52 protein-coding genes, 1 other RNA gene and 1 pseudogene (1 of these 54 only partly in view) are annotated in these 55368 nt (G+C 66.0%); 28 read left to right on the top strand and 26 right to left on the bottom strand.

Annotated elements, in window-relative coordinates; genetic code table 11:
- Nucleotides 1-994: the 5' portion of a sigma-54-dependent phenylalanine hydroxylase transcriptional regulator PhhR gene (locus LJF27_RS27785; RefSeq protein ID WP_003105980.1), read on the bottom strand. Its footprint begins 566 nt before the window's first position; only the first 994 of its 1560 coding nucleotides appear in the window; its start codon is at nt 992-994; its stop codon lies beyond the left edge, outside the window.
- 283 nt (nt 995-1277) lie between these two features.
- Here LJF27_RS27785 and phhA point away from each other — a divergent pair, with 283 nt between their 5' ends.
- From phhA to pbpG, 4 genes are all read left to right on the top strand, one after another.
- Complete coding sequence (phhA, locus tag LJF27_RS27780; RefSeq protein ID WP_003105977.1) at nt 1278-2066, top strand: phenylalanine 4-monooxygenase; 789 nt, start codon at nt 1278-1280, stop codon at nt 2064-2066.
- Nucleotides 2067-2170: 104 nt separating this feature from the next.
- Nucleotides 2171-2527, top strand: coding sequence for a 4a-hydroxytetrahydrobiopterin dehydratase (locus LJF27_RS27775; protein ID WP_003085898.1), 357 nt, complete (start codon nt 2171-2173; stop codon nt 2525-2527).
- Nucleotides 2524-3723: an amino acid aminotransferase gene (locus LJF27_RS27770; protein ID WP_003114240.1), complete on the top strand. Its 1200-nt coding sequence runs from the start codon at nt 2524-2526 to the stop codon at nt 3721-3723. The genes LJF27_RS27775 and LJF27_RS27770 overlap by 4 nt, the downstream gene beginning before the upstream one ends.
- A 312-nt stretch (nt 3724-4035) precedes the next feature.
- The gene (pbpG, locus tag LJF27_RS27765; protein ID WP_003105974.1) at nt 4036-4968 is read left to right on the top strand and encodes a D-alanyl-D-alanine endopeptidase; all 933 of its coding nucleotides are present in this window, start codon (nt 4036-4038) and stop codon (nt 4966-4968) included.
- A gap of 22 nt (nt 4969-4990) precedes the next feature.
- On the opposite strand, the gene arfB is transcribed toward pbpG, so the two are convergent.
- The 4 genes from arfB to hppD all read right to left on the bottom strand — a co-directional run bounded on the left by arfB (nt 4991) and on the right by hppD (nt 8850).
- Complete coding sequence (gene arfB / locus LJF27_RS27760) at nt 4991-5404, bottom strand: alternative ribosome rescue aminoacyl-tRNA hydrolase ArfB (protein ID WP_003105972.1); 414 nt, start codon at nt 5402-5404, stop codon at nt 4991-4993.
- 120 nt (nt 5405-5524) lie between these two features.
- Nucleotides 5525-5908, bottom strand: a complete 384-nt coding sequence (locus LJF27_RS27755; RefSeq protein WP_003085889.1) for a lysozyme inhibitor — start codon at nt 5906-5908, stop codon at nt 5525-5527.
- Between the two features lie 152 nt (nt 5909-6060).
- Nucleotides 6061-7479 (bottom strand): amino acid permease, encoded by a 1419-nt coding sequence (locus LJF27_RS27750; protein ID WP_003085884.1) that lies wholly within the window; start codon nt 7477-7479, stop codon nt 6061-6063.
- A gap of 297 nt (nt 7480-7776) precedes the next feature.
- Nucleotides 7777-8850: a 4-hydroxyphenylpyruvate dioxygenase gene (gene hppD / locus LJF27_RS27745; RefSeq protein WP_003106569.1), complete on the bottom strand. Its 1074-nt coding sequence runs from the start codon at nt 8848-8850 to the stop codon at nt 7777-7779.
- 321 nt (nt 8851-9171) lie between these two features.
- Between hppD and LJF27_RS27740 the strand changes: the two genes are divergently transcribed.
- The 3 genes from LJF27_RS27740 (at nt 9172) to LJF27_RS27730 (ending at nt 11202) form a co-directional block, all read left to right on the top strand.
- The gene (locus tag LJF27_RS27740) at nt 9172-9960 is read left to right on the top strand and encodes an AraC family transcriptional regulator (RefSeq protein WP_003106570.1); all 789 of its coding nucleotides are present in this window, start codon (nt 9172-9174) and stop codon (nt 9958-9960) included.
- A gap of 83 nt (nt 9961-10043) precedes the next feature.
- On the top strand, nt 10044-10217 hold the full coding sequence (locus LJF27_RS27735) for a DUF1427 family protein (RefSeq protein WP_003106572.1): 174 nt from the start codon (nt 10044-10046) through the stop codon (nt 10215-10217).
- Nucleotides 10218-10242: 25 nt separating this feature from the next.
- The gene (locus LJF27_RS27730) at nt 10243-11202 is read left to right on the top strand and encodes a quinone oxidoreductase family protein (RefSeq protein ID WP_003106575.1); all 960 of its coding nucleotides are present in this window, start codon (nt 10243-10245) and stop codon (nt 11200-11202) included.
- 50 nt (nt 11203-11252) lie between these two features.
- On the opposite strand, the gene LJF27_RS27725 is transcribed toward LJF27_RS27730, so the two are convergent.
- From LJF27_RS27725 to LJF27_RS27695, 7 genes are all read right to left on the bottom strand, one after another.
- The gene (locus LJF27_RS27725; protein WP_003106577.1) at nt 11253-12035 is read right to left on the bottom strand and encodes a TenA family transcriptional regulator; all 783 of its coding nucleotides are present in this window, start codon (nt 12033-12035) and stop codon (nt 11253-11255) included.
- A 74-nt stretch (nt 12036-12109) separates the two neighbouring features.
- Nucleotides 12110-14566: an EAL domain-containing protein gene (locus LJF27_RS27720; protein ID WP_023088495.1), complete on the bottom strand. Its 2457-nt coding sequence runs from the start codon at nt 14564-14566 to the stop codon at nt 12110-12112.
- A 294-nt stretch (nt 14567-14860) separates the two neighbouring features.
- Entirely contained in the window at nt 14861-16651 is a 1791-nt protein-coding gene (locus LJF27_RS27715; RefSeq protein WP_016851923.1) for an ABC transporter ATP-binding protein, read from the bottom strand.
- The gene (locus tag LJF27_RS27710; protein WP_003145641.1) at nt 16644-17246 is read right to left on the bottom strand and encodes a DsbA family protein; all 603 of its coding nucleotides are present in this window, start codon (nt 17244-17246) and stop codon (nt 16644-16646) included. Before LJF27_RS27710 ends, LJF27_RS27715 begins: the two co-directional genes overlap by 8 nt.
- Nucleotides 17247-17285: 39 nt before the next feature.
- Nucleotides 17286-18224: a rhodanese-related sulfurtransferase gene (locus tag LJF27_RS27705; protein WP_003085861.1), complete on the bottom strand. Its 939-nt coding sequence runs from the start codon at nt 18222-18224 to the stop codon at nt 17286-17288.
- A gap of 164 nt (nt 18225-18388) precedes the next feature.
- The gene (locus tag LJF27_RS27700; protein WP_003114234.1) at nt 18389-18694 is read right to left on the bottom strand and encodes a BolA family protein; all 306 of its coding nucleotides are present in this window, start codon (nt 18692-18694) and stop codon (nt 18389-18391) included.
- Nucleotides 18695-18707: 13 nt separating this feature from the next.
- Entirely contained in the window at nt 18708-19256 is a 549-nt protein-coding gene (locus LJF27_RS27695) for a DUF2059 domain-containing protein (RefSeq protein WP_003120754.1), read from the bottom strand.
- A gap of 167 nt (nt 19257-19423) precedes the next feature.
- Between LJF27_RS27695 and LJF27_RS27690 the strand changes: the two genes are divergently transcribed.
- The 5 genes from LJF27_RS27690 (at nt 19424) to LJF27_RS27670 (ending at nt 25170) form a co-directional block, all read left to right on the top strand.
- Nucleotides 19424-20443: a DUF2804 domain-containing protein gene (locus LJF27_RS27690; protein ID WP_003114233.1), complete on the top strand. Its 1020-nt coding sequence runs from the start codon at nt 19424-19426 to the stop codon at nt 20441-20443.
- Nucleotides 20444-20571: 128 nt separating this feature from the next.
- A complete protein-coding gene (locus tag LJF27_RS27685) occupies nt 20572-21966 on the top strand; it encodes a class II fumarate hydratase (RefSeq protein ID WP_003085854.1) in 1395 nt (464 codons plus the stop codon).
- Nucleotides 21959-22582, top strand: coding sequence for an NAD(P)H-dependent oxidoreductase (locus LJF27_RS27680; protein ID WP_003114232.1), 624 nt, complete (start codon nt 21959-21961; stop codon nt 22580-22582). The genes LJF27_RS27685 and LJF27_RS27680 overlap by 8 nt, the downstream gene beginning before the upstream one ends.
- Before the next feature lie 279 nt (nt 22583-22861).
- Complete coding sequence (cbpD, locus tag LJF27_RS27675; protein ID WP_003120756.1) at nt 22862-24031, top strand: chitin-binding protein CbpD; 1170 nt, start codon at nt 22862-22864, stop codon at nt 24029-24031.
- A 176-nt stretch (nt 24032-24207) separates the two neighbouring features.
- On the top strand, nt 24208-25170 hold the full coding sequence (locus tag LJF27_RS27670; RefSeq protein WP_003114230.1) for a threonine dehydratase: 963 nt from the start codon (nt 24208-24210) through the stop codon (nt 25168-25170).
- A 10-nt stretch (nt 25171-25180) separates the two neighbouring features.
- Here the strand turns inward: LJF27_RS27670 and LJF27_RS27665 are convergent, their stop codons facing one another.
- The 3 genes from LJF27_RS27665 to LJF27_RS27655 all read right to left on the bottom strand — a co-directional run bounded on the left by LJF27_RS27665 (nt 25181) and on the right by LJF27_RS27655 (nt 27537).
- Nucleotides 25181-25600: an MAPEG family protein gene (locus LJF27_RS27665; RefSeq protein WP_003085846.1), complete on the bottom strand. Its 420-nt coding sequence runs from the start codon at nt 25598-25600 to the stop codon at nt 25181-25183.
- A gap of 253 nt (nt 25601-25853) precedes the next feature.
- Nucleotides 25854-26804, bottom strand: a complete 951-nt coding sequence (trxB, locus tag LJF27_RS27660) for a thioredoxin-disulfide reductase (RefSeq protein ID WP_003114229.1) — start codon at nt 26802-26804, stop codon at nt 25854-25856.
- A 133-nt stretch (nt 26805-26937) separates the two neighbouring features.
- Nucleotides 26938-27537 (bottom strand): peroxiredoxin, encoded by a 600-nt coding sequence (locus tag LJF27_RS27655; RefSeq protein ID WP_003085842.1) that lies wholly within the window; start codon nt 27535-27537, stop codon nt 26938-26940.
- A 184-nt stretch (nt 27538-27721) separates the two neighbouring features.
- Here LJF27_RS27655 and LJF27_RS27650 point away from each other — a divergent pair, with 184 nt between their 5' ends.
- The 6 genes from LJF27_RS27650 to LJF27_RS27625 all read left to right on the top strand — a co-directional run bounded on the left by LJF27_RS27650 (nt 27722) and on the right by LJF27_RS27625 (nt 37375).
- The gene (locus LJF27_RS27650; protein WP_003115193.1) at nt 27722-29677 is read left to right on the top strand and encodes a sensor domain-containing diguanylate cyclase; all 1956 of its coding nucleotides are present in this window, start codon (nt 27722-27724) and stop codon (nt 29675-29677) included.
- An 84-nt stretch (nt 29678-29761) separates the two neighbouring features.
- Nucleotides 29762-30502, top strand: coding sequence for a sulfate transporter CysZ (gene cysZ / locus LJF27_RS27645; RefSeq protein ID WP_003116482.1), 741 nt, complete (start codon nt 29762-29764; stop codon nt 30500-30502).
- A 377-nt stretch (nt 30503-30879) separates the two neighbouring features.
- Nucleotides 30880-32892 (top strand): ceramidase CerN, encoded by a 2013-nt coding sequence (gene cerN, locus LJF27_RS27640; RefSeq protein WP_020750500.1) that lies wholly within the window; start codon nt 30880-30882, stop codon nt 32890-32892.
- A 341-nt stretch (nt 32893-33233) separates the two neighbouring features.
- Nucleotides 33234-35426, top strand: coding sequence for a phosphocholine-specific phospholipase C (locus LJF27_RS27635; protein WP_023116709.1), 2193 nt, complete (start codon nt 33234-33236; stop codon nt 35424-35426).
- Nucleotides 35427-35443: 17 nt separating this feature from the next.
- Nucleotides 35444-36067 carry a phospholipase C accessory protein PlcR gene (plcR, locus tag LJF27_RS27630; RefSeq protein ID WP_020750501.1) on the top strand — a complete coding sequence of 208 codons (624 nt, stop codon included), beginning with the start codon at nt 35444-35446 and terminating at the stop codon, nt 36065-36067.
- An 87-nt stretch (nt 36068-36154) separates the two neighbouring features.
- Nucleotides 36155-37375, top strand: coding sequence for a glycosyltransferase family 4 protein (locus tag LJF27_RS27625; RefSeq protein ID WP_003158118.1), 1221 nt, complete (start codon nt 36155-36157; stop codon nt 37373-37375).
- A gap of 3 nt (nt 37376-37378) precedes the next feature.
- Here LJF27_RS27625 and LJF27_RS27620 read toward each other — a convergent pair whose 3' ends face one another.
- The 5 genes from LJF27_RS27620 to LJF27_RS27600 all read right to left on the bottom strand — a co-directional run bounded on the left by LJF27_RS27620 (nt 37379) and on the right by LJF27_RS27600 (nt 41598).
- On the bottom strand, nt 37379-38338 hold the full coding sequence (locus tag LJF27_RS27620) for a DegV family protein (RefSeq protein WP_023116710.1): 960 nt from the start codon (nt 38336-38338) through the stop codon (nt 37379-37381).
- A gap of 190 nt (nt 38339-38528) precedes the next feature.
- On the bottom strand, nt 38529-39641 hold the full coding sequence (locus LJF27_RS27615) for an NADH:flavin oxidoreductase (protein ID WP_003085824.1): 1113 nt from the start codon (nt 39639-39641) through the stop codon (nt 38529-38531).
- A 40-nt stretch (nt 39642-39681) separates the two neighbouring features.
- The gene (locus LJF27_RS27610) at nt 39682-40272 is read right to left on the bottom strand and encodes a TetR/AcrR family transcriptional regulator (RefSeq protein WP_003158116.1); all 591 of its coding nucleotides are present in this window, start codon (nt 40270-40272) and stop codon (nt 39682-39684) included.
- A 152-nt stretch (nt 40273-40424) separates the two neighbouring features.
- Entirely contained in the window at nt 40425-40907 is a 483-nt protein-coding gene (locus LJF27_RS27605; protein ID WP_003109429.1) for a glutathione peroxidase, read from the bottom strand.
- A 205-nt stretch (nt 40908-41112) separates the two neighbouring features.
- On the bottom strand, nt 41113-41598 hold the full coding sequence (locus LJF27_RS27600) for an FKBP-type peptidyl-prolyl cis-trans isomerase (RefSeq protein ID WP_003085816.1): 486 nt from the start codon (nt 41596-41598) through the stop codon (nt 41113-41115).
- Here LJF27_RS27600 and LJF27_RS27595 point away from each other — a divergent pair.
- The 4 genes from LJF27_RS27595 (at nt 41567) to LJF27_RS27580 (ending at nt 46307) form a co-directional block, all read left to right on the top strand.
- Nucleotides 41567-41905 (top strand): DUF3565 domain-containing protein, encoded by a 339-nt coding sequence (locus LJF27_RS27595; protein ID WP_003109430.1) that lies wholly within the window; start codon nt 41567-41569, stop codon nt 41903-41905. The genes LJF27_RS27600 and LJF27_RS27595 overlap by 32 nt on opposite strands.
- Complete coding sequence (locus tag LJF27_RS27590; RefSeq protein WP_003085814.1) at nt 41905-43089, top strand: acetate kinase; 1185 nt, start codon at nt 41905-41907, stop codon at nt 43087-43089. Before LJF27_RS27595 ends, LJF27_RS27590 begins: the two co-directional genes overlap by 1 nt.
- A 62-nt stretch (nt 43090-43151) precedes the next feature.
- On the top strand, nt 43152-45266 hold the full coding sequence (gene pta, locus LJF27_RS27585; protein WP_003114221.1) for a phosphate acetyltransferase: 2115 nt from the start codon (nt 43152-43154) through the stop codon (nt 45264-45266).
- Nucleotides 45267-45392: 126 nt separating this feature from the next.
- Nucleotides 45393-46307: an acyltransferase gene (locus LJF27_RS27580; protein WP_003085811.1), complete on the top strand. Its 915-nt coding sequence runs from the start codon at nt 45393-45395 to the stop codon at nt 46305-46307.
- A gap of 69 nt (nt 46308-46376) precedes the next feature.
- Here the strand turns inward: LJF27_RS27580 and LJF27_RS27575 are convergent, their stop codons facing one another.
- From LJF27_RS27575 to oruR, 3 genes are all read right to left on the bottom strand, one after another.
- Entirely contained in the window at nt 46377-47090 is a 714-nt protein-coding gene (locus LJF27_RS27575; protein ID WP_003085808.1) for an OmpA family protein, read from the bottom strand.
- 105 nt (nt 47091-47195) lie between these two features.
- Nucleotides 47196-47837, bottom strand: a complete 642-nt coding sequence (locus tag LJF27_RS27570) for an MBL fold metallo-hydrolase (protein WP_016253776.1) — start codon at nt 47835-47837, stop codon at nt 47196-47198.
- Nucleotides 47838-47938: 101 nt separating this feature from the next.
- Nucleotides 47939-48958, bottom strand: a complete 1020-nt coding sequence (gene oruR / locus LJF27_RS27565; RefSeq protein WP_003114220.1) for an ornithine utilization transcriptional regulator OruR — start codon at nt 48956-48958, stop codon at nt 47939-47941.
- Nucleotides 48959-49082: 124 nt separating this feature from the next.
- Between oruR and LJF27_RS27560 the strand changes: the two genes are divergently transcribed.
- The gene (locus LJF27_RS27560) at nt 49083-49916 is read left to right on the top strand and encodes a metal-dependent hydrolase (protein ID WP_003109433.1); all 834 of its coding nucleotides are present in this window, start codon (nt 49083-49085) and stop codon (nt 49914-49916) included.
- A 134-nt stretch (nt 49917-50050) separates the two neighbouring features.
- Here the strand turns inward: LJF27_RS27560 and LJF27_RS27555 are convergent, their stop codons facing one another.
- Both LJF27_RS27555 and LJF27_RS27550 read right to left on the bottom strand, forming a co-directional pair.
- The gene (locus LJF27_RS27555) at nt 50051-50992 is read right to left on the bottom strand and encodes an alpha/beta fold hydrolase (RefSeq protein WP_003085798.1); all 942 of its coding nucleotides are present in this window, start codon (nt 50990-50992) and stop codon (nt 50051-50053) included.
- Between the two features lie 108 nt (nt 50993-51100).
- Nucleotides 51101-51784 (bottom strand): TetR/AcrR family transcriptional regulator, encoded by a 684-nt coding sequence (locus LJF27_RS27550; protein WP_003120766.1) that lies wholly within the window; start codon nt 51782-51784, stop codon nt 51101-51103.
- A gap of 87 nt (nt 51785-51871) precedes the next feature.
- On the opposite strand from LJF27_RS27550, the gene LJF27_RS27545 reads away from it, so the two are divergent.
- From LJF27_RS27545 to LJF27_RS27525, 5 genes and pseudogenes are all read left to right on the top strand, one after another.
- A complete protein-coding gene (locus LJF27_RS27545) occupies nt 51872-52750 on the top strand; it encodes a hypothetical protein (RefSeq protein ID WP_010793874.1) in 879 nt (292 codons plus the stop codon).
- Between the two features lie 61 nt (nt 52751-52811).
- Nucleotides 52812-53164: a transfer-messenger RNA gene (gene ssrA, locus LJF27_RS27540) on the top strand.
- Between the two features lie 472 nt (nt 53165-53636).
- Nucleotides 53637-54275 (top strand): hypothetical protein, encoded by a 639-nt coding sequence (locus tag LJF27_RS27535; RefSeq protein WP_003140882.1) that lies wholly within the window; start codon nt 53637-53639, stop codon nt 54273-54275.
- 242 nt (nt 54276-54517) lie between these two features.
- Entirely contained in the window at nt 54518-54853 is a 336-nt protein-coding gene (locus LJF27_RS27530) for a TM2 domain-containing protein (protein ID WP_003140884.1), read from the top strand.
- Nucleotides 54854-55026: 173 nt separating this feature from the next.
- A pseudogene (locus LJF27_RS27525) lies at nt 55027-55092 on the top strand (Rhs element Vgr protein); the annotation flags it as partial.
- A 7-nt stretch (nt 55093-55099) separates the two neighbouring features.
- Here the strand turns inward: LJF27_RS27525 and LJF27_RS27520 are convergent.
- Nucleotides 55100-55368, bottom strand: a 269-nt coding sequence (locus LJF27_RS27520) for an integrase core domain-containing protein (RefSeq protein ID WP_165948786.1), incomplete at its 5' end; no start/stop codon positions are given.

Raw genomic sequence — 55368 nt, 5'->3', positions numbered from 1 at the left:
CCCGGCGGAAACAGCCGTCCTGCAGGAAGCGCAACAGCTTGGCCTGCAGGCGCGGGCTCATCTCGCCGACGCCGTCGAGGAACAGCGTGCCGCCGGCGGTAAGCTCCAGCAGGCCGAGCTTGCCCTCCGGGCGGGCGCCCTCGAAGGCTCCCGGACCATAGCCGAACAGCTCGGTCTCGGCCATGGATTCCGGCAGGCCGGCGCAGTTCAACGCCATGAACGGCGACTGCCCGCGCGGGCTGGCCAGGTGGCAGGCGCGCGCCAGCAGCTCCTTGCCGGTGCCGGTCTCGCCCTCGATCAGCAGCGGCGCGTCCAGCGGCGCCATGCGCCGCGCCTCGCGGACCACCGCGGCCATTACCCGCGAACTCTGGAAGATACTGTCGAAGCCACGCAGCTCCTGCTTGCGCACATGGTAGATGCGCTCGCCGACGCGATCCGCGCGATGCAGGGTCAGCACCGCTCCAGCCAGCGCCTCGCTCTCGTCGTGCTCGGATTGCAGCGGCGCGATGTCGGCGAGGAACACGTCGCCCTTCACCTTCACCCGCAGCCCGTTGATCCGCGCCTTGTTGGCGCGCACCAGTTCGGGCAGGTCGAGGTCCTCCACATAGCGCGACAGCGGAATCCCCGGCACCTCGTCGACGCGCACGCCGAGCAACTGCGCGGCGGCACGGTTGGCGGCGACGATCTGCCCGCCCATGTCCACCGAGAGCACCGGGAAGTCCAGGGCGGCGAGCAGCGCGTTGAGTTCCAGGTGCCGGCGCTCGCTGGGCATCAGGCCGACGCGCTTGACCCCGAAGACCCCCGGCACCGCCTCCAGCTTGGGCCGCAACGACTGCAACTGGAGGTTGATCATGTTCGGACAGAGCAGGTAGATGGCGTTGCCCTGGTCGCCGCCGACTTCGCCGCGATTGACGTTGATGCCGTAGTCGACCAGCAGGTTGAGGATGTCGCGGAGGATGCCTACACGGTTCTGGCAGTGCACTTTGATACGCATGGCGTGGCCCGGTGTTGTCGTTCTGATGGGCTCGCGGCCGGTTTTTTAACTCCCGGCCGGAAATTTCCGTCAAGAATATGTGACAGTTAGACTCACCAGCAACAATGCCTGACCCAATGAACAGGCGACCCAGGCCAATTCGTAAGGAAAACTTTACGAAAACGCCGATTCCTCCCCGTTGCCCGGTCCCTATCCGGGGCTGCACGGACCGTCCCGACGCGGTATCGATAAGGCAACGACAACAACAAAGACCCCGCGGCCACAAGCCGCTCATGGAGTCCGTATGAAAACGACGCAGTACGTGGCCCGCCAGCCCGACGACAACGGTTTCATCCACTATCCGGAAACCGAGCACCAGGTCTGGAATACCCTGATCACCCGGCAACTGAAGGTGATCGAAGGCCGCGCCTGTCAGGAATACCTCGACGGCATCGAACAGCTCGGCCTGCCCCACGACCGAATCCCCCAGCTCGACGAGATCAACAGGGTTCTCCAGGCCACCACCGGCTGGCGCGTGGCGCGGGTTCCGGCGCTGATTCCGTTCCAGACCTTCTTCGAACTGCTGGCCAGCCAGCAATTCCCCGTCGCCACCTTCATCCGCACCCCGGAAGAACTGGACTACCTGCAGGAGCCGGACATCTTCCACGAGATCTTCGGCCACTGCCCACTGCTGACCAACCCCTGGTTCGCCGAGTTCACCCATACCTACGGCAAGCTCGGCCTCAAGGCGAGCAAGGAGGAACGCGTGTTCCTCGCCCGCCTGTACTGGATGACCATCGAGTTCGGCCTGGTCGAGACCGACCAGGGCAAGCGCATCTACGGCGGCGGCATCCTCTCCTCGCCGAAGGAGACCGTCTACAGCCTCTCCGACGAGCCGCTGCACCAGGCCTTCAATCCGCTGGAGGCGATGCGCACGCCCTACCGCATCGACATCCTGCAACCGCTCTATTTCGTCCTGCCCGACCTCAAGCGCCTGTTCCAACTGGCCCAGGAAGACATCATGGCGCTGGTCCACGAGGCCATGCGCCTGGGCCTGCACGCGCCGCTGTTCCCGCCCAAGCAGGCGGCCTGACGAGAAACGCCGCCGCCGCGGCTGACCCCGCGGCGGCCTTGTACTATGGTGGACGGGCACGGCCCGTCCGCCGCTCCCACATGCGACAACCAAGGACTCCCACCATGACCGCACTCACCCAAGCCCATTGCGAAGCCTGCCGCGCCGACGCCCCGCACGTCAGCGACGAAGAACTGCCCGTGCTGCTGCGGCAGATCCCGGATTGGAACATCGAAGTCCGCGACGGCATCATGCAGCTAGAGAAGGTCTACCTGTTCAAGAACTTCAAGCATGCCCTGGCCTTCACCAATGCCGTCGGCGAGATATCCGAGGCCGAAGGCCACCATCCGGGCCTGCTGACCGAGTGGGGCAAAGTCACCGTGACCTGGTGGAGCCACTCGATCAAGGGCCTGCACCGCAACGATTTCATCATGGCGGCGCGCACCGATGAGGTAGCGAAAACCGCCGAGGGGCGCAAATGAGTCATTTCGCCAAGGTCGCCCGCGTACCGGGCGACCCGATCCTGGGCCTGCTCGACGCCTACCGCAACGATCCGCGCGCGGACAAGCTGGACCTCGGCGTCGGTGTCTACAAGGATGCCCAGGGCCTGACCCCGATCCTGCGCTCGGTGAAACTCGCCGAGCAGCGCCTGGTCGAGCAGGAAACCACCAAGAGCTACGTCGGCGGCCACGGCGATGCGCTGTTCGCCGCGCGCCTGGCGGAACTGGCGCTCGGCGCCGCCTCGCCGCTGTTGCTGGAGCAACGCGCCGACGCCACCCAGACGCCCGGCGGCACCGGCGCCTTGCGCCTGGCCGGCGACTTCATCGCCCATTGCCTGCCCGGCCGCGGCATCTGGCTGAGCGACCCGACCTGGCCGATCCACGAGACCCTGTTCGCCGCCGCCGGCCTGAAGGTTTCCCACTACCCCTACGTCAGCGCCGACAACCGCCTGGATGTCGAGGCGATGCTTGCTGGCCTGGAGCGCATTCCCCAGGGAGACGTGGTGCTGCTGCATGCCTGCTGCCACAACCCGACCGGTTTCGACCTGAGCCACGACGACTGGCGCAGGGTGCTCGACGTGGTGCGTCGCCGCGAGCTGCTGCCGCTGATCGACTTCGCCTACCAGGGCTTCGGCGACGGTCTCGAGGAAGACGCCTGGGCGGTACGCCTGTTCGCCGGCGAACTGCCGGAGGTGCTGGTCACCAGTTCCTGCTCGAAGAACTTCGGCCTGTACCGCGACCGCGTCGGTGCGCTGATCGTCTGCGCGCAGAACGCCGAGAAGCTCACCGACCTGCGTAGCCAACTGGCCTTCCTCGCCCGCAACCTCTGGTCGACCCCGCCGGCGCATGGCGCCGAGGTGGTCGCGGCGATCCTCGGCGACAGCGAGTTGAAGGGACTCTGGCAGGAAGAGGTCGAAGGCATGCGCTCGCGCATCGCCAGCCTGCGCATCGGCCTGGTCGAAGCCCTGGCGCCGCACGGCCTGGCCGAGCGCTTCGCCCATGTCGGCGCGCAACGCGGGATGTTTTCCTATACCGGACTGAGCCCGCAGCAGGTCGCTCGGCTGCGCGACGAGCACGCCGTTTACCTGGTCTCCAGCGGCCGGGCCAACGTCGCCGGTCTCGACGCGCGCCGCCTCGACCGCCTGGCGCAAGCCATCGCCCAGGTCTGCGCGGACTGAACCCTCACGGTTACCCTGAGCCGGCTGTGATGGCCGGCTTTTTTTCGCCCCAGCGAATGCCGCGCACTCCCGCCGAGGCGGCGGATAACCGCGTTGCGGTTATTCGCCCTACCGCACCACGACCTTGTGGGCGTAGGGCGAATACCGCCACAGGCGTTATCCGCCGAACCTCTCCGAACCGGGCCAACCATAAGTCAGCACTTTCAAAGCCCTACGTGCTTTTCCTACAAAAGAGCATAAAATGCTCAATTATGGGCACCAGTTCACACTGCGCCCCACGGCCCCACTTTCTCGTCTTAGTGAGCAACGCACGTGAGAAACCGTCTCCTGTCACTGGTCACCCTGTTCCTGTCCCTCAGCGTTGCCACCGCGGTATCCGCCTCCCCGCCGCCCAAGGCCGGGCTGCCGCTGCAACAGGAGCTGGCGTCGGGCAGCGCGCTGGTTACCGACCAGAACACCGGCAAGGTACTCTACTCGCGCAACCCCGACCTGGTGGTGCCGATCGCCTCGATCACCAAGCTGATGACCGCCATGGTCGTGCTCGACTCGAAACTGCCGCTGGACGAGGTACTGCCGATCGCCATCAGCGAGACCAGCGAAATGCGCGGGGTGTTTTCCCGGGTGCGGGTCGGCAGCCAGATCAGCCGCCGGGACATGCTCCTGCTCGCCCTGATGTCCTCGGAGAACCGCGCCGCCGCCAGCCTCGCGCAGAACTATCCGGGCGGCAAGAACGCCTTCGTCAAGGCGATGAACGCCAAGGCCCACGCCCTGGGAATGAAGAACACCCGCTACGTCGAGCCGACCGGGCTGTCGCTGCACAACGTCTCCACCGCTCGCGACCTCACCCGCCTGCTGGTGGCCAGCCGGCAATATCCGCTGCTCAGTCAGTGGAGCACCACTCCGGAGAAGACCGTGGCCTTCCGCCACCCCAACTACACCCTGGGCTTCCGCAACACCAACCACCTGATCAACAACAAGACCTGGAACATCCAGTTGACCAAGACCGGCTTCACCAACGAGGCAGGCCACTGCCTGGTGATGCGCACCACGATCAACCGCAATCCGGTCAACCTGGTGGTGCTGGACGCCTTCGGCAAGTACACCCACTTCGCCGACGCCACGCGCCTGCGACGCTGGCTGGAAACCGGCCAGGTCACTGCGATCCCGGCCGCGGCCAAGGCCTATCGCCTGCAACGCGACCGCGAGCGCGGCCTCGGCCAGCCGGTGGCCCAGGCCGTACGCTGATCCGTCGCGAAGACCGGCCGGCTCAGAAATCCACCTTGCCGCGCCCGGCCTTCACCGCGCCGCGCTTGGCCTTGCCGTCCAGCCGGCGCTTCTGCGAGCCGCGCGTAGGCTTGGTCGGGCGCCGCGCCTTCTGCACCTTGGCCACGCTGCGGATCAACTCCGCCAGGCGCTCCAGGGCATCCTCGCGGTTCTGCTCCTGGGTCCGGTACTGCTGGGCCTTGATCACCACCACGCCGTCGCCGCTGATGCGCTGGTCGTTCAGTGCCAGCAGACGCTCCTTGTAGAACGGCGGCAACGACGAGGCCTGGATGTCGAAGCGCAGGTGCACCGCGCTGGAGACCTTGTTGACGTTCTGCCCGCCGGCGCCCTGGGCGCGAATGGCATTCAGCTCGATCTCATGGTCGGGCAGGTGGACGGCATTGGAGATGATCAGCATGGGGCGGCACGGTGGACCAACGGGCTGCCAGCATAACCCCTTTGCCGAGCGGAAAAGCAGGCCAAAAGAAACCCGGCCGCGGCCGGGTTCCTTCATTTCGGCTAAGGCGCCAGGTCGAACTCAACGCTCCTTGCAGGCGACCCCGTCGGTGGGCTCGCCGCCCTTCCAGTCGCCGTAGAGGGTGGCTTCCTCGCCCTTGGTCCACCAGATGTACTGGCCGGCGGCGTACTTGGCGCCGGAGGCGGAAATCACATTGCTGAAGACCAGCGTCGAGTTGTCGCTGACCGGCACCACGGCGAGGCTGTTGTCGCCCTTGTTCAGGTACTGCACGGTGAACTTGCGACCGTTCTCGCACTTGTAGTCGACGCTGCGGGTATCCAGCTTGGCATCCCCCGGCAGGGCCAGGTAATCGACCTGGGCGGTCTGCTTGTCGTCGTCGCTGCCGCCGCAGGCGACCAGGACCACGGGAACGGCAGCCAGAAGCAGCCAGAGCGCTTTTTTCATGGAAATCCCTCTAACGAGAAAAAATGGCGCTGCCACTGTAGGAATTCGGCACCTGCCGCGTCAACGACAGGCGCCCCTAGAAAAAGTCTTGTGGGCCGCCGGGACACGCAAAGGAGCGCTCCCCTCTCCTCTGCGCGCCGGCGCCCCATCGATCACTCGGTGACCGGCTTCACCCGCAGGCCCGGCATCGGCCGCGGGGCTCCCTTGAGTCGGTAGCAGGCCCACATCACCAGCAGCCAGACCGGGATGGCATAGACCGAGACCTGGATGCCGGGGATCAGCAACATGACGCCGAGGATGAACACCACGAAGGCCATGCACAGGTAGTTGCCGTACGGATACCAGAACGCGCGGAAGTGCGTGCGGGTGCCCTGGCGGTCCATCTGCGCGCGGAACTTCAGGTGCGCCATGCTGATCATCGCCCAGTTGATCACCAGCGCCGCCACCACCAGCGACATCAGCAGCTCCAGCGCCTGGTGCGGGATCACATAGTTCACCACCACCGCGAGGAAGGTCACCAGCGCCGATACCACCAGGGCGCGTACCGGTACGCCGCGCTTGTCGACCCTGGCCAGCGCGCGCGGGGCATCGCCCTGCTCGGCCAGGCCGAGAAGCATGCGGCCGTTGCAATAGGTGCCGCTGTTGTACACCGACAGTGCGGCGGTGAGCACCACGAAGTTCAGCAGGTGCGCGGCGGTGCCGCTGCCGATCATCGAGAAGATCTGCACGAACGGGCTGCCGCTGTAGGCATCGCCGGAAGCGTTGAGGGTCTGCAGCAGGCTGTCCCAGGGCGTCAGCGAGAGCAGCACGACCAGGGCGCCGATGTAGAAGATCAGGATGCGATAGATCACCTGGTTGATCGCCTTCGGGATCACCGTCCTCGGCTTGTCCGCCTCGGCCGCGGTGAAGCCGAGCATTTCCAGGCCACCGAAGGAGAACATGATGATCGCCATGGCCATCACCAGGCCGCTCACTCCGTTGGGGAAGAAACCGCCGTGTGCCCAGAGGTTGCTCACCGAAGCCTGCGGACCGCCGCTGCCGCTGAACAGCAGGTAGCAGCCGAGCAGGATCATGCCGATGATCGCCACCACCTTGATGATCGCGAACCAGAACTCGGCTTCGCCGAAGGCCTTGACGTTGGCCAGGTTGATCGCGTTGACGACGACGAAGAACAACGCCGCCGTGGCCCAGGTCGGCACCTCCGGCCACCAGTAGTGGATGTACTTGCCGACCGCGGTCAGTTCCGACATCCCGACCAGGATATACAGCACCCAGCAGTTCCAGCCGGAGAGGAAGCCGGCGAAGCCGCCCCAGTACTTGTGCGCGAAGTGGCTGAAGGAGCCGGCGACCGGCTCCTCGACGATCATCTCGCCGAGCTGGCGCATGATCATGAAAGCGATGAAGCCGGCGATGGCGTAGCCGAGGATCATCGACGGGCCTGCCGACTTGAGCACCCCGGCCGAGCCGAGGAACAGGCCGGTGCCGATGGCGCCGCCGAGGGCGATCAACTGGATGTGACGATTCTTCAGGCCGCGCTTGAGCTCGCCCGAATGCGGATGTTGGCCGTCCATTGAGTTATCTCACGCAAGTGGAAATTTATTGTTGTCGGAGGCGAAACGGGGCCGTGCGGCTCAGGCGGCAGGCGCACGGCGGGCGCCATGCGGGGCGCGTGGCGGCGGGCGGTCGGCTGGGTGGAGGAAGGACTCACGGATCATGCGTCACCTGTTTGTTGTTGTACGTGACGTGAATGGGCCGCCAGGCTCGTGGCTCGGCGGTGCGGGCAAGGCTGGCGCGATCGACGCCGCTGGAACGGAAACGCGGAGCGCAAGGAAAACCGCCAGCCCCGGAAGAGGCTGGCGGCAGCGGGATCAGATCACGCCGCGGCGAATCTGGTCTTCCTCGATGGACTCGAACAGGGCCTTGAAATTGCCCTCGCCGAAGCCCTGGTTGCCCTTGCGCTGGATGATCTCGAAGAAGATCGGGCCGATCACCGTGTCGGTGAAGATCTGCAGCAGGATGCCGTCGTCGCCCGGGGCGCCGTCGATCAGCAGGTTCAGTTCGCGCAGTTGCTCGAGCGGCTCGCCATGCCCGGCGACGCGGGTGTCGACCTTCTCGTAGTAGGTGTCCGGGGTCGACATGAACTTCACGCCGTTGTCGCGCAGCTTGCGCACGGTGGCATAGATGTCGTCGGTGGTCAGGGCGATGTGCTGGATGCCTTCGCCATGGTATTCGCGGATGAATTCCTCGATCTGCGAGGTATCGTCGGCCGACTCGTTGATCGGGATGCGGATCTTCCCGCAAGGTGCGGTCATGGCGCGGGAGAACAGGCCGGTGAGCTTGCCTTCGATGTCGAAGTAGCGAATCTCGCGGAAGTTGGCGATGCGCTCGTAGAAACCGGACCAGACGTCCATCTGGCCGCGCTTGACGTTGTGGGTCAGGTGGTCGATGTAGGTCAGGCCGACCGAGTTGTCGTTGGCGCTGCGGCCTTCGATGAACTCGAAGTCGACGTCATAGATGCTGCGGTCGCCGTAGCGGTCGACAAGATACAGCAGCGAACCGCCGATGCCTTCCAGGGAAGGGATGTTCAGCTCGCCGAAGTTGGCGTGGCTGCCCACCAGCTTGGCGCCCTGGGATTCGGCGTAGGCGGCGGCCTGGGAAGCGTTCTTCACCCGGAAGGCCATGGCGCAGGCGCTCGGGCCGTGCTTGAGGGCGAATTCATGGACATGCCCGGTTGGGCTGCCGTTGAGCACGATGTTGATATCGTTCTGCTGGAACAGGAAAACTTCCTTGGAACGATGCTTGGCGGTTTCGGTGAAGCCCATCATGTTGAACAGCTGGCGCAGCTGCTCGATGCCCTTGGCGTCGGGGGCGGTGAACTCGACGAATTCGAATCCGTCGGTACCGATGGGATTGTGCTGTTCGATCTTGGCCACGGCGTTCATCCGGCCTCCTCGTTGTTCTTGTTGAATGGACCGCCGCCGGTCCAGGCGGCCGACGACATGGGAGATGCCTTCATCTCACCCCGTGGCGGCGCGGCGGACAAGCCGTCGGCAGGGCCCGGCACAGGGCCTGGCGCAGGGTTTCTGGCAACTATTCCTTACGCGCCGGCGGCATGCATGGCGAACGCCCGGTCTTCGTAAAGTTATCTTTACAGTGCGGTGCGAAAAGCTGCCAGCAGCACTGTCACGGCTGCGCTGAAAGCCGGCGCTGCATGATCGGCGTCAAGCGGTTAACCTGCGTCTTTCCTCCGCGACGGCATTCCCATGGCACGACCCGCCCCACCCGACCTGAGCGACAGCCGCCGGCCCCTGCGCGGCGTTGCCCGCAGCTATCCTGCCGGGCACCGCGTCGATGCCCACGAGCACGCCTGGGGCCAGGTGCTCTATGCGGTGTCCGGGATGATGTGGCTGGAGACGCCCGACGAGGCCCTGCCGGTCCCGCCGCAACGGGCGGTCTGGTTGCCTCCGGGCCTGCGCCATGCGGTGCGGGTCGCCTCCGAGTTGCAGATGCGCAACATCTACCTGAGCCCGGAACTCTCCCGCGGCCTGGAGGACCGCACCCTGGTGCTGGTGGTCGGCCCGCTGCTGCGCGAGCTGATCGTCAGCCTGGTGGAGCAGGAACGGCAGAGCGACCCCGACTACTATCGGGCGCTGGCCGATCTCGCCGTGCTCGAACTCGGCCGCGCGCGCCGTTCCAGCCTCCGCGTACCGCTGCCGGACGCCTCCGACAGGCGCCTGCTCGCGCTGTGCCAGGCGGTGATGGCCAATCCCTCCCTGGACATCGGCCTGGAGCGCCTGGCTGAAGACGCCGGGGCCAGCGTGCGGACCCTCTCGCGCCTGTTCCAGCGCAGCCTGGGCATGGGCTTTGCCGACTGGCGGCGGCAGGTGCAGCTGGCGACCGCCGCCGCCGCACTGATCGATGGCCGTCCGGTGGCAGGCATCGCCCATGCCCTGGGATATACGCCGAGCGCCTTCAGCGACATGTTCCGCCGCGAGCTGGGCGTCTCTCCCACCGAGTACAGGGCCGAGCATCACCAGCCGTTCCAGCCTTGACCGGTATTCGATAGCTATTGGCCGATAGATGTTTTTTCGGCCAACTAGACTGGCACCATCGTTCACCGTCCCTGTCAGCCGCCATGAACTACCTGATCTCCCTCGGCATCGGCCTGCTGGTCGGCGCGCTCTACGCCGTCCTCGACTTCCGCTCGCCGGCGCCCCCCGCCATCGCCCTGGTCGGCCTGCTTGGCATGCAGCTCGGCGAACAGCTTTTCCCCCTTGGCCGCGACCTGCTGCAGCAGTGGCTGCACTGATCGCCGCGACGACACGGAGCCCCCGATGAAAGCACTGCAATTCGACCGTACCGGCGACCTCGCCGCCCTCGAGCTGGTGGACATGCCCGACCCGCTTCCCGCCGCCGATGAGGTGCGGGTGGAAATCCGCGCCGCCGGGCTGAATCCGAGCGACGTGAAGAACGTCCTCGGCCGCTTCCCCTATACCACCCTGCCCCGGGTACCGGGCCGCGACTTCGCCGGGGTGGTGGTGGAGGGACCGAAGGCTCTGCTCGGCCAGGCGGTCTGGGGCACCGGGCGGGAGCCGGGATTCTTCCGCGACGGTAGCCACGCGCAGTTCCTGACCCTGCCGGCCGCCGGCGTCGCGCTCAAGCCGGAAAGCCTGAGCTTCGCCCAGGCCGCCAGTTGCGGGGTGCCCTACAGCACCGCCTGGGACGCCCTGCAACGCAGCCAGGTCAAGGCCGGCACCCGGCTCCTGGTAATCGGCGCCAACGGCGCGGTCGGCAAGGCCGCGCTGGCGCTGGCCAAGGCCCTGGGGGCCGAAGCGATCGGCGCGGTGCGGCGCGAGGAGCAACGCCAGGCGCTGGAAACGCAGGGCATCGCCGCGCTGCTGCTGGGCGAGCCGGCCGAACTGGCGGCACAGGTGGAAGGGATCTTCCCCGGCGGGGCCGAGGTGATCTTCGATACGACCGGTTTCTGGCTCGAGGCGGCGGTCCCGGCGCTGGCCGCCTTCGGTCGCCTGGCGATCATCGCCGCACCGGCCGACGGCCATGTGCGCCTACCCGCATTGAACCTGTACCGCCGCGGTGGCTCGGTGGTGGGGATCAACTCGCTGCTCTATGGCGTGGAAGCCTGCGCAGGCTTCCTCGACGCCTTCGGCAAGCTGTTCGACCAAGGCCGCCTGCCGCTGCCGGACGGGCTGCGGGAAGTCCCGCTGGAGCAGGGCGTTGAGCAGTACCGGGCGGTGAACGAAGGCACCTGCGAGAAGATCATCCTGGTGCCTTGAGGACCAGCGGAATCCCGGCGGAACATGCCGGGATTCCGCTGTGCGCAAGGCTACTCCGCGCCGACCGCGAGCTTGCGGGCGCTGCGCGCCTCCTCCAGCTGCATGCAGCGCTCGAGGAACAGGTACATATAGTCGTAGCTCTTGCAGATCGCGTCGCGCAGTTGCCGGCGCAGCTCGGCGCTGGGATTGGTGCCGGCCAGGGTGCAGATGATCTCCAGCGCCTCCCAGGGGTGGGCATCGTCGTACTGGGCGTGGAGCTTGAGCCACTTCATGGCGCGCTTGCGGCCTTCCTTGGGGAAGGCGTTTTCGTAGACGCCGTTCGAACAGACCAGCGCCGACCACTCGCCGGTGACGCCTTCGATGGCGTAGTTGGTGGCGGCCATGGCCACCGCCAGTGAGTCGCTGGCGCAGGTGTGCCAGCACCAGTGGCTGAGCGCGTGCAGTTCGGCCGGCACGTCTTGCGCCTGGATCTCGGCCAGGCTCACGCCGTGGGCCTCGGCCCAGTGCAGCCAGTAGTCGGCGTGGTTGAGTTCGACCCGAATGTTGCGCATCAGCCAGCGGCGCGCCATGTCTTCGCCGGGATGGCGGGCGAAACGGGTCTTCAGCAGGTTCTGCGACATGTACAAGGGGAACTGCTCGACCACCGGCCAGCCGCCGATCAGGTACAGGCGCATCAGCGCCGGGCTCAGCTCGGCGTCGCGCATGCGCCGGTACAGCTCGTGACCGGAAACCCGGTCCTTGCTCGCCTGGCAGTCGACGATCAGTTGCTGCGCCCACTGCGGATAGCTTCCCGCCTCCTGCAAGGGGCCCGTACGGTCAAAGAACTCGCTCACACCCGTCTCCCTTCTCTTCTTGTCGGCAACGGCCTCATAGCAGCGAAACTACTCTTTCTTCGCTCCGCGGTCACCTACCGGAGGTTCTGTCCGAGGCTCGGCCACAGGCCCTGGGCATCCAGCCCTGCGCCCGGAGGCTGGCGACTGAACGGCAGGGGCGCGCCGATGGCCAGGCCCTGGGCATAGTCGATGCCGATCTCGCGCAGCGCCTCCATCACTTCGACGGTCTCGACGAACTCGGCGATGGTGCGTTTGCCCATCACGTGGCCGATATGGTTGATCACCTGGACCATGGCGCGATCGATGGGATCCTCGAGCATGTCCTTGACGAAGCTGCCATCGATCTTCAGGTAATCCACCGGCAGGTGCTTGAGGTAGATGAAGGACGACATGCCGGCGCAGAAATCGTCCAGGGAGAAACGACAACCGGTGTCCTTGAGCTCGTTGATGAAGCGGATGGCGCTGGCCAGGTTGGCAACCGCCACGGTTTCGGTGACCTCGAAGCAGATCGTCTGCGGCGGAATGCGGTAACGGGCGAACAGCTCGGTGAGGAACTGCAGGAACGACTCGTCGCCGATGGTCGCGCCGGAGAGGTTGATGGCGCAGGTGCCGATCGGCTCGGCGCGAGGGTCCTGGGCGCGCTCGACAAGGGTGCGGAAGGCATTCTCCACCACCCAGCGATCGATCAGCGTCATCAGGCCGTAGCGCTCGGCGGCGGGTATGAAGCTCAGCGGCGGCACCAGGCGCCCGCCCTCGTCGCGCAGGCGCAGCAGCAGTTCGACGTGCAAGCCCTCCTCCGCACCTTCGCCCAGCGGCACGATGGGCTGGGCATAGAGACTGAAGCGGTCTTCCTCCAGCGCCAGGTGGATGCGCTGGACCCAGGTCATCTCGCCAAAGCGCATCGATAGTTCGACGTCGTCCTGATGGAACACCTGGACCCGGTTGCGGCCCTTTTCCTTGGCCATGTAGCAGGCCATATCGGCGGAGCGCAGCGCCTCCTCGAGGGTCGAGATACCCGGCAGCAGGTGCACCAGGCCAACGCTGACGGTGCAGTTGAACGGCTGCCCGCTCCAGGTGAAGTGCAGGTCCTGGATGGTCTTGCGCAGATGGTCGGCGATCTCCACGGCTTTTTCCGCCGGACAGTTCTCCAGCAGGATGCCGAACTCGTCGCCGCCCAGCCGCGCCAGCGTGTCGCCCTCGCGCAAGCCTTGCTGCAGCAGGGTACAGACCTGGCGCAGCAGTTCGTCGCCGGCGGCGTGGCCGCAGGTGTCGTTGACCAGCTTGAACTGGTCCAGGTCGAGGAACATCAGGGCGTGCCGCCCGCTGTTGCGCTCCAGGCGTTCCAGCGCTATCTGCAGGCGATACTCGAACTCGCGGCGGTTGGTCAGCCCGGTCAACGCATCGTGGGTCGCCTGCCAGGACAGGCGCGCCATGTACTGGCGCTCGCGGGTCATGTCGTGAAGCACCAGGACCACCCCGGTGATCTCGCCGCCACGGTGGATCGGCGCGCCCACCAGGGTCACCGGCACGCTGCTGCCGTCGTGACGCAGAACCAGCTTGGAATGCTCGCGACCGCCGTCGATCTCGCCGCTGAGGATCTGCTCGATCAGCAGCATGCCCTCCTCCCGCGAGCTTTCGTCGACGATCCGGAACAGCGACGCCAGGGGCAGGCCGCGGGCCTTGTCCAGCGTCCAGTTGGTCATCTGCTCGGCGGCCGGGTTGAGGTAGGAAATGCCCCCCTGGGTATCGGCGGTAATCACTCCGTCGCCGATCGAGGCCAGGGTGATCTGGGCCCGTTCGCGCTCGGCATCGAGGGCGTTCTCCACTTCCTGGCGCTGCGTCAGTTGCTGCCGGGTCCGCAGGAACGCCAGGAGGATGAGCACGCTGGCGGTGGTCAGGTTGGCCACCAGCAGCAGCCTGAGCAAGGCCCGCGAGCCCTCGCCGAGGGCGTCGCTGAAGGCCTTGGCCGCCGGCGTGACCTTCTCGTTGATCGCGTGGATCTCGGTCTTCCACTGTTGCACCTGCTCGGCGCTGGCCTGCCCGGCGCCGATGCCCGCGCGCATCTTGCCGGCGACGTCGATCAGTTCCATGACGTACTTGTCGCCCACCAGCCACAGCTCGATGGCGCGCTCGAAGTAACTGAAGTCGTGGAAGTTGCGGTACAGCCAGATGATCGCGGTAACGTCGTCGGCATGGTTGCCGCCCTTGAGGATGCCCTGGCGGGCCGCCTCGATGTCCGGGTCGGGCTGGTCCAGGGCAAGGCGCATCTCGCGGTCGCCGAGGGGGATCGCGATGGCCTCCTCGTAGCGGCGGAAGTCTTCGTCGGCGCGTGAGTCGGCATAGAGGGTGAGGTAGTAGATGGCATCCTTCTGGCCCTTCGACCAGAGGCTTTCGCCGCCGACATAGCTGCGCACCGCGGAGAGGACGTAGAGACTGCCGCCCGCCAGCATGGCCTGCAGCAGCACCACGACGATGAAGGGCCATACCAGGCCGAGCAGGCGGGGCTTGTCGAGAGTCCGGTTCTGCCTCATTCCATCTACCATTCAAACTGGCGCTAAGCGATCGGGCGCCGTCTCCGTCGCCCCTGACTGCATCACCTGTCGGCCGCTCAAGATCCCGTCGCAGAACTCCCGAGGCCTTGCCTGCCGGCAGCCACGACGCTGGAGGAGGCGGACACCTGGCAAACAGTAGGAGTCTAGTGGCTGTTTGCCGAACCTGCCCTGCACCTGGCGGAACAGACAGCGTTTTTTATTGCCGCAGCCAATAAAAACCGGATGTCTTATATGGAATATACGAGAAAAACCGCCAGGCGACAGCCTGGCGCCTCACATCTGTTGCAGATGTCCGTAGAGCCGGGCGTAGAGGCCGCCTTCGGCGATCAGTTGCTGGTGATCGCCGTCTTCGGCGATATGCCCGCCATCGAAGACCAGGACCCGGTCGGCCTGCTTCACCGCCGACAGCCGATGGGCCACGATCAATGTGGTGCGGCCTTCGAGGAAGTCCCCGAGCGCCTGGTGCAGGGCATACTCGGTAGCGGCGTCGAGGGCCGAGGTGGCCTCGTCGAGGATCACCACCTTGGGCTCGGCGAGGATCATCCGGGCGATCGCCAGGCGCTGCCGCTGACCGCCCGACAGGCGCACCCCGGAACGCCCGACCACGGTGTCCAGCCCCTGCGGCAGGCGCCGCACGCCGTCGGCCAACTGGGCGATCTGCAAAGCCCGCCAGCAGGCCTGGTCACTGCGTTCGCGGCCCATGGTCAGGTTGGCCCGCACGCTGTCGTTGAACAGCGCCGGATGCTGGAGGACCACCGCGACATGTTCGCGCACGCAGTCCAGGCCGATTTCCTCCAGGGGCACCCCGCCGTAGCGGATGCTGCCGCGCTGCGCACTGTAGAGGCCGAGCAGCAGTTGCACCAGCGTGCTCTTGCCGCCGCCGCTGGCGCCGACCAGGGCAACCTTCTCGCCGGCGCCGATGTTCAGGTCCAACTGCTCCAGGACCTTGTCCTCGCCGTAGGCGAAATCCAGCCCGCGCACCTCGATGCCAACGGTCGTGCGGCCGGCGAACGGATCGCGCAGCGGCGGGTAGCGCGGCTCGTCGGCCCGCGCCAGCAACTCGTTGATCCGCTGCAACGCGCCGCCAGCGGCGTAGTAGGCGTATTGCAGGCCGAGCAGCTGTTCGACCGGACCGATCATGAACCAGAGGTAGCTGAACACCGCGAGCATCTGGCCGATCGACAGGTCCGAGAGCAGCACGGTGAGCATCGCCGCGGCGCGGAACACGTCGATGCCGAACTGGAACAGCAGGCCGCTGGCGCGCCCGGCGGCGTCGCTCTTCCATTGCGAGGCCACGGCGTAGTCGCGGACCTCCTGGGCGCGGTGGCCGAGGCGGCCGAGGAAATAGCCCTGGCGATTGCCGGCGCGGACTTCCTGGATCGCCTCGAGGGTCTCGGTGAGCGCCTGGGTGAAGCGCGCGGTGCTGTCGTTCTCGAGCTTCTTGAGATGCTTGACGCGCTTGCCCAGCTGCACCGTGGACCAGATCACCAGCGGGTTGAACAGCAGGATCAGCAAGGCCAGCTGCCAGTGCATCCAGACCAGGATCGCGGCGGTGCCGAGCAGCGTCAGCAAGGCGACCAGGAAGCGGCTGAGGGTTTCCCCGACGAACTTGTCCAGGGTATCCAGGTCGGTGACCAGGTGGGCGCTGATCGACCCGCCGCCGAGGGTTTCGTATTCGCCCAGGGCGATATGCCGGAGGCGCTCGATCAGACGCAGGCGGATGCGGTAGACGATGTCCTTGGACAGCCGCGCGAACAGCTTCGCCTGGAGCACGTTGAATACCAGCGCCGCCCCCCGCAACAGAAGGGTCGCCGCCAACATCAGGCCGATGTAGCCGAACGCCACCTGCCAGTCGGCGGGCAACAGGCGGTCCATGAAACGCAGCGCGCCGTCACCCTTGCCGAGCAGCACTTCGTCCACCAGCAGCGGCAGCAGCAAGGGAATCGGCACGGTGCAGAGGGTGGCCAGCACCGCCACCAGGTTGGCGAACAACAGGGCTTTCTTGTGGCGCAGTGCGAGTCGACGAATCTCCGCCCAGCTCAGGCGGTCTCCGCGCTCACTCATGCCGGCCCCGTTCCAGCCAGCGGCCGAGCAAGGGTGAAAGTTCGGCAAGCGGCTGGTAGCCGTTGGTGAGCAACGCCAGTTGGCCGTTGCGTTCGGCCAGCAGGGTCGGGAACCCGGCGATGCCGAGGTCCTGGACCCAGGCGAAATCGGCGGCGGTGGCGTCACGCGCCTCGCCGCTGTCGAAGGCCGCGGCGAACTCGATGCGCGGAAGCCCCACCGCTTCCGCCAGGCCGGCGAGCACCGCCGCCTGGGTGACATCGCGACCCTCGGCGTAGAACGCCCGCTGGATCGCCCTTACCAGCGGCCAGGCGCTTTCCTCGTCGAGGCTGCGCGCCGCCACCAGGGCCCGGCAGGCCGGCTCGGTGTCATAGACGAAGCCTTCGGGCAACGCGTCGTCGAAGCGGAACGGCTGGCCGGTGGTCTGCTGCACGGTCTGCCAGTGGCCGAGGATGTAGCCGCGGGTATTCGGGTCGAGCGCCGCGCCGTGGCCGGCGCGCAGGCCACCGGCTACCAGGTGGAAAGCGACGCCGTCGGCGGCCGCCTGCCGGGACAGCGCCTCGGCGACCGGGGCGAAGCCCCAGCACCAGGAGCACATGGGGTCCATCACGTACAGCAGGCGGGCCTTGGCCAAGGTTCAGTTCTCCAGCGTGGACTGGCGCGGATCGCGACCGAGCGGGTGCGGCTGGTTGCGCTGCCGCGCCAGTTCGATCTGTTTCTGCCGCTCGCGGGCGCCGGCGCGGGTCTTCTCGCTCAGCGAGTCCCAGCAGTGCGGACAGCTGATGCCGGGCACGTAGTGCTCGGACTGGCGGTCCTCCAGCGAAACCGGGTTGCGGCAGGCGTGGCACTGATCGTACTCGCCCTCGCTAAGATCGTGGCGCACGGTCACGCGGTTGTCGAATACGAAGCAGTCGCCGCGCCACAGGCTCTGTTCCTGCGGCACCTCTTCGAGGTACTTGAGGATGCCGCCCTTGAGGTGGAAGACCTCCTCGAAACCGGCGCCGAGCATGTAGCTGGAAGCCTTCTCGCAGCGGATGCCGCCGGTGCAGAACATCGCCACCTTCTTGTGCCGCGCCGGGTCGTAGTGGGCCTTGATGTACTCGGGGAACTCGCGGAACGACCTGGTCTTCGGATCGACCGCGCCCTCGAAGGTGCCGATCGCCACCTCGTAGTCGTTGCGGGTATCGATCAGCAGGACTTCCGGATCGCTGATCAGGGCATTCCAGTCCTTCGCCTCGACATACTGGCCGACCTGCTTGTTCGGATCGACGCCAGGCACGCCGAGGGTGACGATTTCCTTCTTCAGCTTGACCTTGGTGCGGTAGAAGGGCTGTTCGTCGCAGTAGGATTCCTTGTGCTCGATATCGGCCAGCCGGGGATCGCTGCGCAGCCAGGCGAACAGCGCATCGATGCCTTCGCGGCTACCGGAGACGGTGCCGTTGATGCCTTCCTCGGCCAGCAGCAAGGTGCCTTTCACACCGTTGTCGAGCAGGGTTTGCAGCAGGGGTTCACGCAGCGCCACGTAATCGTCGAGAGTCACGAACTTGTACAGCGCCGCCACGACGATGGATGTCATGGGGATATAGCCTCCAGGTGGTCGCCCGCGTAAAGGGCGGACCGGAACGAAAAGCGCCACCCGCTGGCGCCATGGAAACGACAACGCCGGCGGAAGGCCGGCGCTGGGTGCGTAGTCTAGCGCAGCAGGGGCAGGCTCTGCACCCCGCCGCGACGGACGCCGTCTCAGGGTATGTCGTGCTTGCTCCCGCCGCGGCAGGTCGGCGAGGCCGGCACCGCAGCCTGGCTCCACTCCTCAGGGGTGAAGGTATGCAGCGCCAGGGCGTGGAACTCGCCCATCAACCCACCGAGGGTGGCATATACCTTCTGGTGCCGCTTCACCGCGTTCAACCCGGCGAACTGCGGGCTGACCAGCACCACCTTGAAGTGGGTCTCCAGCCCGCGGCTGTGCATGTGGCTCTCGTCGAGCACCTCGACGTGTTGCGGATCGAGGGGCTGCAGGGCGGTCTGGATACGGTCACGCATGCTCATCGCGAATCACGACTCACTTTTTCTTCTGGGCCGGCGCGGCGACGCCGAGTTCCTTGTCCATGTCGGCCATCAGCTTGTTCACCGGCTCGACGGCGCCTTGCAGCTTGGCCTGGGTCAGTTGGGCGGATTCGGCGGTCAGGCGCGGCATCTTCTCCAGCACCTTCTTGCCCAGCGGCGACTGGTAGAAGGCATTCAGGTCCTTCAGCTCGGACTCGGTGAAGTTGGTGGTGTAAAGCTTGATCAGCTCGGGCTTGATCTTGTCCCAGCCGATGGCGCGGTCCAGTTCGGCATTGGCCTTGGCCTGGTAACGCTCGAGAACCGCCTTCTTGCTCTCCGGCGCCTTGGCCTGGGCGAAGCGCTGGGCCAGCATCTGCTGCACCTGGGCATAGACCGGGACCGTCAGCTTGTCGGCATGGACCAGCTTGAGGAATTGCTCGGCCTGGCTGGCGGAATCGGCCATGGCCATGGAGCTGAGGCTGAGCAGCACGGCGCTGCCGATGAGGCGAAGACGGGTCATGGAAAATCCTTGAGGTTGGGTAGATGTGTCCGTGGGACCCGACATTCTGCGCCTAAGTTCGAAATCCGCTCAAGCGCGGCGCCGAATATCGGGAGAATCCTATCCGGCGCCCGCCCGCTCCATGCCGTCTACTATCAGTTCTGTAGTGGGTACTTGCCGCCTTCCTTCCGCAGCCGGCATGCTTGCGTCAGCCTGTCACATGGATGTGTTAGATGAACGGAACCGCCGCCGATACCCTCGCCGTATCGCCCCCGCCCCTGCGCAACCTCTGCGACGGCCACGGCCGGCTCGATCCCCGGGCGGTCGGCTGGTCCGCCCGGCCGCGGGTGCTCTGCCACATCCCCGGCCACTTCGGCCGGCGCAAGCGCTGGAACCACTGGTGCATCGTCAGCCCCGGCTGGATGCTCTCGCTGACCATCGCCGACCTCGACTACCTGACCTACGGCGCCGCCTATTTCCTCGACCTGGACAGCGGCCAGGCGGTAGCGCACACGCAGATCCGCTTCTTCGGCCTCGGCTGCCAGTTACCCGACGAGCCGCAGGCCAGCCATGCCTTCGAGCATCCCCGCCTGCAATTGCGCTTCGACGAACAGCCCGGGCGCCTGCGCGTCACCGGCCAGGCCCCGGACCTCGGTGGCCTGCCGCTGGAGCTGGCGCTGGAAGTGCGACGACCGTCGCACCTGGAGTCGGTGAACCTGGTGGTGCCGATGGGCGAACACACCTTCCATGCCTGCAGCCGCCAGCTCGGCCTGCCGATCAGCGGCTGCCTGCAGCTCGGCCGCCGACGCTACGACTGCCAGGCGGGCCAGAGCTTCGCCGCGCTGGACTTCGGCCGCGGTGTCTGGCCGCTGCATACCTACTGGACCCGCGCCGCCTTCGCCGCCCCCGGCGGCATCGCCGGCAACTTCGGCACCGGCTGGACCGAAGCCAGCGACCTGCGCGAGAACGCCCTGTGGTTCGGCGGCAAGCTCAGCCGCGTGCTCGACGACGTGCACATCCGCGAGCCTCGCGACCCGCTGGCCGAATGGCGCCTGGACAGCGCCTGCGGTCGCGTCGAGCTGCTCTTCCGTCCCGAACAGCTGCACCAGGCGCGGCCCAGCGTCGGCCTGTTCTATGCCAATACCCGCCAGTGGTTCGGCCGTTTCAACGGCACCCTGCGCCACGACGACGGCGACTGCGTGCCGGTGGACGGCGCCCTCGGCTGGATCGGTTCGACCCGCGCGCGCTGGTGAGGCCGGCGGCGGGCAATCTATTTCCGACCCGCAGCGCGGCGAAAAATGCCCACGAGGAAGCGACGGCAGCGGAACCCAAGGCGGGAGCGAAGGCCTAAACTGCCGGATACGCACCCTGGAGAACACTCATGAGCCGGACCGAAACCGATAGCCTGGGCACCATCGAGGTGCCCGACGACGCCTACTGGGGCGCCCAGACCCAGCGTTCGCTGGAGAACTTCGCCATCGGCGGCCAGCGCATGCCGCTCGCCGTGATCCACGCCCTGGCGCTGATCAAGAAAGCCGCCGCGCGGGTCAACGACCACCTCGGCGAACTGCCGCCGGAAGTCGCCCGGCTGATCGAACAGGCCGCCGACGAAGTCCTCGCAGGCCGCCACGACGAACACTTCCCGCTGGTGGTCTGGCAGACCGGCAGCGGCACCCAGACCAACATGAACGTCAACGAGGTGATCGCTGGCCGCGCCAACGAACTGGCCGGCAATCCGCGTGGCGGCAAGTCGCCGGTGCATCCCAACGACCACGTCAACCGCGCGCAGAGTTCCAACGACAGCTTCCCCACCGCCATGCACATCGCCGCCGCCAAGGCCGTGCACGAACAATTGCTGCCGGCCATCGCCGAGCTTTCCGGCGGTCTCGCCGAACAGTCGGCGCGGCACGCCAGCCTGGTCAAGACCGGGCGCACCCACCTGATGGACGCCACGCCGATCACCTTCGGCCAGGAACTCTCGGCCTTCGTCGCCCAGCTCGACTACGCCGAGCGCGCCATCCGCGCGGCGCTGCCGGCGGTCTACCAGTTGGCCCAGGGCGGCACCGCGGTGGGCACCGGGCTCAACGCGCCGAAGGGCTTCGCCGACGCCATCGCCGCGGAAATCGCCGCCGAATCGGGCCTGCCCTTCGTCGCCGCGCCGAACAAGTTCGCCGCCCTGGCCGGCCACGAGCCGCTGGTCATCCTCTCCGGCGCCCTGAAGAGCCTGGCGGTGGCCCTGATGAAGATCGCCAACGACCTGCGCCTGCTCGGTTCCGGCCCACGCGCCGGCTTCGCCGAGGTGAAGCTGCCGGCCAACGAGCCGGGCAGCTCGATCATGCCCGGCAAGGTCAACCCGACCCAGTGCGAGGCGCTGTCGATGCTGGCCTGCCAGGTCATGGGCAACGACAGCACGATTTCCTTCGCCGCCAGCCAGGGCCATCTGCAACTCAACGTGTTCAAGCCGGTGATCGTCTACAACCTGCTGGAGTCCATCCGCCTGCTCGCCGACGGCTGCCGCAACTTCAACAAGCATTGCGTCGCCGGCCTGGAGCCGGACGCCCAGCGCATGGCCGACCTGCTGGAGCGCGGCCTGATGCTGGTCACCGCACTGAACCCGCACATCGGCTACGACAAGGCCGCCGAAATCGCCAAGAAGGCCTACGCCGAAGGCACCACCCTGCGCGCCGCGGCGCTGCAGCTGGGCTACCTGGACGAAGCGCAGTTCGACGAATGGGTACGGCCGGAGCAGATGCTGGAGGCCGGCCACCATGGTTGAAACCGCCAAGACCGGCGCCACCCCGCTGGAAGGCGACGGCAAGCGCATCCTGCTGATCGTCGGCTCGCCCAAGCGCAAGAGCTTCTGCCACCTGCTCGCCGAATGCTACGCCCAGGGCGCGCGCAGCAAGGATCACGTGGTGCGCGAACTGAAGCTGGGCGAGCTGGCCTTCGACCCGATCCTCCACGAAGGCTACGAACAGAGCCAGGTGCTCGAACCCGACCTGCTGGAAGCGCAGCGGCAGATCCACTGGGCCGAGCACCTGGTGTTCGTCTACCCGGTCTGGTGGGGCGGCCTGCCGGCGTTGCTGCAGGGCTTCTTCGACCGCGTCCTGCAGCCGGGCTTCGCCTTCCGCTACCGCGGCACCCAGGACAAGGACTGGGAGCAACTGCTGGGCGGGCGCAGCGCCGACCTGCTGGTCTGCCACGACCAGCCGCTGTCGCGGCTGCGCTTCCTCAAGGGCCCGCCGGCGCACCGGCAGATGGTGCGCAGCGTGCTCGGCGCCTGTGGCATCGCCACCCGCCGCCTGGAAGAGTTCGCGCCGATGCGCAGTTCCAGCGAGGAACAGCGCCAGGGCTGGCTGCGTCGCGCCGAACAGCTCGGCAGCCAGGTCTAGTTCCCTTCCCGCCCGGCTGCGGCCGGGCGCGGACACTGATCGTTCTGACAGGTCCGCCACCTTCCCGCCGGCTTCCCTTCCCCGCCCCCATGGCGGCCCTTTGCCTGCCTCTACCGGCTCACAGTGCGGGTGCCGACCGCTTTGCATTCCGCGACATCCATCAGGAATGGGTAGCGAATCTGACCGGCCCGTCACATTTGGTAGGGACCTCAAACCGGCACCGAGGGCTAGGATCAGCCCGCTTCGAAATGAATCCGGTTCTGGAAAAAAGGACTTGTCATGAAACACTACTCAGCCACCCTGGCACTCCTGCCACTCACCCTCGCCCTGTTCCTGCCCCAGGCAGCCCATGCCCACGGCTCGATGGAAACGCCGCCCAGTCGGGTCTACGGCTGCTTCCTCGAAGGTCCGGAGAATCCCAAGTCGGCCGCCTGCAAGGCCGCCGTCGCCGCCGGCGGCACCCAGGCACTGTACGACTGGAATGGCGTCAACCAGGGCAACGCCAACGGCAACCACCAGGCGGTGGTCCCCGACGGCCAGCTCTGCGGCGCCGGCAAGGCACTGTTCAAGGGCCTGAACCTGGCTCGCAGCGACTGGCCCAGCACTGCCATCGCGCCGGACGCCAGCGGCAACTTCCAGTTCGTCTACAAGGCCAGCGCGCCGCACGCGACCCGCTACTTCGACTTCTACATCACCAAGGACGGCTACAACCCCGAGAAGCCGCTGGCCTGGAGCGACCTGGAACCCGCGCCGTTCTGCTCGATCACCAGCGTCAAGCTGGAGAACGGCACCTACCGGATGAACTGCCCGCTGCCCCAGGGCAAGACCGGCAAGCATGTGATCTATAACGTCTGGCAGCGCTCGGACAGCCCGGAAGCCTTCTACGCCTGCATCGACGTGAGCTTCAGCGGCGCCGTCGCCAACCCCTGGCAAGCGCTGGGCAACCTGCGCGCGCAGCAGGACCTGCCAGCCGGTGCTACCGTCACCCTGCGTCTGTTCGATGCCCAGGGCCGCGACGCCCAGCGTCACAGCCTGACCCTGGCCCAGGGCGCCAACGGTGCCAAGCAATGGCCGCTGGCGCTGGCGCAGAAGGTCAACCAGGACTCCACCCTGGTCAACATCGGCGTGCTGGATGCCTACGGGGCGGTCAGCCCGGTGGCCAGCTCGCAGGACAACCAGGTCTACGTGCGCCAGGCCGGCTACCGCTTCCAGATCGACATCGAACTGCCGGTCGAGGGCGGCGGCGAGCAACCGGGCGGCGACGGCAAGGTCGACTTCGACTATCCGCAAGGCCTGCAGCAATACGACGCCGGGACCGTAGTGCGCGGTGCCGATGGCAAGCGCTACCAGTGCAAGCCCTACCCGAACTCCGGCTGGTGCAAGGGCTGGGACCTCTACTACGCCCCGGGCAAGGGCATGGCCTGGCAGGACGCCTGGACCCTGCTGTAACGCCCTCGACTGCCGCCCGCTCCGGGCGGCAGTCGTTTTCGCCGCCAGGCACCCGCCGCGAGACGGCGAATCCGCGCAACGGTACAGTCCCCCGGCGAAACCCTGGCTACGTGTGCCTGTTCAATCTGCCGTGCGCTCCCTAGGCTGGTCCGACCACCAGCACGGGGAAACCACGCATGCCTTTTTCTCTCGCCGCCCTCCAACAGGCCGCCGCCATCGTCCACCAGAGCCTGCCGCCGACGCCGCAGATACGCTGGCCGCTGCTATGCGAGGCACTGGGTTGCGAAGTGTGGATGAAGCACGAGAACCACCTGCCGGTGGGGGCCTTCAAACTGCGCGGCGGCCTGGTGTATTTCCACCACCTGGCGCACCAGGGCGAGCGGCCGGCCGCCGTGATCAGCGCGACCCGCGGCAACCACGGCCAGTCGGTGGCCTTCTCGGCGAGCCGCTACGGCATCCAGCCGATCATCGTCGTGCCGCACGGCAACAGCCGCGAGAAGAACGCGGCGATGCGCAGCCTTGGCGCGGAGCTGATCGAGCACGGCGAGGACTTCCAGGCCTCCCGCGAATACGCCGCCGAGCGCGCCCGGCGCGAAGGCCTGCACCTGATTCCGGCGTTCCATCCCTGGCTGGTGGCCGGGGTCGCCAGCTACAGCCTGGAGTTGTTCGCCGCGCTGGCCGACCTTGACGAAGTCTACGTGCCGATCGGTATGGGTTCGGGCATCTGCGGCCTGATCGCCGCGCGCGACGCGCTGGGCCTGAAGACCCGCATCGTCGGCGTAGTGTCCGCCCATGCGCCGGCCTACGCCCTGTCGTTCGAGGCCGGCACGGCGATCAGCCACCCGGTCGACACCCGCCTGGCCGACGGCATGGCGTGCAGTACGCCGGACCCGAGCGCGCTGGAAATGATCCTGGCCGGCGCCGATCGCCTGGTGCGGGTCAGCGACAGGGAGATCGGCGCGGCCATGCGCCTGTGCTTCACCAGCACCCACAACGTCGCCGAGGGCGCCGGGGTGGCGGCGCTGGCCGCCGCCTGGCAGGAGCGCGAGCGCCTGAAGGGGCTGAAGGTAGGCCTGATCCTCAGCGGAGCGAACGTCGACCGCGAGGTATTCGCCGAGCAACTGGCCGCCGGCGACTGAGCCGGCGCCGCTAGGCCAGCCCCGCGAGGAGCAGCAGCCACCAGGCGAGCACCAGCAACTGCACGAAGAAGCCGGCAAAACGCAGCCAGACGAACAGCGCGGAGGTGCTGACCAGGTGCATCAGCGACTGGAACAGCCGGGCGCCGAGCACCAGTGGCGCCAACGGGTCGGTCAGGCTGCTCTGCCCGCTGGCGATCGCGTAGAGCAGCGCGCCGGCCAGCAGCGGCAGGTTCTCCACGCAGTTGGCATGGACTCGCACCAGCCGCTGGCCGAAACCGCCAGGCGTGTTGCTGCCATCGGCGGCGAAGGCGTTCACCGCCATCCGCCCGCCGAGTACCAGCAGGCCGCGCTGGCTGACCAGCAGGAAGACCAGCAACAGGGTCCAGGCGATCAGGCCGAGCAGGCAGATCGCGCTAGGGCTGAGAAACATGGATGACGCTCCTTCTATTGTGTTGTCGTGGGAAGGATGAAGCGTCTGGATTCTAGGCCGGCTAGAGCAATTGCTCTATTCGCAGTCCGCCGTCCTTAAGTCGTGTTCTGCCGGCACGCCGCTCGGCCCCGATGTACGCCGTCGGCGGATGCGTAACCGGACGACCCACTGCCCGCGGCCTTCCGAACGGACAAAGAAAAGCCCCGCCGAAGCGGGGCCTTCCTTGCACGCAGCACTCAGGGCTGTCTTCTCATCAGAGCGAATCGAGATAGCGCTCCACATCCAGCGCGGCCATGCAGCCGGCGCCGGCCGAGGTGATCGCCTGGCGGTAGACGTGGTCGGCCACGTCGCCGGCGGCGAACACACCCGGTACGTTGGTCGCGGTGGCGTTGCCTTCGCGCCCGCCGTTGACCACCAGGTAGCCGTCCTTCAGGGCCAGTTGCCCTTCGAACAGCGAGGTATTGGGAGTATGGCCGATGGCGACGAACATGCCATCCACGGCGATCTCCTCGCTGCCACCATCGCGGGTCTTCAGGCGCACGCCGGTGACGCCCATCGTGTCGCCAAGCACCTCATCGACCTCGGCGTTGAGCTTGAGCACTATCTTGCCTTCGGCGACCCGCGCCTGCAGCTTGTCCTGGAGAATCTTCTCGGCGCGGAAGGTTTCGCGACGATGCACCAGGGTCACCCGGCTGGCGATGTTGGCCAGGTACAGGGCCTCTTCGACAGCGGTATTGCCGCCGCCGATCACCGCCACTTCGCGGTTGCGGTAGAAGAAACCGTCGCAGGTGGCGCAGGCCGACACGCCCTTGCCCATGAACGCCTGCTCCGACGGCAACCCCAGGTAGCGCGCGCTGGCACCGGTGGCGACGATCAGTGCGTCGCAGGTGTAGGTGCCATTGTCGCCGCGCAGGGTGAACGGCTTGCCGGCCAGGTCCACGGCATGAATGTGGTCGAAGACGATCTCGGTCTCGAAGCGCTCGGCGTGCTCCTGCATCCGCTGCATCAGTGCCGGGCCGGTCAGGCCGTGGGGATCGCCCGGCCAGTTGTCGACCTCGGTGGTGGTGGTCAACTGGCCGCCGGCCTGCATGCCGGTGATCAGCAGCGGCTTGAGGTTGGCGCGCGCGGCGTAGACAGCCGCGCTGTAACCGGCGGGACCGGAACCGAGGATGATCACTCGGGCGTGGCGGAGGGTATCGGGCATCTCGTCGGACTCCTGCCGACATCAGCGTCGGCGCGAATAAAAACGGGGCCACCAAAGCACATGGGGAAGGCTTGGAAGGAGCGGTCGCCCCGGGAAAAGGTCGGCCGGGCACACTTCGCGCCCGGCATCGGGATCACAGTGCCTCGGCGTTCTCGGCCAGGTACGAGGCCACGCCCTCGGCGCTCGCCTTCATGCCTTTCTGGCCCTTGCGCCAGCCGGCCGGGCAGACCTCGCCGTGTTCCTCGGTGAACTGCAGGGCCTCGACCAGGCGCACCATCTCGTCCACCTCACGCCCCAGCGGCAGGTTGTTCACCACTTGGTGCTGGACCACCCCGGCGCGGTCGATCAGGAACGAAGCACGCAAGGCCACGCCGTCCTCGTGCTCGATGCCGTAGGCGCGGGTGATCTCGTGCTTGACGTCGGCGACCATGGTGAACTCGACCGCACCGATGCCGCCCTTCTCCACCGGCGTGCTGCGCCAGGCGTGATGGGTGAACTGCGAGTCGATGGAGACACCGACCACCTCGACGCCCAGCTCGCGGAACTTATCCATGCGGTTGTTGTGGGCGATGATTTCCGAGGGGCAGACGAAAGTGAAGTCGAGCGGCCAGAAGAACAGTACGACGTACTTGCCGCGCAGGCTGGAAAGCTGGAAGGCATCGACGATGGAACCGTCGCCGAGGACCGCGGCGGCAGTGAAATCGGGGGCTTGCTTGTTGACCAGTACGCTCATCGCGAGGCTCCTAGAAGGTTGGGTTGCGCCCGGCGACGCCAGGCTCCCGGAAGAATATGCAGCGCAGGTTACCCAGCCACGACGATGCATTGAAATGTCGAATTTCAATTCGCACGATAGAGTCAGCCTATGCTCTCAACCTGCGGCTAGACTCATGCTGTCGCCCATTACCCGTCCTCACCGCATGCCCCTACGCACACGCCTGCTCTGGCTATTCCTGCCGTTGCTGGCCGCCAGTCTCGGCGGTATCTGGCTCTTGTCGGAAAGCATCCTGCTGAGCCGTTTCGACCGAGAGGACCAGCAACGCCTGCAAGAGGGCGCCACCGTCCTGCACAACCGGCTGGACTTCGAGTTGAAGCGCCATCTGGACATCGTTCGCACCTACGCCTGGTGGGATGCCAGCTACGACTTCATCCAGCGCCCCAACGAGACCTTCGAACAGGAAAACCTCGACCACGAGATGCTCGACGACCTGGGATTCGACTTCGTCCTGTTCCTCGACGACCGGGGTCACCTGCAACTGAAGCAGTGGTCCCCGCCCGCGCCCGACCAGCGCGTGCTCTTCGGCGCCCCCTCGGCGAGCGACCAGGCCCTGCTCGAGGCACTGCAGCAACGCGCCATCCGCCTCGGCGCGCTGGACTTTCGCGGACGCACCGACCACAGCCTGAGCGAGCTGCTGCTGGTCGACAACCTGCCGACCCTGCTGGTCAGCGTGCCTATCAGCAACAACCAGGGTAGCGCGCCGGCGAAGGGCGCGATCCTCGCCGGCTACTTCCTCGACCGGGAACGCCTGGCCAACCTCCGCGAACAGATGCAGGCCGACCTGCAACCGATGCCCAACATCGCCACCGACTCCACCTGGAAGCCGCTGCGCAGCCGCAGCGGCAGTACCCACAACCAGGCCCTGCTCAGCCCACGGCGGTTCATCGGCGAACATGTCCAGCAGGTCTCGGTGCAGTACCTGAGTTCCAGCGGCGAGCCGCAGCTGCGCTTCGACATCACCAAGAAACGCCTGCTCTACATCCAGGGCGAGAAGGCCATCAACTTCTTCCTCGGCGCCTCCCTGCTGGTCGCGCTGGGCGCTTTCCTGGTCGGCTACCTGGCCCTGGAGCTGTGGGTCCTGCGCCGGGTCCAACGGCTCAACCGGGAGGTCGCCGAAGTCGGACGCAACGCCCACTCGATACGCCTGAGCGACTTCGGCAACGACGAGCTGGGACAACTGGCGGGCGAGATGAACCAGATGCTCGAGCGCCTGGAACACAGCGAGGCGCGCGACCGGGCGATCCTCCAGTCGATGCGCGACGGCTACTTCGAAATGGACGTCGACGGCGTGATCCTCACCGTCAACCCCGCGCTCTGCCAACTGCTCGGCCAGACGCGCGAAACGCTGATCGGCCATCCCTACTACGAACTGCTCGGCGAAGACGACCTGGCGCGTGCCCGCCAACCCTTCCAGCGCGCCATGCAGAGCGGCGCAGGCAAGACCTTCGCCATCCCCCTGCAGCGCGCCGACGGCAGCCTCGGCTACTTCGAGGCCACGGTTTCGCTGATCCACGACCTGCAGGGCGAACTACGGGGCTACCGCGGCATCGTCCGCGACGTCAGCGACCAGATCGCCTACCAGCAGCAATTGCTGGAAATGGCCTACCGCGACCCGCTGACCGGCCTGGGCAACCGCAAGGCCTTCGACGAACAGCTCGGCCAGGCGTTGCTTCGCGCCGGCTCCGGCGGAAGCGAACTGGCGCTGCTGTACCTGGACCTGGACCGCTTCAAGGAGGTCAACGACCGCTTCGGCCACGACATCGGCGATGCCCTCCTCAGGACCGTCGCTGAACGGGTACGCAGCACCCTGCGGCAGCCGGACAAGGCCTACCGCCTGGGCGGCGACGAATTCGCCGTGCTCCTCGAGGACAGCCAGGAAAACAATCCGCAGCGCCTCGCAGAACGCCTGCTGGCGGCGCTGGTCCAACCGATCGCGCTGAATGGCGAACGCATCGACTTCGTCACCCCGAGCATCGGCATCGCTCTCTACCCGCGGCATGCCGGCGATGCCGAAGGACTGGTCCGTGCCGCCGACAGCGCCATGTACGAGGCCAAGCGCCAGCGCAACCACTATTGCCTGTACCAGGCGCCAGCCTGAAATGCGCGGTCAAACAGGCTCTGTCGCGGGCTTTCGCCAGTCTGCTAAGGTTTCAGCCCGCATCCCATCGGAGAACCATTCCCTATGCCAGCCCTGAGCGGCCCGCAATACCTCGGCGAAGGCCTGAAGCTGATCATGCGTCCCGGCCTGCGCCTGTTCGTGCTGATCCCCCTGACCCTCAACCTGCTGGTGTTCGCCCTGCTGATCGGCTTCGCGATGCAGCAGTTCAGCCACTGGGTCGACCTGCTGATGCCCAGCCTGCCCGACTGGCTGAGCTTCCTGCAGTACATCGTCTGGCCGTTGTTCGTCCTGCTGGTGCTGGTGATCGTGTTCTTCACCTTCACCATGGTCGCCAACATCATCTCCGCGCCGTTCAACGGCTTCCTCTCGGAAAAGGTCGAGGTGGTGGTTCGCGGCCGCGACGACTTCCCGCCATTCAGCTGGGCCGAACTGCTGGCGATGATCCCGCGCACCATGGGTCGCGAGATGCGCAAGCTCGCCTACTTCCTGCCGCGCGCGCTGGTGCTGCTGGTGCTGAGCTTCGTGCCCGGGGTCAACCTGATCGCCACGCCGCTGTGGATCCTCTTCGGCATCTGGATGATGGCGGTGCAGTACATCGACTATCCGGCGGACAACCACAAGCTCGGCTGGAACGAGATGCTCGCCTGGCTGCGCAGCAAGCGCTGGGCGTGCATGGGTTTCGGCGGGGTGACCTACCTGGCGCTGCTGATCCCGCTGGTCAACCTGGTCATGATGCCCGCCGCCGTCGCCGGCGCCACCCTGTTCTGGGTCCGCGAGGAAGGCGAGAAGGCGCTGGTGAAATAAGCATGCGCCCGGTGTCCGCTGTCGGCATTGTCAGGCGGGCGTCAGCGCCCTGACAGCCGGCGTCGGGCACACTACGAATGCCCTCGGGAGCGTCGGCGCAGGCCGCAGCCGAGACCTGCGCCAGCCCTTGCAGACCGGCTCGACGCTGCCGAACCGACTGGCCGCCGGTGCCTCCCCACGCAGGCGGCCTTTTTTTACCCGCCTGCCTTGCCGTCCATGCAGGATGGCCGGCGCTCACCCCCTTCCTGTCCGCTACGCCCCCCTCGACTCCACCACCCTGGCACTACAGTGGCAACCAGGCGAAGCAGGCTCCGGCCCGCTTTCGATGACCACCGTCCCCAGCCCGCCCAGCGGCGGAAAACAAGAAGAGGGTCGCCATGTCACGTTCCGCATTCACCGCGCTCTTGCTGTCCTGCGTCCTGCTGGCGCTCTCCATGCCTGCCAGGGCCGACGACCTGCCCTACCGCTTCGGCCTGGGCAAGGCGGACATCACCGGCGAAGCCGCCGAAGTCGGCATGATGGGTTACTCCTCCCTCGAACAGAAGACCGCCGGCATCCACATGCGCCAGTGGGCGCGTGCCTTCGTGATCGAGGAAGCGGCCAGCGGACGTCGCCTGGTCTACGTCAACACCGACCTGGGGATGACCTTCCAGGCCGTGCACCTGAAGGTCCTGGCCCGGCTCAAGGCGAAGTACCCCGGTGTCTACGACGAGAACAACGTGATGCTCGCCGCCACCCACACCCACTCCGGTCCGGGCGGCTTCTCCCACTACGCGATGTACAACCTGTCGGTGCTCGGCTTCCAGGAAAAGACCTTCAACGCCATCGTCGACGGCATCGTCCGCTCCATCGAGCGGGCCCAGGCCAGGTTGCAGCCCGGCCGCCTGTTCTACGGCAGCGGCGAGCTGCGCAACGCCAGCCGCAACCGTTCGCTGCTGTCGCACCTGAAGAATCCGGACATCGCCGGCTACGAGGATGGCATCGACCCGCAGATGAGCGTGCTCAGCTTCGTCGACGCCAACGGCGAGCTGGCCGGCGCGATCAGTTGGTTCCCGGTGCACAGCACCTCGATGACCAACGCCAATCACCTGATCTCCCCGGACAACAAGGGCTACGCCTCCTATCACTGGGAGCACGACGTCAGCCGCAAGAGCGGTTTCGTCGCCGCCTTCGCCCAGACCAATGCCGGCAACCTGTCGCCCAACCTGAACCTGAAGCCCGGCTCCGGTCCCTTCGACAACGAGTTCGACAACACCCGCGAGATCGGTCTGCGCCAATTCGCCAAGGCCTACGAGATCGCCGGCCAGGCCCAGGAGGAAGTGCTCGGCGAACTGGATTCGCGCTTCCGTTTCGTCGACTTCACCCGCCTGCCGATCCGCCCGGAGTTCACCGACGGCCAGCCGCGCCAGTTGTGCACCGCGGCCATCGGCACCAGCCTGGCCGCCGGTAGCACCGAAGACGGTCCAGGCCCGCTGGGGCTGGAGGAAGGCAACAATCCGTTCCTCTCGGCCCTTGGCGGGTTGCTCACCGGCGTGCCGCCGCAGGAACTGGTGCAATGCCAGGCGGAAAAGACCATCCTCGCCGACACCGGCAACAAGAAACCCTACCCCTGGACGCCGACGGTGCTGCCGATCCAGATGTTCCGCATCGGCCAGTTGGAACTGCTCGGCGCCCCCGCCGAGTTCACCGTGATGGCCGGGGTGCGGATCCGCCGCGCGGTGCAGGCGGCCAGCGAAGCGGCCGGTATCCGCCATGTGGTCTTCAATGGCTACGCGAATGCCTATGCCAGCTACGTCACCACCCGCGAGGAATACGCCGCCCAGGAATACGAAGGCGGCTCGACCCTCTACGGCCCCTGGACCCAGGCCGCCTACCAGCAGTTGTTCGTCGACATGGCGGTGGCGCTGCGCGAACGCCTGCCGGTGGAAACCTCGGCGATAGCGCCGGACCTGTCCTGCTGCCAGATGAACTTCCAGACCGGAGTAGTGGCCGATGATCCCTATATCGGCAAGTCCTTCGGCGACGTGTTGCAACAACCCAGGGAAAGTTATCGCATCGGCGACAAGGTGACCGTCGCTTTCGTGACCGGACATCCGAAGAATGACTTGCGCACCGAGAAGACTTTCCTGGAAGTGGTGAATATCGGCAAGGATGGCAAACAGACGCCCGTGACCGTTGCCACCGATAATGACTGGGATACCCAATACCGCTGGGAGAGAGTGGGTATATCTGCCTCGAAAGCGACTATCAGCTGGTCCATTCCACCAGGGACCGAGCCCGGCCATTACTACATCAGGCACTATGGCAACGCGAAGAACTTCTGGACCCAGAAGATCAGCGAAATCGGCGGCTCGACCCGCTCCTTCGAGGTGCTCGGCACCACTCCCTAGCGGGCTCCAGCCAAGGTTTCGAGATTCGCCAGCCAACTTTATGACGCATGAAAGTCGTCAAATAAAATGTGATTTAAAACACATGAACAAGTGACCTTTCATTCAGCCGACAAGGGCATGGAACTCTATTTCCGTGCCCTTTGTTTTTATCCCGAAAAACTTCTCAAGTTGTCGCTCAAGGTCATATCGAAGTCGCTTTCGGGATCAACCGATAAATTATCGCCATGAAACCATCGGCTCGCTGTATTCCCTGCCGGAAAAACAGCGAAGACGATTAATCATCTCGAAACAAGAAGTACGCAGATTGATGGAAATCAAAAAACCACCCGGGAAATAAAACGATGACCGAAAACTGGAAATTCCGCCGTCGAACCTTTCTCAAGCACGGCGCCCAGGCCGCTACCCTGGCCGGCCTTTCCGGGCTGTTCCCGGAGACGCTCCGGCGCGCCCTGGCCGTCGAGCCGGACATCCGCACCGGGACCATCCAGGACGTCCAGCACGTGGTCATCCTGATGCAGGAGAACCGCAGCTTCGATCACTACTTCGGCCACCTCAACGGCGTCCGCGGCTTCAACGACCCTCGCGCGCTCAAGCGCCAGGACGGCAAGCCGGTCTGGTACCAGAACTACAAGTACGAGTTCTCCCCCTATCACTGGGATACCAAGGTCACCAGCGCCCAGTGGGTGAGTTCGCAGAACCATGAATGGTCGGCCTTCCACGCGATCTGGAACCAGGGCCGCAACGACAAGTGGATGGCGGTGCAGTACCCCGAAGCCATGGGCTACTTCAAGCGCGGCGACATTCCCTACTACTACGCCCTGGCCGACGCCTTCACCCTGTGCGAGGCCTACCACCAGTCGATGATGGGCCCGACCAATCCGAACCGCCTCTACCACATGAGCGGACGCGCCGCCCCCAGCGGCGACGGCAACGACGTACACATCGGCAACGACATGGGCGACGGCACCATCGGCGCCAGCGGCACGGTGGACTGGACCACCTATCCCGAGCGGCTAAGCGCCGCTGGCGTGGACTGGCGGGTCTACCAGGAAGGCGGCTACCGCTCCTCGTCACTCTGGTACCTGTACGTCGACGCCTACTGGAAATACCGGCTCCAAGAGCAGAACAACTACGACTGCAACGCCCTCGCCTGGTTCAGGAACTTCAAGAACGCTCCGCGCGATTCGGACCTCTGGCAGCGCGCCATGCTCGCCCGCGGCGTCGACCAGTTGCGCAAGGATGTGCAGGAGAACACGCTGCCGCAGGTGTCGTGGATCGTCGCGCCCTACTGCTACTGCGAGCATCCCTGGTGGGGCCCCTCGTTCGGCGAGTACTACGTGACCCGGGTGCTCGAGGCGCTGACCAGCAACCCCGAGGTCTGGGCCAGGACCGTGTTCATCCTCAACTACGACGAGGGCGACGGCTTCTATGACCACGCCAGCGCCCCGGTGCCGCCGTGGAAGGATGGCGTCGGCCTTTCCACGGTCAGCACCGCCGGCGAGATCGAGGCATCCAGCGGGCTGCCCATCGGGCTCGGCCACCGCGTCCCGCTGATCGCCATCTCGCCCTGGTCGAAGGGCGGCAAGGTCAGCGCCGAAGTGTTCGACCATACCTCGGTGCTGCGCTTCCTCGAACGCCGCTTCGGCGTCGTCGAGGAAAACATCTCGCCCTGGCGGCGTGCCGTCTGCGGCGACCTGACTTCGCTGTTCGACTTCCAGGGCGCAGGCGATACCCAGGTCGCCCCCGACCTGACCAACGTCCCGCAGAGCGACGCGCGCAAGGAGGACGCCTACTGGCAGCAGTTCTACCGGCCCAGTCCCAAGTACTGGTCCTACGAGCCCAAGAGCCTGCCCGGCCAGGAAAAGGGCCAGCGCCCTACCCTCGCGGTGCCCTACCAGTTGCACGCCACGCTGGCCCTCGACATCGCCGCCGGCAAGCTGCGCCTGACCCTGGGCAACGACGGCATGAGCCTGCCGGGCAATCCGCAGGGACACTCCGCTGCGGTATTCCAGGTGCAGCCGCGGGAAGTCGGCAATCCGCGCTTCTATACCGTGACCAGCTATCCGGTGGTCCAGGAAAGCGGAGAGGAACTGGGCCGGACCCTCAACGACGAACTCGACGACCTGCTCGACGCCAACGGCCGCTACGCCTTCGAGGTGCACGGCCCCAACGGCTTCTTCCGCGAGTTCCACGGCAACCTGCATCTCGCCGCGCAGATGGCGCGGCCCGAGGTATCGGTCACCTATCAACGCAACGGCAACCTGCAGTTGAACATCCGCAATCTCGGCCGCCTGCCGTGCAGCGTGACGGTGACGCCGAACCCGGCCTATACCCGGGAGGGCAGCCGTCGCTATGAACTCGAACCGAACCAGGCGATCAGTGAAGTGTGGCTGTTACGCAGCAGCCAGGGCTGGTACGACCTCAGCGTGACCGCCAGCAATACGGAAGCCAACTATCTCCGCCGCCTGGCCGGACACGTCGAGACCGGCAAGCCGAGCAGGAGCGATCCATTGCTCGACATCGCAGCGACCTGAAGCGAGGAGTCCATCGCATGAGACCTACCCTGACCTGGACCTTGCTGGCCCTGCTGCTCTGCGGCACGGCCATCGGCGCCGTCCTGTTGTTTTACCCATCGGAGCCGGCGCCCGTCGCGCCCTTCGCGTCTCCCCCGCAGGCCACACCGGCGGCAAAACCTTCCATTCCTTCCCGAGCCCCCGAGATGAATACAGCCACCGCTCCCGACAATCTGGAACAGCAACTCGGCGAGTTCGGCCGCAACGCCAGGCAGATGTCCGAGATCGAACGCAAGCAGGCCGCCGAAGGCCTGATCGAACAGCTCAAGCGCGAGGTGGCGGTCGGCGCCGATCCGCGCCAGACCTTCGAGGAGATCCAGCGTCTGACGCCCTATGTGGAGGCCGATGCCAGGCGCCGCGAGGCGCTCGACTTCGAGATCTGGATGGCGCTCAAGGACAACGCCTCCGTCCAGCAGCAAGCGCCGACGCCTGGCGAGGAAGAGCAACTGCGCGAATACGCGCAAGAGTCGGACAAGGTGATCGCCGAGGTGCTCGCCAGCGTCGACGACGAGGAGCAGCGTCACGCCGCCATCGACGAACGCCTCAAGGCCCTGCGCAAGCAGATCTTCGGCGAGGAGAACCCACGCCTGCTGCAACGCTGAAATCCACGGCGCCCCGACAGGGGCGCCGTCACGCAAGCGTCACCAAAACTTCACATCCGCTACACGGCGTCGGTCGACACTGACGTCATGAGCAGACCTCTAAGCATCGCCCTGATCAGCGAAACCTACCCACCGGAAGTCAACGGCGTCGCCAATACCCTGGGTCGCCTGCATGCCGGTCTCCAGCAGCTTGGCCATCGGGTCCAGGTGGTGCGCCCGCGCCAGCCCGGCGACGACGGCCGGCGCAGCGACGCCGAGCTGGTGCTGACCCGCGGCTGGCCGTTGCCCGGCTACCCCGGCCTGCAATGGGGCATGTCGAGCCTGCACAAGCTGCTGCGCTGCTGGAAGCGCCAGCGCCCGGACGTGCTCTACATCGCCACCGAAGGCCCGCTCGGCTTCTCTGCCCTGCGCGCCGCGCGGCGCCTGGGCATCCCGGCAGTCAGCGGCTTCCACACAAACTTCCAGCAGTACAGCGAGCACTACGGCTTCGGTCCGCTGACCCGGCTGGTCACCGGCTACCTGCGCTGGTTCCACAACCGCACGCAGATGACCCTGGTGCCCAGCGGCAGCCAGCGCATGGAATTGCAGCGGCGCGGTTTCGAACGTCTCAACCTGCTCTCCCGCGGGGTCGACAGCCAACTCTTCCATCCCTCCCGGCGCGATCCCGAACTACGCCGGCGCTGGGGCCTGGGCGAACAGGACATCGCCGTGCTGCACGTCGGCCGGCTGGCGGCAGAGAAGAACCTCGGCCTGCTCGGCGGCACCTTCCGCGCGCTCTGCGCCGCCCATCCGCAGCTGAAGCTGCGCCTGGTACTGGTGGGCGACGGGCCGGAGCGCAGGCACCTCGAACGGGACCTGCCCGAAGCGCTGTTCTGCGGCGTCCAGCGCGGCGAAACCCTGGCCGCCCACTACGCCTCGGGCGACCTGTTCCTCTTCCCAAGCCTGTCGGAGACCTTCGGCAACGTGGTCCTCGAAGCCCAGGCCGCCGGCCTCGCGGTGGTCGCCTTCGACCAGGCCGCCGCCGGCCAGCACATCCGCCATGGGCACAACGGCGTGCTCGCCGCGCCGGGCGACAAGAGCGGCTTCGTCGAAATCGCCAGTTGGCTGCTGGACGACCAGGAACGCCTGCGCCGGGTCCGTCTCAACGCCCGCCAACACGCCAGCCGGCAAGGTTGGGACAGTATCGTCGAGCACTTCCAGAACTACCTGGAAGACGCCTGCGCCAGTCCGCTGGTCCAGCCCGCTCGGTCGAAGCCCGAGCGACCGCCGGCAGAGGATGGCGGGGCCTTGCCTCGCAGCCGCGAGTAGCTCTCAGGCAAAGGCTTTCGACGTGGCGATGAAGCCCAGGCTCATGGCCCCGGCGCCCAGGTTGATGCCGCCGGTAGGGCTGAGCATGCCCAGGTGCAAGTGGATGTCGCGCTCGCGGCAGGCGTTCTCCAGCGCGGCGAAGCCCGGCAGGTCGCGCAGCGCGGTCGGATCGCCGGCATAGCTGAGACCCAGTTGCGGTGCCAGCAGCTCACCCGCCTGTACCCGCGCCAGGGCATAGCCGAACAGCTTCTCCGCCGACTTCTCGAAGCTCGGCGAGAGCGCCACCGGTTTTTCCTCGCCATCGGCCAGGCTGAACACCGGCTTGACGTCGAGCAGCGAGCCCAACCCCAGCGCTGCGCCCTTGACCCGGTCGACGAAACCGCTGCGATCACCCTTCTGGAAGCCGCGCCGGCGCAAGTGGCCCAGGTCATCGGCGACCAGGTAGGTGCAGGTCTGCTGGCTGAGCTGTTCGAGGCGCGTACGCAGCGCGTTGGGGTGGCTGCCCTGCGCCAGCAGGCGCGTGCCCTCGGCCGCCAGGCAGGCGATGCCGGCGAAAACCGAGTGGCTGTCGAGTACGCGCAGGGTGAAGGGACCGGCGATGCCGGCCGCGTGGCGGCGCTCGTGGTAGTGCTGTAGCAGGCCGAAGGAGGCCTGGGTGGCGTGCTCGAAGATCGGACTGCGCAGGCTGTCGACGGTGAGGCAGACCACGTAGTCGAAGTCGGTCACCAGTTCGTCGAGGAACCATTGTTGCAACTCGGCGGCGGAGAGCGGCTGGCTGCCGTCCTTGCTACCGACCTTGGGCAGGTGGTCGCGGTAGAAGCTCAGGGTGGTGTCGGGGTCGCGTCGATCGATGAGCCGCTGCTCGCCCAGGCGGATCCCGATCGGCATCACGCGGATGCCGTGGGCGGCGAGGAATTCGGGCGGCAGGTCGCAGGTCGCGTCGACCACCAGGCCGATACGCATGGATTCGCTCCTCTGGCCGTTTCTCGGCCTATTGTTGTGTTGGCGGTCATACAATGCCGGTTTCGGACTTTGAAGTCAGCCGGTCGCAGGGCGGGTTTTCGGAAAAAATCACGGCCATGAAAAATCCCACCCCGAGGGGTGGGATTTCCTTGCCGGCGCAGCGCCGGACCGGTGTGTCGCGGACGCGCCTTCAGACCAGGCTGGCCAGGGCCTCGCGGCTGAACGGCTTGATGTCGCCGATGCGCCCCTCGCGGACCTTCACCGCCCACTCCGGATCCACCAGCAGCGCGCGGCCCACCGCGACCAGGTCGAACTCGCCCTTGTCCAGGCGCTCCACCAGGCCGTCGATGCTCGCCGGCTGCGCCACCTCGTCGGTTTTGCCGAAGAATTGCAGGAACTCGCTGCCGTCCAGGCCGACGTTACCCACGGTAATGGTCGGCTTGCCGGTCAGCTCGCGGGTCCAGCCGGCCAGGTTGAGTTCCGAGCCTTCGAACTCGGGAATCCAGAAGCGGCGGGTCGAGCAGTGGAAGATATCGACGCCGGCCTCCACCAGCGGCGCGAGGAACTCGCGCAGGCCCTCCGGGGTTTCCACCAGGCGCGCGGAATAGTCCTGCTGCTTCCATTGGGAGAAGCGGAAGATGATCGGGAAATCCGCGCCGACCGCCGCGCGCACCGCCCGCACCAGCTCGACGGCGAAGCGCGAGCGATTGGCCAGGCTGCCGCCGTACTCGTCGTCCCGCTGGTTGCTGCCTTCCCAGAAGAACTGGTCGATCAGGTAGCCGTGGGCGCCGTGGATCTCCACCCCGTCCATGCCGATCGCCTGGGCGTCGCGGGCGGCCTGGGCGAAGGCGGCGATGACTTCCTGGATGTCGGCCTTGCTCATGCCGTGGACCAGCACCTTGCCGTCCTTGGCCTTCTCCATCGGGCCGTAGCCGGGCACGCTGGCGTCCGGCTCCACGCCCAGGCGCCGAACGCTGCCGACGTGCCAGAGCTGCGGAACGATGCGCCCGCCCTCGGCATGCACTGCATCGACCACCTGCTTCCAGCCGGCCAGGGCGTCCTCGCCATAGAAGCGCGGCACGTTCGGATAACCGTTGGCGGCCTTGTGGCCGACCGTGGTGCCTTCGCTGACGATCAGGCCGACGCCGGCGGCGGCGCGCCGGCGGTAGTACTCGACGACCTTGGCGTTGGGTACGCCGCCCGGGGAAAAGTTGCGGGTCATCGGCGCCATCACCACACGGGTGGGCAGCTCCAGGGCGCCGAGACGGAACGGTTGGAACAGGGCTTCTACGGGGGCACTCATGGACGGACTCCTGAGGGGGAATGGGAGGTTCGGGCAGGTATCAGGCGCGGAGCAGCAGCTCCAGGCGCGACATGAAAGCATTCAACGGAGCGAGGCCGGCGCCGACCTTGAAGCGCGCCAGGGCGCCCTGCCAGGCGAAGCCGATGAAGCCGGCCAGGCTCGCGCAGTCCTCGTCGGCGGCCAGTTCGCCGGCCTCGCGCGCCTGCTCCAGGCAGTCCTGGAGGATTTGCGCGGAAGCCTGCAGGATCGACTCGACCTTGGCCGCGATCGGCGGCGACAGCTCGGCCATCTCGAAGCTCAGGCTGCCGATGAAGCAGTGGTATTCGGGCTTTTCCTGGCGGGCGAAGTGCTCCAGCAGCTCGCCGTAGTAGCGCACCACCCGCTCGCGCGGGCTGAAGCGGCTGTCGCCGAGGGCCTGGGCGTAGCGCGCCAGGCGCGGCGCGTAGACGTGCTCCAGGGCCTGCTGGGCGAAGGCTTCCTTGCTGTCGAAGTAGTGATAGAAGGAGCCCTTGGGGATGCGCGCGGCCTGGACGATCTCCAGTACCCCGGTGCCGTGGTAGCCACGCCGGGTCATGACCTCGGAGCCCTTGGCCAGGATCAGTTCGCGCTTGTCGAGTCGGTTGCTAGTCATGGAACGAGAGAATATGACCGGTCGTCTCGTCCGCCCAGCATTATCAACGGCGGTGATCAGGCGTTACAGGCAGGGACTTATCGCGTTGCGTCATGAACCGGCGCAAGACAGGAAAGGAAGCGGCGGGACGCGAACGCGTCCCGCGGGGGAGATCAACCCAGGGCCTTCTCGATGGCTTGCACCAGGGCCGGGTCGTCCGGCGCCGTGCGCGGGCTGAAACGCGCCAGCACGCGACCGTCGGGACCGAGGAGGAATTTCTCGAAGTTCCAGGTGATGTCGCCGGGAAACTCCGCGCCCTCGCCCGCCAGCAGGCGATAGAGCGGATGCCGCGCGCTGCCGTTGACCTCGACCTTGGCGCTCATCGGGAAGCTGACGCCATAGTTCAGGCTACAGAAGGACTGGATATCCGCCTCGCTGCCCGGTTCCTGCCCGGCGAACTGGTTGCAGGGCACGCCGAGCACCGCGAAACCGCGCTCGCGGTAGGTCTGGTAGAGATTCTCCAGGCCGGCGTACTGGGGTGTCAGGCCGCATTTGGAGGCGACATTGACCACCAGCAGCACCTTGCCCTTGAACGGGGAAAGCGGCAGGTCCTGTCCATCCAACCCCTGCAGGGTGAGATCGTGAAAGGCACTCATGACGTACTCCTTGCGCATTCAGCGACACAACGTGCCAAGCCCCGCACCGGGCAAGAACCCTGGCTGCGGCGCATCCCCAGGGACGGGGTAAAGAGCCCAGGCATGGCGCATGACGCGAAAGGCGCCCACAGGCGCCTTTCGCTATACCAGCTTAGCAGTTCCGCCGGCGGACGGCCCAGGCCGTCAATCGGCGAATGAACGCCGATCAGTGGTGGTGACCGCCTTCGCCATGGATGTGGCCGTGGGCGATTTCCTCGGCGTTGGCCTCGCGCACGTCGACTACCTTGACCTTGAAGTTCAGGCGCTGGCCGGCCAGCGGATGGTTGCCGTCGACGGTCACGTCGTCGCCGTCGATGTCGCGGATGGTGACGATCTGCATGCCGCCGTCCGGAGCCGAGGCGTGGAACTGCATGCCGACTTCCAGTTCGTCGACGCCTTCGAACATCTCGCGGGTCAGGGTCGCGACCAGTTCGGCGCTGTATTCGCCATAGGCGTCTTCCGGCTCGATGGCGACGCTCAGTTCGTCACCGACGTTCTTGCCTTCCAGGGCCTTCTCCAGGCCGACGATGATGTTGCCGGCACCGTGCAGGTAGACCAGCGGCGCGCCACCAGCGGAACTGTCGATGACATCCCCGGCGTCGTTGGTCAGGGTATAGTCGATGGAAACCGCCTTGTTGGCCGCGATCTGCATGGTTCGAAACCTTTTCGATAAAGAAGATGAATGCGTAAGTGTACGCATCAATAGCCCCGAAAGCGACCGCGCCCCTGATGAACGGGGCGCGCGAGCGCCGTCGCGGGTGATTGATTTTCATCAGGACGAGGAAGGCCATTGGGTGGCAGTCTTGTCCTGTGGCCATACTCAACACCTGCGCCACCAACCGCCCTGGCAATCGCGCGCCTGGGTCCTTGACGAAAACGAGCGGCACAGACAGCTCGGCCGCGAATTTCGCTGCGGCTGGTGTGCCCGGGAAGAAGAAGAGCAGACCAAGGAGCAGTGATGCCCTCACGCAACATACTGGTGATCAACTGCGGCAGTTCGTCGATCAAGTTCGCCCTGGTCAACGAGGCCCACTCCCTGTTTCCCCTGCACGGCCTCGCCGAGCGCCTGGGCAGCCGCGATGCGGTGCTGCGCTGGAAGCGCGGCGGCGACAGCGACAGCCTGATGATTCCCAACGCCGACCACCGCGCCGCCCTCGCCCAGTTGCTGCCGATGGTGCAGAACGCCGCGGGCGGCAAGCTCCACGGCATCGGCCACCGGGTGGTGCATGGCGGCGAGCTGTTCACCCATGCCACGCGCATCGACGACCGGGTGGTCGAGGCGATCCGGGCCACCGCGCCGCTGGCGCCGCTGCACAACCCGGCCAACCTGCAAGGCATCGAGGCAGCGATGACGCTGTTTCCCAAGCTGCCCCACGTCGCCGTGTTCGACACCGCCTTCCACCAGAGCCTGCCGGAGCACGCCTACCGCTACGCCCTCCCGGAAGCCCTCTACCGCGAGCATGGCGTACGCCGCTACGGCTTCCACGGCACCAGCCACCGCTACGTCAGCCACCGCGCCGCGGAAATGGCCGGGTTGGCGGTCGGCGACAGCAGTTGGCTCAGCGCCCACCTCGGCAACGGCAGTTCGACCTGCGCCATCGTCAACGGCCAGAGCCTCGACACCAGCATGGGCCTGACCCCGCTGGAAGGCCTGGTAATGGGCACCCGCAGCGGCGACGTCGACCCCAACCTGCACAGCCACCTGGCGCGGACCCTGGGCTGGAGCCTGGAGCGCATCGACTCGATGCTGAACAACGAAAGTGGCCTGCTCGGCCTCTCCGACCTGTCCAACGACATGCGCACCCTGGAGCAGGAGCGCGAGCAGGGCCACCCCGGCGCGGCCCTGGCGATCGAGGTGTTCTGCTACCGCCTGGCCAAGTCCCTGGCGGCGATGAGCTGCGCCCTGCCGCAACTGGACGGGGTGATCTTCACCGGTGGCATCGGCGAGAACTCGCCGCTGGTGCGCGCCAAGACCGCCGCCCACCTGCGGCTGTTCGACCTGCGCCTCGACCAGGAGGCCAACGCCCGCTGCGTGCGCGGCGTCGCCGGGCCGATCCAGGCCGCGGGGCATCCGCGGGTACTGGTGATCCCGACCAACGAAGAGCGGCAGATCGCCCTCGACACGCTGGCCCTGCTCGACTGAACTGGATCGACGCCCCCGCCCAACCAGGCGGCGTGGCCAAACGCACGGCTTAAGGAGCCCAGATGCATACCTTCTTCATCGCCCCGACCGGTTTCGGCGTCGGCCTCACCTCGATCAGCCTCGGCCTGCTTCGCGCCCTGGAACGCGCCGGGCTGAAGGTTGGCTTCTTCAAACCCATCGCCCAACTGCATCCCGGCGACCTCGGCCCGGAGCGCTCCAGCGAACTGGTGGCGCGCACCCACGGCCTGGATACGCCGAAGCCGCTGCCGCTGGCCCAGGTCGAGCGCATGCTCGGCGACGGCCAACTGGACGAACTGCTCGAAGAGATCATCAGCCTCTACCAGCGCGCCGCCGCCGACAAGGACGTGGTGATCGTCGAAGGCATGGTACCGACCCGTCACGCCAGCTACGCCGCGCGGGTCAACTTCCACCTGGCGAAGAGTCTCGACGCCGAGGTGATCCTGGTCTCCGCGCCGGAAAACGAGACGCTCACCGAACTGACCGACCGTATCGAGATCCAGGCCCAGCTGTTCGGCGGCCCGCGCGACCCGAAGGTACTCGGGGTGATCCTCAACAAGGTCCGCGGCGAGGCCGACGCGGCCAACGCCGAGGACGGCGTGGCGGACTTCGCCCGGCGCCTCACCGAACACTCGCCGCTGCTGCGCGACGACTTCCGCCTGATCGGCTGCATTCCCTGGCAGGACGAACTCAACGCCGCGCGCACCCGCGACATCGCCGACCTGCTCAGCGCACGGGTGATCAACGCCGGCGACTACGAGCAGCGCCGGGTGCAGAAGATCGTGCTATGCGCCCGCGCCGTGCCCAACACCGTGCAACTGCTCAAGCCCGGCGTGCTGGTGGTGACCCCCGGCGACCGCGACGACATCATCCTCGCCGCCAGCCTGGCCGCGATGAACGGCGTACCCTTGGCCGGCCTGCTGCTGTGCAGCGACTTCCCGCCCGACCCGCGGATCATGGAACTCTGCCGCGGCGCCCTGCAGGGCGGCCTGCCGGTGCTGTCGGTGGCCACCGGCTCCTACGACACCGCGACCAACCTGAACCGGATGAACAAGGAAATCCCGGTGGACGACCGCGAGCGCGCCGAGCGGGTCACCGAGTTCGTCGCCGGGCACATCGATTTCGAATGGCTCAAGCAGCGCTGCGGCACGCCGCGCGAGCTGCGCCTGTCACCACCGGCGTTCCGCTACCAGGTAGTGCAACGCGCGCAGAAGGCCGGCAAGCGCATCGTCCTGCCCGAGGGCAGCGAGCCGCGCACCGTACAGGCGGCGGCGATCTGCCAGGCGCGCGGCATCGCCCGCTGCGTGCTGCTGGCCAAGCCGGAGGAGGTCCAGGCAGTGGCCCAGGCCCAGGGCATCGTGCTACCGGAAGGCCTGGAGATCATCGACCCTGACCTGGTGCGGCAGCGCTACGTCGAACCGATGGTCGAGCTGCGCAAGGGCAAGGGGCTGAACGCGCCGATGGCGGAGCAGCAACTGGAGGACAGCGTGGTCCTGGCGACCATGATGCTTGCCCTGGACGAGGTCGACGGCCTGGTCTCCGGCGCCATCCACACCACCGCCAGCACCATCCGCCCGGCGCTGCAACTGATCAAGACCGCGCCCGGCTACAACCTGGTGTCGTCAGTGTTTTTCATGTTGTTACCGGACCAGGTGCTGGTCTACGGCGATTGCGCGGTGAATCCCGATCCTTCGGCCAGTGACCTGGCCGAGATCGCCGTGCAGAGTGCCGCGTCGGCGCAGGCTTTCGGCATCCCGGCACGGGTCGCGATGATCAGCTACTCCACCGGCGACTCCGGTTCCGGGGTGGATGTCGACAAGGTTCGCGAGGCCACCCGCCTGGCGCGCGAGCAGCGCCCCGACCTGTTGATCGACGGACCCTTGCAGTATGATGCCGCCGCCATCGCCAGCGTCGGCCGCCAGAAGGCGCCGAACAGCCCGGTGGCCGGGCAGGCCACGGTGTTCATCTTCCCCGACCTGAACACCGGCAACACCACCTACAAGGCGGTGCAGCGCAGCGCCGATTGCGTCAGCGTCGGGCCGATGCTGCAAGGCCTGCGCAAACCGGTGAACGACCTGTCGCGCGGCGCGCTGGTGGAAGACATCGTCTACACCATCGCCCTCACCGCCATCCAGGCGGACGCCCAGGCCCCGGCCTGAAGGAACGCCGCTCAGTGGGCGGCACTGGCTTCGGCCAGGCACGAGGATGTGCCATGTGAACGGCGGGACCACGCCCCGCTCCACGCGCCCGGCCCTGGCCGGGCGCCTACGTACAAGGACTCCTTGATGCTGTCGTTTCTCCCCCATTTCCTGCGCGGCTCCCTGGCCGGCCTGCTGCTGGTGTCCAGCACCCTGTGCTGGGCCTGCCTGCTGTTCGGCATGACCCTGGTCAAGCTGCTCCTGCCGTTCGCCGCCGCCCAGCGCCTGTGCAGCAAGATCATGAGCCTGATCGCCGAAGGCTGGATCGCCTGCAACAAGGGCTGGATGAACCTGGTCCAGCGCACCCGCTGGAACGTCCAGGGCCTGGAGGGCCTGGAGTACCAACACTCCTACCTGGTCACCAGCAACCACCAGAGCTGGGTCGACATCCTCGTCCTGCAATACCAGTTGAACCGACGCATCCCGCTGCTGCGCTTCTTCCTCAAGCAGGAACTGATCTGGGTCCCGATCATCGGCCTGTGCTGGTGGGCCCTCGATTTCCCCTTCATGAAGCGCTACAGCAAGGCCTACCTGGCCAGGCACCCGGAGAAGAAAGGCCAGGACCTGGCGACCACGCGCAAGGCCTGCGCCAAGTTCAGCCGCATCCCGGTAGCGGTGTTCAACTTCCTCGAAGGCACCCGTTTCACCCGCGCCAAGCACGACGAGCAGCAGTCGCCGTTCCGCCACCTGCTCAAGCCCAAGGCCGGCGGTATCGCCTTCGTCCTCGACGCCATGGGCGAGCAATTGAAGACCCTGGTCAACGTGACCATCCACTACCCGGACGGCAGCCCGACCTTCTGGTGCCTGCTTTCCGGACGCCTGAAGGACGTCGTGGTGCGCTTCGAGGAACTGGAGATTCCGCGCCAGTTCGTTGGCAAGAGCTACGACCAGGATGCCGGCTACCGCGCGGAATTCCAGCAATGGGTCAACCAGCTGTGGGAGCGCAAGGACCAGTTGCTCGACAGCCTGCACCGCGAGTTTCCCGGTAACGCCAAGGCGTAGGACGAAGAGCGCCGACCAGCGCCCATGAAAAAGCCCGCCAAATGGCGGGCTTTTTCGTCCAGGCCGCGATCAGTACTGCGGCTGGGTCTGCGCCGGGCCCTGGGCGCCCGGAACCGGTCGCAGGTTGACCTCGACACGCCGGTTCTGCGCGCGACCGTCGGCAGTGGAGTTGCTCGCGATCGGCTGGTCCGGGCCCATGCCGCGGGTGCTCAGGCGGGTGCCGTCGACGCCCTGGGCGGTCAGGTAGCCGGCCACGCTCTGCGCACGACGCTGGGACAGGTCCATGTTGTGCTGGCGGCTGCCGGTGCTGTCGGTGTAGCCGACGATCTCGATGGTGTTCTGGTTGTACTGCTTGAACGAGTTCGCCAGGTTGTTCAGCGGCGCGTAGAAGCTCGGGGCGATGTTCGCCGAATCGGTGGCGAAGGTGATGTTGCCCGGCATGATCAGCTTGATGTCGTCACCTTGGCGCTGCACTTCCACGCCGGTGCCTTCCATCTGCCGACGCAGCTCGGCTTCCTGCTTGTCGGCGTAGTAGCCATAACCCGCGGCGGCCGCGCCGGCAACGGCAGCGCCGATCAGCGCGCCCTTGCCACGGTTGTTGTGGTCGATCGCAGCGCCGGCGACGGCGCCGGCCAGCGCACCCAGTCCGCCGTACTTGGCCGTCTTGCTCATGCCACCCTGGCTTTGGCTTTGCGTGTCGTAGGGGTTGTTGTTGGCACAACCGGCGAGCAGCGCCAGCGCGGTGACGGCTGCGGCCAGAGGCAGGCAACGGGAGGTGAACATGGGAAAACTACTCCTCGAGGTACTGAAACGCCCCTGCGTGAGGGGCGGCCGATATCTTAGAGCATAGCCAAGTGGCAAAATTCCCGATGCTCGGAAAAATCCTTTTCAGCCCCTGACGAAGGGGTTCTCGCGCATCTCTTCGCCTAGCGTGGTGTCCGGGCCATGGCCGGCGACCACCGTGGCGTCCTCGTCGAGGCTGTACAGGCGCTGCCGGATCGAACGCTGGATCGCCGCCGAGTCGCCGCCCCACAGGTCGGTGCGGCCGATGCCACGGCGGAACAGGGTGTCGCCGGCGATCAGCAGCTTCGCCCGGGGGAACCAGAAACTCATCGAGCCCGGCGTATGCCCCGGCGTGTGCAGTGCCACTCCGCAACCGCAGGCCAGTTCCTCGTCGTCGGCCAGCCAGCGGTCCGGGGCCGGCACCGGCGTGTAGGGCACGCCGAACAGTTGGCACTGCATCTCCAGGTTGTCCCAGAGGAACTGGTCGTCCTTGTGCAGGTGCAGGCTGGCGCCGGTGCGCTTCTTCATCTCGCCGGAGGCTAGGAAGTGATCCAGGTGCGCGTGGGTATGGATGATGCTGACCAGCTGCAGACCGAGGCGGTCGAGGCGCTGCAGGATCAGTTCGTGGTCGCCGCCCGGATCGACGACAATGGCCTTCCTGGTCAGCGGATCGCCAATGATGGTGCAGTTGCACTGCAAAGGCCCGACGGGAAAGGTTTCGCGGATCAGCGCGGGGGATGTCGACATGCAAGACTCCGATCACGGTCGGCGCGGCAAGCGCGCCATGGATTTCTATGAAACGCCAAGCATGGCACATCCATCCGCTGCCGAGGATCGCCGGCGTCGGCTCAGGGCGCTTCGCGGTAGTCGCTGGGCAGCTTGCCGGTCCACTTGCGAAACGCCCGGCGGAAGTTCGACGAATCGTTGAAGCCGAGCAGCAGGGCGATCTCGTACAGAGGTAGCTGGGTGGTGGTCAGGTATTGCAGGGCCAGGCGCTTGCGCACATCGTCGAGGACCTGCTGGTAGGTGGTGCCCAACGACGACAGGTGCCGGCGCAGGCTGCGCCCGCTGGTGTGCAGTTCGCGGGCGGCCTGTTCGAGATCGGGGAAGTCGCCGGGACGCGCCAGCAGCAGGCGGCGCACACGGGTCAGCAGGCCTTCCTGGACGTCCAGGGTGGCCAGCAGCGCCTCGCACTGCTGCTCGCACATCTGCACCGTGGCCGGGTTGGCCAGCGCCATCGGTCGTTCCAGGTACTCGCTGGGCATGCTCAGCCAGTGCCAGGGCTGCTCGAACTCCGCGGCCACCCCGAACACCTCGGCGTAGCGCCGGGCATGGGCCGGCGGCGGATAGGCGAAGCCGACCCGCACGTCCTGCAACGGCTCGCCGACCAGGAAGCAGGCGATGGAATACAGCGTCGCCATCAGGCCCTCGGCGGCGAACACCGAGGCGGCGCCCAGCGGCATCGACTCCACCGCGCGCAACTCGGCGCGGCCGTCATCGAGCACCAGTTCCAGTTCGTAGGCCAGGCCGAGCACCCGGTAGTACTTGAGGGCGAACTGGATGGCCTTGCCCAGGTTGGCGCTGGACAGCACCGCGTAGCCGAGGATGCCGTGGGCGGAGACGTTCAGGCGCTGGCCGAGCACCAGCCCCAGCGCCGGCTCGCCGCACAGGGCCTGGGCGCTGTAGGTGAGCTGGTTGAAGTCGAGGAAGGACAGGCGGCCGTTCGGGCTGTCCAGCACCTCGGGACGCACCCGCGCAGCGTCGAACAGCGCCTGGCGGGATACGCCGTACTCCGCGACAAGATCGAGGAGTGCCTCGGCATAGGCCACCGGCACCAGTTCGGCGGTGAAATTGAGCGGTTGTTTCATGGCTGTTTATTGTTCTGACCGCTGGCCGGATATGACCGGAAAGTTGGCAGAAGATAACCTTGTGAGGCTATCCCCCGCAAGCGATAGTCGATCCCATGGTCCTTCACCATCACAGGGAGCCGCTATGGCCAGCACCACCCCCGAAGGTCTGGAGATCCGCCCGCGTCATCTGGACTTCGACCTGCCCGATCCGATGCCGCGCCATTGGCACAGCGGCGACGCTTTCAAGACCCACATGTTCAACGCCATGTCGGTGCTGTTCCCCGATGGCGAGCGCTTCTTCATCGACTCCGTGCGCCACTACCGCGAACGGGTCGAGGACCCGGCGCTGAAGCAACAGATCCGTGGCTTCATCGGCCAGGAAGGCCACCACAGCCGCGAGCACCTGGTCTACAGCGACCGCCTGCGCGCCCTCGGCTACGACATCGACCGCCTGGAAGGCGGCGCCAAACGGCGCATCCGCTTCGCCCAGCAGAAACTGCACCCGTCGCGGCAACTGGCGGCCACCGCGGCCCTGGAGCACCTCACCGCGATCATGGCCGACGGCCTGCTGAGCAACCCCAGGTGGCTGGAAGGCGCCGACCCGACCATGGCCCGCCTGTGGCGCTGGCACGCACTGGAGGAAACCGAGCACAAGGCGGTGGCCTACGACGTGTTCATGCTGGTCAACGGCAAGGCCAGGCTGCGCCGCCGGGCGATGGTCCAGGGCACCTTCTTCTTCGCCCTCGACACCACCAAGGGCCTGGTCCACATGCTCAAGCGCGACGGCCTGCTGTGGAACTTCAAGGTCTGGCGCGACGGCATCAAGTGGCTGTGGGGCAAGGACGGCGTGTTCCGCTCGCTGGTGGGCGTGTACCTGGACTTCTACAAGAAGGACTTCCACCCCTGGCAGCACAATAACCTGCACCTCATCGAGCAGTACCGCGACCAGTTCGAACCGGAACCGAAGGCCGCCTGACCCTCCTCGCCGCCCCTCCGCGCCGCGAGAGGGGCATGCATCGTTTCCCTGCCCTGCCTGGTATTTCGGCCCTTCGTCCACGCATTAAAAAGCCCGCGACTGACCAGCGCGGGCTTCTTCATGACGGCCTGGGATCAGGCCATCAGGAAGCGCAGTGCATCCGCCGCGGTCTGCTCGGGAATCTCCTCCATGGGGATATGCCCGACGCCCGGATAGGTCTTCACCTGGATCCCCGGCAGGTCGCGTTGCCACAGCGGTACGTGCTTCGGCGAGATCCAGCGGTCGCGTTCGCCCCACATCAGCAGGGTCGGCGCGACGATCCGGGCGATGCGTTCGCCAGAGGTGCCGAGTTCCTCGCGGTTGACCTTCAGCAACACGCGGAAGATCTCCATCATGCCCTTGCGGTTGCCCGGGCGGCGGCTCAGATCGTAGTAGCGGTCGACCACCCCCGGCTTGATCCGCCCCGGCTCGCCATAGACTTCCTTGATGCCCTGGGCGATCAGCGCTCGCGGCATCCACAGCGGCATCGCCAGGGTCGAGCCGGGCAGCGCCGCCGAGGCGATCATCCACGGCACCTTGCGCATCTGGTAACCGGCCGGGTCGATCAGCACCAGCCGCTCCACCCGCTGCGGCTGCGCCAGGGCGAAGTTCCAGGCGATATAGCCGCCCAGGGAGTTGCCGGCGATCGAGGCCTTGTCGATCTTCAGGAAATCGAGCAACTGGCCGAGGATCGCCACCATGCGCTCGCCAGAGTAACGGCTGTCACGCCCCGGCCCGGTCAGGCCGAAGCCCGGTACGTCGAAGCGCACGATGCGGAAGTACGGCGACATCGCCTTCACCCAGTCGTCCCAGGTGTGCAGCGAGGCCACTACGCCGTGGATCATCACCAGTACCGGCTTGTCGCGGCTGCCTTCGTCGCGGTAGTGCAGCGGGAAACCGTCCAGCTCGATGAAGCGCGAGCCGCTGGACGGTGCGGCGTAGCGTTCGCGCAACGACTCCAGCGAGAGAGAGCCGAAGCCCAGGCGGGCGAATCCGACCGCCAGCGGCGGTTGCAGCAGATAGGGTGTCGCGGACATGGACGCACGTCTCCCGTCTTGTTGTTATGACAGGGCATCAGAGCATGGCCACGACGGACTGCGAGCCCAACCTAGGTTCTGTAGGCGCGAGCGGCGACTGCCCGGCTGTTACCCTTGCAATCTCGTCGGAGCCTGGGTGCGGGGACAGAGCGTACCCACCAGCAGGTCGCCGAGCACCCGCTTGACCCGCGGCAGCTCCAGCGGGTCGCTGGCATTGAGCAGCTCCAGCGAAGCCGCCTCCATCGCCCAGATCAGCACCCGGTAGGTCAGCGCATCGTGGGCCGCGCCCTGGGCGCCCAGGCGCTCGGCCCACAGCTCGATAATCTTCAGGTGCGCGCGCTGCCGGTGCGCCGCCAGCGGCGAGCCGGCATGCAGGGCCTCCTCCTGCATCATGCGAATGATCGGACCGACCGCCAGGTGGTAGTCGAAGAACAGCGAGACCATCGCCCGCAACCAGTCCTCGTCGCTGCCGGCCTCGCTGCGCAGCCCGCCGAAGCGCGCCAGCAGCAATTGCACGGCGCTGTGGTAGATGCTTTCCAGCACCTCCAGCTTGCCGGCGAAATACTTGTAGAAAGTCCGCCGCGAGACCCGCGCCGCCTCCAGCAAGTCGTTGACCGTGGTCTCGGCGATCCCCTTGCGGGTGAACACCGGGATCGCCGCGAGCTGGATGTTGGTTCGTTGCAGATGCCCCACCAGCGGCCCCTCGCCCTGCGCCGCCTGGCGCGCCAGCGCGCCGTAGCCGCCGAGGTCCTCGAATACCGCCTGCAAGCCGTCCCACTGCGCCGTTGCCATCCCGTCCGCCCCAATCGAAGCGCGGGGTGACGGCGGCCCCGGCCATCGCTAACCTAGGCCGATCCACGCGCCCCGCAAGGAAAGTCCGTGCCGACCCTATCACGCCGCCTGCTCTGGCCGCTGGCCATCCTTTTACTGGTTCTCGGCCGCCCGCTCGCGGCCGCCGACCTCTACTACCTCGGCCAGCGCATCCCGGACATCCAGAAGCCCTGGGACAGCCACGACTACCAGGTGCTGATCGACGCCCTGAAGAAGATCGAGGAAACCCAGAAGAACGCCCTGCCGCGACGCAGCGGCGAATTCACCGGGCCGCTCTACCTGCGCATGGTCAGCGAGGAAAACTTCCGCCCGCAGCTGAACATCTACAGCCCCCTGGAGATCCGCCAGAACGAGGCCCGCGAAGTGCTGTTCAAGCTCAAGGAACTGATGCGCCTGTACTTCGATTTCCGCGCCGCCAAACAGCCCTACGGCGCCGAGGCGCTGGGCCTGATGAGCTACTCGCTGCGCGAGCAGTCGATCCTGTTCACCCTCACCGTCGAATTCTGGATGACCCTGTCCCAGGCCGAACAGCGCAACCCCGCGCGCCTGCAGGGTATGCAGGAAACCAAGGCGGCCGCGGCGATGCTCACCGGCAGCGCTCTCGACTACCTCGGCCTCACCGCCCAGTTCGAGCGCCAGGACCTGGTGCTCTACTCCGCCGAACTGGCCAAGGAAATGCCCGAGCTGTTCATCCACCTGCCCTCCCCGGTGCGCGCCCAGTTGCTGGAACGCATCGCCGGTTTCGCCAAGGACCACCCTTACCCCGAGGTCCGCGACAACATGCGCGACCTGCAACCGGTGTTGCAGGCGATCCAGGCCGACGTGGAAAAACAGCTGGCGCCCGGGCGGAACGCCAAGGCACCGGCCAAAGCCCTGGACCTGAGCCCGCCTCCGGAGGGGAAACCCAGCGGCGTCAAAGGTTTATGAGCGGCGGATTGGACTCTCGCAGCCCTTTGCCGTAGACTGGTCGTCGACCTGTCAAGGTTTTGGGGCCGATTAGGATTCGACGCCGGTAACAAAACTTGAGGGGCATGCCGAGCTGGTAGCAGAACTCGTAAATTCGCTGCTGCAAACTTATAGTTGCCAACGACGACAACTACGCTCTAGCTGCTTAATGCGGCTAGCAGTCGCTAGGGGATGCCTGTAAACCCGAAACGACTGTCAGATAGAACAGGATCGCCGCCAAGTTCGCTGTAGACGTAACGGCTAAAACTCATACAGCTCGCTCCAAGCACCCTGCCACTCGGGCGGCGCGGAGTTAACTCAGTAGAGCTGGCTAAGCATGTAGAACCGATAGCGGAGAGCTGGCGGACGGGGGTTCAAATCCCCCCGGCTCCACCAAACGCAAACGATAAGCCCCTGATTTTCCTAGTGAATTTCAGGGGCTTTTTCTTTGCCCAGTCCCTTGCCTGCTCCTCCAGCGCCGGGCCTTTCCTGTTGCCGGCTCGCCTTGCTGCTCCCTCCCCTACCGTGACCGACACCCGGCGAGCTTCGCCAGCCCGCTCTTTTGGCTGCGGACGCGCGGAATGATATTTCCCGAATCTGTTAATGAGACCGTTCGATTCCGCCGCCAACAAGGCTCTGGAACGCTGGCAGGAAAACATTCATGGCTTCAGGTTCGAAACTCCCCGTCCAAGAAAACGAGCCTCCGAGAAACCGACGCATACTTTTCGTCAAGCACAGAAAAAGAATTTGAGCTAGACACTCACTACCAGGGTAAGCAGGCGTCTTATATCCCTGGAAAGCGAAACCTAAAACAGAGATTCCAAAACACGATAAACCGGCCTCCACAGACGCTCGAAGGGCAAGAAAAATGAAAAAGGAACCGAAAGGAGCAAAAAACAGGATAGTCATCGCCAAAGATGAGAAGAACGTTCTGACCTGCACCAGCGAAGGGTTCGAATATACGCCAGACATCGTCAAGAACGTCTACGGAAAGAGCAGCCGACCCGCACTGGAAGACTGGTTCCTGACGGAACTTGATTTCTTTCGCAGGTATTACCCGGGATACGAGATTTTCACCCTCGGCTCCAGTTGTGTCTTCGGCGAAAAGTTCGTGAACTACCTGACCATCTGCGAATTCGACATAGACAGTACCTACGCCTTCGACTGTCTCAAGAAGGCCCTGAGGGAGTCCGACCAGGCCATTAGGCGGAAACTCTCCGCCATGTGGAAATGGGACATAGCCGCCAGGAAGGACTGGAACATCGTCTTCATGGTTGGGCACATGGACTTCGCCTACTTCCTCCAGCACAGGAAGGAGTTCCAGGGGGATGCCCATAAGCGCTTCATGAGTACATTCACCACGGCGGAGACGAAAATCACCTCTCGCGACTACAAGGTCATGCATGACGGCGCGATCCTGCCCTTCGACGAAACGGCCCTGTCGCCGGAAGACAGGTTCATTTTCGAGAACTATCAAAAGATAAAGTTCGAAACCACGCCACTATGAAGTTAACGGACAAAAGCGAAAGGCGCCCGGCCGGACGCCTTTCGCCAATAAACTCCAGCCACTCGCCAGTTTGTTTTAAGCACTTCTACGAAGTCCAGGAGTTCCGACTCCTGGCCGACTCTTCCAGAGCCTCGCAATAAAACTACAAATCAAAAACATCCTCAGACTGGACGCTTGAAAAAACACCGTTGGCAACGTTTCAATTCCCACCATGTCTTCCGCATGGATCAGTGGGAAAACTCATGTCACTACAGTCTGAAATGCTCGTGGAGCAGAAAGTTTCCAACGCCCAGAAATCCACCGGCACCGCCTATCTTCTGTGGTTCTTCCTGGGCGGTTTCGGCGCACACCGCTTCTACCTGGGGAAAACCGGCACGGCGGTTACCCAACTGATCATCACGCTGATCGGTTGTTTCACCCTGTTCCCCCTGATCATTACCGGCATCTGGTGGATCGTCGATGCCTTCCTGATTCCCGGCATCATCCAGGGCCATACGGAGCAGACCCGCCGCGACGCCCGGCTGGAAGTTGCAGCGCTGCAGGTAGCCGGCGCTTCCGCGTCGCACCCTCAAGACTGACCGGCGCACCTCGCTACGGTCCTCGGCGGGCCGGAGAAGAAACCAATGCCGGGAGGTGGGACAAGGAGAAGTCCCCTTCTGCGTTTCTTCCGCTGGCGATAGGTGCCGACTCGTTCAATCCCGAATTGGCCACCAGAACGGCCAGCACATCTCACTGATGCAAGGACCCGCACATGAGTGGAAAACCCGCCGCCCGCGTCACCGATCCAACGACCTGCCCAGTGCCAGGGCATGGCAGTGTAGTGGTCAACCCATCCCGGACAGTGGGTTGAGTTTTTCTTCGGCCACCGCAGGTGGTAACCCGTCGTTGAATTGATGCGGCCTGATCCAGTTGTAGCGATGCATCAGGTAATGACTGATGTCCCGTTGGGCCTCCTGCGCCGTCAGGTAACCCGTTGACGGGACCCACTCCGACTTCAGACTGCGGAACAGGCGCTCCATCGGCGAGTTATCCCAGCAATTCCCTCGGCGACTCATGCTCTGCTGCATCCGATAGCGCCAGAGCCGTTGCCGAA

Origin of the sequence: Pseudomonas sp. 203-8 (assembly GCF_020708595.1) — a bacterium.
Lineage (GTDB): Bacteria > Pseudomonadota > Gammaproteobacteria > Pseudomonadales > Pseudomonadaceae > Pseudomonas > Pseudomonas aeruginosa.
The sequence above is the reverse complement of the archived record's forward strand: the minus strand, read 5'-3'. Positions and strand labels throughout refer to the sequence as shown.

What these genes read in the sequence shown, in the direction of transcription:
- phhA (WP_003105977.1), top strand. Translation starts at nt 1,278, where the DNA reads ATGAAAACGACGCAGTACGTGGCCCGCCAGCCCGACGACAACGGTTTC.
- LJF27_RS27775 (WP_003085898.1), top strand. Translation starts at nt 2,171, where the DNA reads ATGACCGCACTCACCCAAGCCCATTGCGAAGCCTGCCGCGCCGACGCC.
- LJF27_RS27770 (WP_003114240.1), top strand. Translation starts at nt 2,524, where the DNA reads ATGAGTCATTTCGCCAAGGTCGCCCGCGTACCGGGCGACCCGATCCTG.
- arfB (WP_003105972.1), bottom strand. Translation starts at nt 5,404, where the DNA reads ATGCTGATCATCTCCAATGCCGTCCACCTGCCCGACCATGAGATCGAG.
- LJF27_RS27755 (WP_003085889.1), bottom strand. Translation starts at nt 5,908, where the DNA reads ATGAAAAAAGCGCTCTGGCTGCTTCTGGCTGCCGTTCCCGTGGTCCTG.
- LJF27_RS27750 (WP_003085884.1), bottom strand. Translation starts at nt 7,479, where the DNA reads ATGGACGGCCAACATCCGCATTCGGGCGAGCTCAAGCGCGGCCTGAAG.
- hppD (WP_003106569.1), bottom strand. Translation starts at nt 8,850, where the DNA reads ATGAACGCCGTGGCCAAGATCGAACAGCACAATCCCATCGGTACCGAC.
- LJF27_RS27740 (WP_003106570.1), top strand. Translation starts at nt 9,172, where the DNA reads ATGGCACGACCCGCCCCACCCGACCTGAGCGACAGCCGCCGGCCCCTG.
- LJF27_RS27735 (WP_003106572.1), top strand. Translation starts at nt 10,044, where the DNA reads ATGAACTACCTGATCTCCCTCGGCATCGGCCTGCTGGTCGGCGCGCTC.
- LJF27_RS27730 (WP_003106575.1), top strand. Translation starts at nt 10,243, where the DNA reads ATGAAAGCACTGCAATTCGACCGTACCGGCGACCTCGCCGCCCTCGAG.
- LJF27_RS27720 (WP_023088495.1), bottom strand. Translation starts at nt 14,566, where the DNA reads ATGAGGCAGAACCGGACTCTCGACAAGCCCCGCCTGCTCGGCCTGGTA.
- LJF27_RS27715 (WP_016851923.1), bottom strand. Translation starts at nt 16,651, where the DNA reads ATGAGTGAGCGCGGAGACCGCCTGAGCTGGGCGGAGATTCGTCGACTC.
- LJF27_RS27710 (WP_003145641.1), bottom strand. Translation starts at nt 17,246, where the DNA reads ATGTGCTCCTGGTGCTGGGGCTTCGCCCCGGTCGCCGAGGCGCTGTCC.
- LJF27_RS27705 (WP_003085861.1), bottom strand. Translation starts at nt 18,224, where the DNA reads ATGACATCCATCGTCGTGGCGGCGCTGTACAAGTTCGTGACTCTCGAC.
- LJF27_RS27700 (WP_003114234.1), bottom strand. Translation starts at nt 18,694, where the DNA reads ATGAGCATGCGTGACCGTATCCAGACCGCCCTGCAGCCCCTCGATCCG.
- LJF27_RS27695 (WP_003120754.1), bottom strand. Translation starts at nt 19,256, where the DNA reads ATGTCGGGTCCCACGGACACATCTACCCAACCTCAAGGATTTTCCATG.
- LJF27_RS27690 (WP_003114233.1), top strand. Translation starts at nt 19,424, where the DNA reads ATGAACGGAACCGCCGCCGATACCCTCGCCGTATCGCCCCCGCCCCTG.
- LJF27_RS27685 (WP_003085854.1), top strand. Translation starts at nt 20,572, where the DNA reads ATGAGCCGGACCGAAACCGATAGCCTGGGCACCATCGAGGTGCCCGAC.
- LJF27_RS27680 (WP_003114232.1), top strand. Translation starts at nt 21,959, where the DNA reads ATGGTTGAAACCGCCAAGACCGGCGCCACCCCGCTGGAAGGCGACGGC.
- cbpD (WP_003120756.1), top strand. Translation starts at nt 22,862, where the DNA reads ATGAAACACTACTCAGCCACCCTGGCACTCCTGCCACTCACCCTCGCC.
- LJF27_RS27670 (WP_003114230.1), top strand. Translation starts at nt 24,208, where the DNA reads ATGCCTTTTTCTCTCGCCGCCCTCCAACAGGCCGCCGCCATCGTCCAC.
- LJF27_RS27665 (WP_003085846.1), bottom strand. Translation starts at nt 25,600, where the DNA reads ATGTTTCTCAGCCCTAGCGCGATCTGCCTGCTCGGCCTGATCGCCTGG.
- trxB (WP_003114229.1), bottom strand. Translation starts at nt 26,804, where the DNA reads ATGCCCGATACCCTCCGCCACGCCCGAGTGATCATCCTCGGTTCCGGT.
- LJF27_RS27655 (WP_003085842.1), bottom strand. Translation starts at nt 27,537, where the DNA reads ATGAGCGTACTGGTCAACAAGCAAGCCCCCGATTTCACTGCCGCCGCG.
- LJF27_RS27650 (WP_003115193.1), top strand. Translation starts at nt 27,722, where the DNA reads ATGCCCCTACGCACACGCCTGCTCTGGCTATTCCTGCCGTTGCTGGCC.
- cysZ (WP_003116482.1), top strand. Translation starts at nt 29,762, where the DNA reads ATGCCAGCCCTGAGCGGCCCGCAATACCTCGGCGAAGGCCTGAAGCTG.
- cerN (WP_020750500.1), top strand. Translation starts at nt 30,880, where the DNA reads ATGTCACGTTCCGCATTCACCGCGCTCTTGCTGTCCTGCGTCCTGCTG.
- LJF27_RS27635 (WP_023116709.1), top strand. Translation starts at nt 33,234, where the DNA reads ATGACCGAAAACTGGAAATTCCGCCGTCGAACCTTTCTCAAGCACGGC.
- plcR (WP_020750501.1), top strand. Translation starts at nt 35,444, where the DNA reads ATGAGACCTACCCTGACCTGGACCTTGCTGGCCCTGCTGCTCTGCGGC.
- LJF27_RS27625 (WP_003158118.1), top strand. Translation starts at nt 36,155, where the DNA reads ATGAGCAGACCTCTAAGCATCGCCCTGATCAGCGAAACCTACCCACCG.
- LJF27_RS27620 (WP_023116710.1), bottom strand. Translation starts at nt 38,338, where the DNA reads ATGCGTATCGGCCTGGTGGTCGACGCGACCTGCGACCTGCCGCCCGAA.
- LJF27_RS27615 (WP_003085824.1), bottom strand. Translation starts at nt 39,641, where the DNA reads ATGAGTGCCCCCGTAGAAGCCCTGTTCCAACCGTTCCGTCTCGGCGCC.
- LJF27_RS27610 (WP_003158116.1), bottom strand. Translation starts at nt 40,272, where the DNA reads ATGACTAGCAACCGACTCGACAAGCGCGAACTGATCCTGGCCAAGGGC.
- LJF27_RS27605 (WP_003109429.1), bottom strand. Translation starts at nt 40,907, where the DNA reads ATGAGTGCCTTTCACGATCTCACCCTGCAGGGGTTGGATGGACAGGAC.
- LJF27_RS27595 (WP_003109430.1), top strand. Translation starts at nt 41,567, where the DNA reads ATGGAAACCGCCTTGTTGGCCGCGATCTGCATGGTTCGAAACCTTTTC.
- LJF27_RS27600 (WP_003085816.1), bottom strand. Translation starts at nt 41,598, where the DNA reads ATGCAGATCGCGGCCAACAAGGCGGTTTCCATCGACTATACCCTGACC.
- LJF27_RS27590 (WP_003085814.1), top strand. Translation starts at nt 41,905, where the DNA reads ATGCCCTCACGCAACATACTGGTGATCAACTGCGGCAGTTCGTCGATC.
- pta (WP_003114221.1), top strand. Translation starts at nt 43,152, where the DNA reads ATGCATACCTTCTTCATCGCCCCGACCGGTTTCGGCGTCGGCCTCACC.
- LJF27_RS27580 (WP_003085811.1), top strand. Translation starts at nt 45,393, where the DNA reads ATGCTGTCGTTTCTCCCCCATTTCCTGCGCGGCTCCCTGGCCGGCCTG.
- LJF27_RS27575 (WP_003085808.1), bottom strand. Translation starts at nt 47,090, where the DNA reads ATGTTCACCTCCCGTTGCCTGCCTCTGGCCGCAGCCGTCACCGCGCTG.
- LJF27_RS27570 (WP_016253776.1), bottom strand. Translation starts at nt 47,837, where the DNA reads ATGTCGACATCCCCCGCGCTGATCCGCGAAACCTTTCCCGTCGGGCCT.
- oruR (WP_003114220.1), bottom strand. Translation starts at nt 48,958, where the DNA reads ATGAAACAACCGCTCAATTTCACCGCCGAACTGGTGCCGGTGGCCTAT.
- LJF27_RS27560 (WP_003109433.1), top strand. Translation starts at nt 49,083, where the DNA reads ATGGCCAGCACCACCCCCGAAGGTCTGGAGATCCGCCCGCGTCATCTG.
- LJF27_RS27555 (WP_003085798.1), bottom strand. Translation starts at nt 50,992, where the DNA reads ATGTCCGCGACACCCTATCTGCTGCAACCGCCGCTGGCGGTCGGATTC.
- LJF27_RS27550 (WP_003120766.1), bottom strand. Translation starts at nt 51,784, where the DNA reads ATGGCAACGGCGCAGTGGGACGGCTTGCAGGCGGTATTCGAGGACCTC.
- LJF27_RS27535 (WP_003140882.1), top strand. Translation starts at nt 53,637, where the DNA reads ATGAAAAAGGAACCGAAAGGAGCAAAAAACAGGATAGTCATCGCCAAA.
- LJF27_RS27530 (WP_003140884.1), top strand. Translation starts at nt 54,518, where the DNA reads ATGTCACTACAGTCTGAAATGCTCGTGGAGCAGAAAGTTTCCAACGCC.